Below are 57,671 nucleotides of genomic sequence, written 5' to 3' on the forward strand. Positions count from 1 at the left end.
ATTCGACAGCGGCTTTACCGTCTTTTCCGGGGAAACCGGCGCCGGCAAATCGATCCTGATCGACGCGCTCGCGCTCGCGCTCGGCGAACGCGCCGACGCAAGCGTCGTGCGCGCCGGCTGCGGCCGCGCCGACATCACCGCCGAATTCACGCCGCACGACCGCGTCGCGCGCTGGCTGGACGAACACGCGTTCGACGCCGAGGACACCGTGATGCTGCGCCGCGTGATCGACGCGAACGGCCGCTCGCGCGCGTTCATCAACGGCACCAGCGCGACGCTCGCGCAACTGCGCGAGCTCGGCGAAATGCTGGTCGACATCCACGGCCAGCACGCGCACCAGCTGCTGATGCGGCCCGACGCGCAGCGCGAGCTGTTCGACACGCATGCAGGGCTCGTCGCCGACGCCGCGAACGTCGCGCGCGCCTGGCGCGTGTGGCGCGACGCGACGCAGGCGATCGACGCCGCGAAGGCCCACGAGCGCGAGCTCCAGCTCGAACGCGAAAAACTCGCGTGGCAGCTGGCCGAGCTCGACAAGCTCGCGCCGCAACCGGGCGAATGGGATGAAGTCGGCAGCGAGCACAAGCGCCTGTCGCATTCGGCAAACCTGATCGCCGGCGTGCAGGGCGCGCTCAATGCGCTGTCCGAGGCCGACGACGCGATGCTGCCGCAACTCGGCGCGATCGTGTCGAAGCTGCGCAGCCTGGCCGACTACGACACGGGGCTCGGCGATGCACTCGCGTCGCTCGAACCGGCCGAGATCCAGCTGCAGGAGGCCGTCTATTCGCTGTCGCACTACGCGCAGCGCCTCGATCTCGACCCGGCGCGGCTCGCGCAGGTCGAAGCGCGTCTCGACGCGCTGCATTCGACCGCCCGCAAGTTCCGGCTGCCGCCCGACACGCTGCACGAGGAACATGCGGCACGCCGCGCGCAGCTCGCCGCGCTCGACGCGGCCGCCGATCTCGGCGCGCTCGAAGCCGCGCAGGCGAAAGCATGGGAAGCCTATCTCGGCGACGCGAAACACCTGTCGAAGGCACGCGCGCAGGCCGCGAAGGCGCTCGGCACGGCCGTGACCGCCGGCATGCAGGAACTGTCGATGGCGGGCGGCAGCTTCGAAGTCGCGCTCGTGCCGCTCGCCGATGGCGGCCCGCACGGGCTCGAGCAGGTCGAATTCCGCGTCGCCGGCCACCCCGGCGTGCCGCTGCGGCCGCTCGCGAAAGTCGCATCGGGCGGCGAACTCGCGCGGATCAGCCTCGCGCTCGCGGTGATCGCGAGTGCGGCCAGCCCGACGCCGACACTGATTTTCGACGAAGTCGACACGGGGATCGGCGGCGGCGTCGCCGAAGTGGTCGGCCGCCTGCTGCATCAGCTGGGCCGCGACCGCCAGGTGCTGTGCGTGACGCACCTGCCGCAGGTCGCCGCGCGCGGCGACCATCACTTCCAGGTAGCGAAAGGCGCCGACGACCGCGGCGGCACCGTGTCGTCGGTCGTCCCGCTCGACAAGGCGAGCCGCGTCGAGGAGGTCGCGCGAATGCTCGGCGGGCTCGAGATCACGGCGACGACGCGCAAGCACGCGAAGGAAATGCTGGCGGCCTGACGCGCGTACCGCGTTGGCCGAATGTCGAATGTAAAAAACCGGCGCATGCGCCGGTTTTTTTCGGACGACCGCAGCCGCCCGATCGCGCCCGCCCTTCTCCGCCGATTCAAACGCCCGATTCAAACGCCCGATTCGAACGCCCACTTCGAACACCCGACTCAAACACCCGACTCAAACACCCGGCTCAAACGACCGTTTCGTCCGTCCCGAACACGCGCTCCCACAGCGCCGTCACGGCCGCCCGCTCATCGGCTACCAGCGCGGGATCGACCCGCGCCTTTTCCATCCCGTCGAGCCGCAGCTTGTGCTGGAGCTTCCGGTACTTTCGGTACGCGGCGCCGACGCGCTCGGCTTCGTCCTCGCCCATCAGCCCGAAGCGCGCGACCTCGCGCAGCAGCGCGATGTTGCCGGTATTGCGGATCAGCTCGGCGTCGCTCGACGCATGCAGCAGCACCCAGTACTGGACGATGAACTCGATGTCGACCATCCCGCCGCGATCGTGCTTGAGGTCGAACAGCTCGGTGTGGTTCGGATGGCCGGCGAATACCTTGCCGCGCATGTCGACGATTTCCTTCGCGAGCACCGCGCCGTCGCGCGGGGTCGTCAGCACCTGCTGACGGATCGCCTCGAAGTCCGCGCCGATCTGCGTGTCGCCCGCGCTGTAGCGGGCGCGCGTGAGCGCCTGGTGCTCCCACACCCACGCGGTGTTCGCCGCGTCGCCCTCGCGCAGCTGGTAGCGGCGGAACGCGTCGAGATCGGTCACGAGCAGCCCGGCCTCGCCGTTCGGACGCAGCCGCAGGTCGATGTCGAACAGTGCGCCCGCGCCCGTCGCGGTCGTGAGCCACGTGATCAGCCGGCGCGTGAACGTGGTGTAGACGTCCGCCGAGCGCTCGTCGGGGTCGTCGTACAGGAAGATCAGGTCGAGATCCGATGCGTAGCCGAGCTCCTTGCCGCCGAGCTTGCCGTACGCGATCACCGCGAACTTCGGCACGTCGCGGTGACGCTTCGCGAGTTGCGACCAGACGACTTCGATCGTCACGTCGAGCACCGCGTCGGCGAGCTCGGACAGGCGGTCGCTCACATGCTCGACCGACAGCTGGCCCGCAAGGTCGATCAGCAGGATCCGGAACACCTCCGCGTGCTGCGCATGCCGCAGCAGGTCCATCTGCTGCTCGGGGCCGTCGGCGGCCGCGAGGCGCGCACGCAGCGCACCCTTGAACGCGGGCCAGTCGAACGGGCTCGCGATCGCTTCGTCGTCGAGCAGCTCGTCGAGCAGCTGCGGATGGCGGATCAGGTAGCCGCCGCCCCAGCGCGTCGCGCCGAGCACCGACAGCACGCGATCGAGCGCGGCCGGGTACTCGGTCAGCAGCGCCAGATAGACGCCGCGCCGGCTGACCGTCTCGAGCAAGTCGAACAGGCGCACGATCGTGTCGTCGCGGCGCGCGGCATCGATGCGCGGCGCGGCCTCGAGCGCGCGCTGCGCGACGCTGTCGAAACGCTGCCGGCTTTTTTCCGGCAGGCCCGCGTAGCGCGACGACTGCCAGATCGCGCGCAGCCGCGCGAGCACGGCCGCCGGATCGGCGAAACCGAGGCCGTCGAGGCGCGCGAGCAGCGCGTCGTCTTCGCCGTCGTCGGCGAGCGCGCCGCTCCAGATCCACGCGGCGGCCGGGTCTTCGCCCGCCGCGCACGGGCCGCCGTTCACCTTGTCGGCAAAAATCTGGTCGAACTGCGCCTCGACGAACGTGCGATAGCCATCGAGCACCGTCATCAGCGCCGCGTAATCAGCGAAGCCGAGCGACGCGGCCAGTGCCGCGCGTTCGCCAGGATCGACCGGCATCGCGTGCGTCTGCGCGTCGTCGCGGTACTGCAGCCGGTGCTCGAGCGTGCGCAGGAAGTTGTACGCGTCGGTCAGCCGCTCGCGCACGTCCTCGCCGATCAGCCCGCGCGCCTGCGCATGGCGCAGCACCGCGAGCGTCGGCCGCACGCGGAATTCCGCATCCTGGCCGCCGCGGATCAGCTGGAACACCTGCGCGCTGAATTCGATCTCGCGGATCCCGCCGCGCCCGAGCTTGATGTCGTCGGCCTTGTCGGGCCGCATCGACGCGCGGCGTGCGGCTTCCTGGCGAATCTGCTGGTGCAGCGAACGAATCGCGCCGATCACGCCGAAGTCGAGATAGCGGCGGTATACGAACGGCTTCACGATCGCTTCGAGCTGCGATGCGAGCCGCCGCGCGGCGTCGCTGTCGCCTTCGGACACGAGCCGCCCCTTGATCCACGCATAGCGCTCCCACTCGCGGCCCTGTACGTAGAAATATTCCTCGAGCATCCCGAGGCTGCAGACGAGCGGCCCCGAATCGCCGTTCGGGCGCAGCCGCATGTCGACGCGGAACACGTAGCCGTCCGCCGTGACCTCGGACAGCACGCCGATCAGGCGCCGGCCGAGCCGCGTGAAGTATTCTTGGGTGGACAGCGGCGAGCGCGTGCCGCCGGCCGTCTCGCCGTCGTCCTCATAGACGAAGATCAGGTCGATGTCGGACGACACGTTCAGCTCGCGGCCGCCGAGCTTGCCCATCCCGACCACGCCGAGCACGACGCGCTGGCCGTCGGCGCCGCGCGGCTCGCCATACATCGCCTCGAGCTCGGCCGACAGCAGCGCAAGCGAGCGCTGCACGGCCACTTCGGCGAGATCGGTCATCGCGCCCGTCACCTCGGCGACGCCTGCGACGCCGCGCAAGTCGCGCTCGGCCACCGCGCCGAACACCTCGACCCGCAGTTGCCGCAGCGCGCGCTTGAGCTGCTCGTCGCCCGCCAGAGCCGTGCCGGCCCGCGGCGCGAGCAGTTCGGTGAGGCGCGCGTCGAGCTGTGCGCGGGACAGCGGCGCGGCGGCCCACGCGGCGATCTGGTCGGACAGCGCGGGACGCGCGGCGGCCGCGCGGGCGAGGTAGCGGGAGTAGGACAGGCTGAGCAGGGCGGAAGCGTCGGTCATCGAAAAGCGGGCCTGGCGGTAAGGCCCGCCGGCGCGGGACAACGCTTGGCGCGCCCCGCTGCCGACAGGCCCCTTGGACTCGGCGCGGCAACGCGCGACGCAGGTGCGCCGCCGCGACAACCGCGCGCCGGAAAGCCCGTGCCGAGCACGCCGCAACGGCCGCCGGCACGAACCCGTGTGATACATTTCAACGTCAGTCTGCAAAACTACCATATCGCCGCCCTTCCGCCGCATGTCCGACCGTCAGGAATCCGCCGTAGCTGAGCCCGAAGCGGGACCTCCGAAGCACGATCATCCGGTCCTGCGTCGCGTGTTCAGGGTGACGCTGGCAGTCGGGATCGGCACGTACTTCGTCGCGTCCGGCGTGTTCCTCGGGATGCGCTACGTGCTGTTGCCGCGCATCGACGAATACCGCCCGCGCATCGAGCGCGCGGTGTCCGACAAGCTCCACGCGCAGCTTTCGATCGGCAAGCTGTCTCCCCACTGGTCCGGCATGCAGCCGGGCGTCGAAGTCGCCAACCTCACCATTCGCGGCCGTGACGGCCGGATCGCGCTGTCGGTCCCGCACGCGACGGCCGCGCTGTCGTGGATGTCGCTGCTGCGGCTGTCGCCCGCGCTGTCGAGCCTGATCGTCGACCGCCCCGACCTCGTCGTCGCGCGCGCGGCCGACGGCTCGCTGAGCGTCGCGGGCGTCGGCGTCGCGACCACGCACGGCGGCAACGACACGTTCAGCACCTGGCTGCTGAAACAGGAAGCGATCGTGCTGCGCAACGGCACGCTGCGCTGGCGCGATGCGCAGCACGACGCGCCGGAACTCGCGCTGTCGGGCATCCGCCTCGCGGTGCTCAACCACGGCCACGAGCACAAGGCCGCGCTGCAGGCGCCCGCGAACGGCACGCTGCTGCTCGGCCCGCTCGATTTCCGTGCACGCTTCAAACACAAGGCGCTCGCGCCGATCGGCAAGCCGACCAACTGGACCGGCGACGCGTACCTGTCGACCGGCCCGGTCGACCTGCAGACGCTCGGCCGCTATCTCGACCTGCCGCTCACGGTCCATGCGGGCCGGATCGACAACGCGATCTGGGCGACCTTCCAGGATGGCCACCTGCGCTCCGCCGGCGGCGACCTGCAGGGTGCCGACGTCGTGCTGCGGGTGCGGCCGACCCAGCCGCGCCTCGACGTGCCGACGGTCGGCTTCGGCTGGGACATGGCGCTGAACACCGGCCGCGACTACACGCTGCACCTGACGCGCTTCAACGCGGAGCTCGGCCAGCCGCCGCTGCCGGACGGCACACCGCTCGCCCGCTCGCTCGCGCTGTCGACGCTCACCGCCCGCTACCGCGTGCCGGCCGCCGACCAGGGTCAATTGGTGAGCGTGGTCGGCGACCGCGTCGATCTCGGCATCCTCAGCGAGTTCATCCGTGGGCTGCCGCTGCCGGCGCGGCTGCGCAACGAACTGATCAAGCTCGATCCGCGCGGGATGGTGTCGAACTACCACATCGAGGTCGAACGCGCGAAGCCGGCGCGGCCCGACCTCGCCGACGAAGAGCGCCGCATGGGCGCCGCGCCGATCGTCCGTTACCGCTTCACCGGCGATCTGCAAGGCATCAGCGTCGCCGCGCAGGAACCGCCGCCGGGGCTGTCGCCGCGCGGTCATCCGCGCGCCGGCTGGCCGGGCGTCGAGAATTTGTGGGGCCGCATCGACGCGAACGAAACCGGCGGCAGCGCGCACTTCGACACGGTCAATGCGGCCGTCACGGTGCCGGGCGAATTCGACGAGCCGCGCCTGACCTTCGACCGGCTGCGCGGCAACGCGAAATGGGTGATCACGCCGGCGCCGGGCGACAAGCACGCGCGCGTCGACGTGACGTTGCCCGACCTGTTCGTCGCGAACCCCGATGCCGAGATCGCGGTATCGGGCTCGTACTCGAATCCGGGCCACGGCCGCGGCTCGCTCGACCTGCGCGCGGATTTCGCGCGCGCGTCGGTGGCGCGCATTCCGCGCTACCTGCCGACCGGGATGTCCGAGCACCTGCGCGACTATCTCGGCCACGCGCTGCAGGACGGCCAGGTGACCAAGGGCGCGTCGATCGTCGCGCGCGGCCCGCTCGAGAAATTCCCGTTCGAACACGAGCCGGACGCCGGCGTGTTCCATATCGTCGCGCCGTTCACCGGCGGGCGCTTCGAGCCGACGCCGTACCCGCCGCGCAAACTCGCGAACGGCACGCCGAGCGTGTGGCCGGCGCTCGACGGGATCGACGGCGTGTTCGAGCTCGCGCAGAACAAGCTGCACTTCGACATCGCGCGCGCGCACTACAAGCGCGTCGCGCTGACGAAGGTCACGGGCCGGATCGACGATCTCGGCAACCCGTCGAATTCGCCGCTGATCATCGACGGCCATGCGCAAGGCCCGCTCGCCGACCTGATCGACTACGCGGACAACAGCTCGCTCGGCACGATGAGCGGGCACATCGGCCAGCGGATCGATGCGCAGGGGCCGGCGGCGCTCGCGCTCAAGATCACGATTCCGCAGCACGTGCCGCACCCGCATACGCACGTCGAAGGCGCGCTCGCGTTCGGCGGCAACACGCTGTCGACCGACGGCGTGCCGCCGCTGTCCGCGCTGCGCGGCAGCGTGCGCTTCACCGAGGCCGGCGCGTCGCTGCACGAGCTGTCGGGACGCTTCCTCGGCGGCCCGGTGCGCGCGAACGGCAATTTCCAGTCGCACGGCCCGTACGCGGTGGACGTCGACGGCAAGCTCGCGCTCGACGCCGCACGCGGCCTGAACCTGCGCGGCACGGCCGCGGCGCTGCTCGAGCACGTGGTCGGCGACGCGCCGTACCGGCTCGCGGTGCGCGGCGCGCCGGGCCGGCTGCCGGAAGTCACTGCGCAGTCCGACCTGACGGGCGTCGCGCTGAACTTCCCGGCACCGTTCGCGAAACCGGCCGGCACGCCGATGCCGTTCCGCTTCACGCTGCAGCCGGCCGCGCAGACCGACGGCAAGCGGCTCGAACATGCCGACCTGACGCTCGGCCCCGTATCGGCGACCTACCTGCTCGATGCGACGCGCGGCCAGCCGCTGCGCGCGGTGCGCGGCGCGATGGGCATCCACCGGATGCCCGACCTGCCGCAGGACGGCGTGAGCGCGGCGGTCGACGTCGACGAACTGGACGCCGATGCATGGCTCGCGCTGGCCCGCACGCTGCAGCACGACACGCCGCGCGCAGCGGAAGCGCCGGCCGCGCCGCGCGTCGACGTCGGGAGCTTCACGCCGAAGCGCTTCGCGCTCCACTTCGGCACGCTGAAGCTGCTTAAGCGCAACTGGGAAAACGTGATCATCGGCGCGTCGCACGTCGACGAGCTGTGGCAGGCGAACATCGCGTCGAATCAGGTGTCGGGCTACCTGTCGTGGGCGCCGGGCGGCGGCCACAACGGCGCGGGCGTGCTGAACGCGCGGCTCGCGAAGCTCGTGATTCCGCAAAGCGCGCAGCACGACCTCGTCGGCCGCGCGATGAACCTGCCGACGCCGACCGATCGGCCGATGCCGTCGGTCGACCTGATCGTCGACCAGGTCGTCGCGCGCGATCACGACATCGGCCGCCTCGTCGTCAATGCGCGCAACATCGAGGAAGACGGCGCGCCGGTGTGGCAGCTCGACAAGCTCGAGCTCGCGAACCCGGCCGCGAAGCTGACGGCGACCGGCAACTGGCGCACGTCGCGCCGCGCACTGGCCCGCGGTGTCGACGAGAACGACGCGCCGCGCCGCAGCGTGTTCGACTTCACGCTCGACATCGGCAACGCGGGCGCGCTGCTCGACCGCGTCGGCCTGCCGCGCACGCTCGCGGGCGGCCACGGCACCGTGACCGGCAAGGTCGGCTGGCGCGGCGGCCCGACCGCGGTCGATCTCCCGTCGCTCGGCGGCCAGGTCGCGCTCGATCTGGAGCACGGCCAGATCCTGAAGGTCGATCCGGGCGCCGCGAAACTGCTCGGCGTGCTGAGCCTGCAGAGCCTCGCGCGCTTCCTGACGCTGAATTTCCGCGACGTGGTCGGCAAGGGGCTGCCGTTCGACAAGATCACCGGCACCAGCCGGATCTCGAACGGGATCGCGCGCACCGACGACTTCTCGATGAAGACCGCACCCGCAAACGTGACGGTGCGCGGCGCGGTCGACCTCGGCGCCGAGACGCAGGACCTGCACGCGCACGTCGCGCCGAAGATCGGCGCCGGCACCGCGGCGATCGCGGCCGCGATCATCAATCCGCTGCTCGGCGTCGGCGTGCTGGCCGCGAACTACGCGCTGTCGGAAACGCTATCGCACGCGTTCGCGCTCGACTACACGATCACCGGCTCGTGGGCGCACCCGCACATCGAGCGGGTGCGGGGCGATCAGGGTAAGATGAATCACGCTCCGGCCGACGCGGCGAGCCATTGATGCGCAACGTGCCGGGCCGCACCCCACTTATGACGCAACCGATTCTGCGATGACCGATCACACCCGTTCCGCCACGCCCTTTCGGGTCGCCGCGCTGCAGATGGTGAGCACGCCGGACGTCGCGCGCAATCTCGCCGAAGCCGGCCGCCTGATTGCGGAAGCGGCCGGCGACGGCGCCCAGCTGGTGCTGCTGCCCGAGTATTTCTGCTTCATGGGCCAGCGCGACACCGACAAGCTCGCGCTCGCCGAACCCTATCGCGACGGTCCGATCCAGCGCTTTCTCGCGGAAGCCGCGCGGCGTCACGGCGTCTGGGTGATCGGCGGCACGCTGCCGCTGAAGGCGCCGGAACCCGATCGCGTGCTGAACACGACGCTCGTGTTCGACCCGAACGGCAATGAGGCGGCCCGCTACGACAAGATCCACCTGTTCAACTTCGAGAAAGGCGACGAATCGTTCGACGAGGCGCGCACGATCCGCGCGGGCGACACGGTCGTCACGTTCGACGCGCCGTTCGGGCGGGTCGGCCTGTCGGTCTGTTACGATCTGCGCTTCCCGGAGCTGTACCGCAGGATGGGCGACTGCGCGCTGATCGTCGTGCCGTCGGCGTTTACGTACACGACGGGCCGCGCGCACTGGGAAATGCTGGTTCGCGCGCGCGCCGTGGAGAACCAGTGCTACGTGCTCGCGGCCGCGCAGGGCGGCAAGCACGAGAACGGCCGGCGCACGTGGGGCCACAGCATGCTGGTCGACCCGTGGGGCGAGATCGTCGCGGTCCGCGACGAAGGCGCGAGCGTCGTGACCGGCGCACTCGATCCGCAGCGCATCGCCGACGTGCGCCAGAGCCTGCCCGCGTGGCGGCATCGCGTACTGACCTGAACCGCCGAGCCGCCGCGGCGCTTGAAACGCCGTCCGGCCAATCCATCTGCCCAGAACGCACCCGACAACTTTTTGAGAACCCTCGATACCCGCATGAACATCATCGAACCCGGCATCCGCAATCTTGCGCTGGCGAAGGACATCCTCCTCACGCCGTACGGCCTCGACGAGAGCCTGCTCACGCGCACGATCGCCGACATCTTCACGCATCGCGTCGACTACGCGGACCTGTACTTCCAGGCGACCCGCAGCGAAGCGTGGAGCCTCGAGGAAGGCATCGTGAAGTCGGGCAGCTTCAGCATCGACCAGGGCGTCGGCGTGCGCGCGGTCGCGGGCGACCGCACCGCGTTCGCGTACTCGGACGACCTGTCGCCGGAAGCGATCGCGCAGGCGGCGGCCGCCACGAAGGCGATTGCAGCTGCCGGCGGCGGCCGCCAGAAGATCAAGGCCGCGAAGTCGCTGACGGGCATCTCGGGCCGCGACCTGTACCTGCCGTCCGATCCACTCGCGTCGCTCGACGCAACCGCCAAGGTCAAGCTGCTCGAGCGCATCGAGCAGATGGCACGCGGCCGCGACCCGCGCGTCACGCAGGTGATGGCCGGCCTCGCCGGCGAATATGACGTCGTGCTGGTCGCGCGCAGCGACGGCGCGCTCGCGGCCGACATCCGCCCGCTCGTGCGCGTGTCGGTCACGGTGATCGCCGAACAGAACGGCCGCCGCGAAATCGGCTCCGGCGGCGGCGGCGGCCGCTTCGACTACGGCTATTTCACCGACGAAATCCTGTCGCGCTACGTCGACGACGCGGTGCACGCGGCGCTGGTCAACCTCGACGCACGCCCCGCGCCGGCCGGCGCGATGACGGTCGTGCTCGGGCCCGGCTGGCCGGGCGTGCTGCTGCACGAGGCGATCGGCCACGGCCTCGAGGGCGACTTCAACCGCAAGGGTTCGTCGGCGTTCGCCGGCCGGATCGGCGAGCAGGTCGCCGCGAAGGGCGTGACGGTGGTCGACGACGGCACGCTGCCGAATCGCCGCGGTTCGCTGAACATCGACGACGAAGGCAACCCGACGCAGTGCACGACGCTGATCGAGGACGGCATCCTGAAGGGCTACATCCAGGACACGCTGAACGCGCGCCTGATGAAGATGCCCGTTACCGGCAACGCGCGGCGCGAATCGTACGCGGCGCTGCCGATGCCGCGCATGACCAACACCTACATGCTCAACGGCGACAAGGATCCGCAGGAAATCATCGCGTCGGTGAAGAACGGCCTGTACGCGGTGAACTTCGGCGGCGGCCAGGTCGACATCACCAACGGCAAGTTCGTGTTCTCGGCGTCCGAGGCGTACATGATCGAGAACGGCAAGATCACCTACCCGGTGAAGGGCGCCACGCTGATCGGCAGCGGCCCGGAATCGCTGAAGTACGTGAGCATGATCGGCAACGACATGTCGCTCGACTCGGGCGTCGGCGTATGCGGGAAGGAAGGCCAGAGCGTGCCGGTCGGCGTCGGCCAGCCGACCCTGCGGATCGACAAGATGACGGTCGGTGGTACGGCATAACCGCATCCGCGCGCAGACAATCCGCGCTTTTTGCTGAAAACGCGCGGATTGTCCGCATTTTTGAACGTCCCCGGTTGCCAGCCGCGCGGGGACGGGGTATAAATTCCGAATCAACTTTTTTGACGAACCGAATCTCCGTCATGTCCGCCAAGTTTTATTTTTACTTTTTTTGGCATCTCAGACCGCTGGCGGATCGAGAGGGTTGATGGCGCGTGAAGCGCAACCGAAATTCCCGAAAAAACCGCCGGCGAACCCGGCGGTTTTTTTTCGCCCTTCGCCACCCGGTCGCCGCCGCAGCGGGTTCCGCGGCCCCGACCGACACCACCGAATCGCTTGAATTGATGAATCTGCCGCACGCGCACTGACCGAACGGCGCCCCGGAAAATTAGGAGAAACAGCATGCCCCCGCACAATACCGACGACGTCCGCATTCGCGAACTCAAGGAACTGACGCCGCCCGCCCACCTGATCCGCGAATTCGCGTGCTCCGAAGCCGCGTCCGAGCTGATCTACAACTCGCGCCAGTCGATGCACCGCATCCTGCACGGGATGGACGACCGGCTGATCGTCGTGATCGGGCCGTGCTCGATCCACGATACGAAGGCGGCGATCGAGTACGCGGGCCGGCTCGTGAAGGAGCGCGAGCGCTTCAAGGGCGAGCTGGAAGTCGTGATGCGCGTGTATTTCGAGAAGCCGCGCACGACGGTCGGCTGGAAGGGGCTCATCAACGATCCGCACCTGGACAACAGCTTCAAGATCAACGAAGGGCTGCGCACCGCGCGCGAACTGCTGCTGCAGATCAACGAAATGGGGCTGCCGGCCGCGACCGAATACCTCGACATGATCAGCCCGCAGTACATCGCCGACCTGATCTCGTGGGGCGCGATCGGCGCGCGCACGACCGAGTCGCAGGTGCACCGCGAACTGGCGTCGGGGCTGTCGTGCCCGGTCGGCTTCAAGAACGGCACCGACGGCAACGTGAAGATCGCGGTCGACGCAATCAAGGCCGCATCGCAGCCGCACCATTTCCTGTCGGTGACCAAGGGCGGCCACTCGGCGATCGTGTCGACGGCCGGCAACGAGGACTGCCACGTGATCCTGCGCGGCGGCAAGGCGCCGAACTACGACGCGGACAGCGTGAACGCCGCGTGCGCGGACATCGGCAAGGCCGGCCTCGCCGCGCGCCTGATGATCGACGCGAGCCACGCGAACAGCTCGAAGAAGCACGAGAACCAGATCCCGGTGTGCGCGGACATCGGCCGCCAGGTCGCGGCCGGCGACGAGCGCATCGTGGGCGTGATGATCGAGTCGCACCTCGTCGAGGGGCGCCAGGACCTGAAGGACGGCTGCCCGCTGACCTACGGCCAGAGCATCACCGACGCGTGCATCGCGTGGGACGACAGCGTGAAGGTGCTCGAAGGCCTCGCGGAATCGGTGAAGGCACGCCGCGTCGCGCGCGGCAGCGGGAACTGAAGGACGTCAACACGCGGACCGTATGGCCCCGCTTGGCGGCGCATTGGCCATGCGGCCAGCCTGCGGCCGGCGTGTCGCTCTGCTAGACTAGCTAACATCATCTAGCTAACCAGAGGATCGACCATGCCGACCGTCAATATGCACGATGCCAAGTCGCGGCTTTCAAGCCTCGTCGAAGCGCTTGAATTGGGGCGGGAATCCGAAGTCGTGATCGCCCGCAATGGTCATCCGGTCGCGCGGATCGTTCCTTACGCCGCGCCGAAGCGGATCGGCGCAGCCCGTCAGTTGCTTGCCGGATTGAACATCCCCATAAGCGTCGAGGCATTCAATGCCGGCGATGAATCGATCGCCGCGGACTTCGATGCCAGCTCGGACCAAGGGCTTGCACCGTGAAGCTGCTGCTCGATACGCACATCGCGCTCTGGGCGGCTGAAGGCGCGCCGCAACTTTCGGCAATCGCGGCCGCGTTGATCGAACATCCGGAAAACACGCTGTACGTCAGCGCCGCGTCGATTTGGGAAATCGCGATCAAGTATCGCAAGGGCAATCTCCCCGTTCATCCGCGCGATGCGCGCTCGGCGTTCCGGCTCGCGGGTTTCGCGGAGTTGCCGATCAGCAGCGATCACGCCGAGGCAGTCGCTGCGCTGCCGGATTTCCCCGATCATGCCGATCCATTCGACCGCGTGATGGTCGCGCAAGCGCTGCATGAAGGCATGCCGCTCGTCAGTGCCGATCCGAAGGTGTGGCGCTACCACGCAACGCTGATGTTGCGCGCCTGAAGTCGCCCGCACGGCACTGCAAGTAAAAAGCCCGGCTCGCGCCGGGCTTCGTCATTGCATCGTTGCGTTGGCCGAAACCGGCCGCCAGATCCTCACTCGAGCGCGCCCGAACCGAAGATCTCGGTGTTCACGCGCTCCGGCGCGACGCCGAGGGCGACCAGCGCATCGCGTTGCGCCTTCATGAACGCGACGGGGCCGCAGATGTAGTAGTCGGCATCCGGCACCAGCGCGTATTGCTTCACGCGCTCCGGGCTCAGGCGGCCTTCGAGGTCGTGATCGACACCGGCACGGTCGTTCGGGCCGACCACTTCGTACAGCACCGTGCGCTTCACGTTCGCGTGCTCGCGCGCCGCGTCGTTCAGCCAGTCGCGGAACGCGTGCACCGCCCCCGAACGGCATGCGTGGACGAAGCGCACTTCGCGCTTGCTGCCTTCGGCGATCAACGTCGATGCCATCGACATCATCGGCGTGATGCCGACGCCGCCCGAGATCAGCACGACCGGCGTATCGGCAGCGCGCTTCAGCGAAAAGTCGCCCATCGGCGCCGTGACCTCGACGATCGCGCCCTCTTCCACGCCGTCGTGCATCAGCGTCGACACCTTGCCGGCCGGGATCGCTTCGGCCTTGCCGGCTTCGCGCTTCACCGAGATGCGCAGCCACTTGCCGTGCGGAGCGTCCGACAGGCTGTACTGGCGCGGCTGGTCGACGCCCAGGTCGCCAACGAAACGCTTCACCGAGATGTACTGGCCCGGTTCGAACTTCGGCGCGTCGCCGCCATCGGCGGGGGTCAGGTAGAACGACGTGATCTCGTCGCTTTCACGCACCTTGCGGGCGACCTTGAACGGGCGGAAGCCGCTCCATGCCGCATTCGCGTACAGGTCGGCCTCGGCGCCGATCATGATCTGCGCGAGCTGGCCATAGGCGACACGCCACGCTTCGAGCGTTTCGGCATCGACCGCGTCGCCGAGCACCTCGACGATCGACGCGAGCAGGTTCTCGCCGACGATCGGGTAATGCTCCGGACGGATGTTGAGGCTCGCGTGCTTGTGCGAGATGCGCGACACCGCGCCGCCGAGCGCGCCGAGGTTGTCGATGTTCGCCGCGTACGCGTAGACGGCCTTCGCGAGCGTTTCGGGCTGGCTGCCGGTCTTCTGGTGCGTCTGGTTGAACAGGTTCTTCAGTTCCGGATGACGCGCGAACATCCGCTGGTAGAAGTGCTTCGTGATCGTCGCGCCGTGCTCGGCGAGGACGGGGGCGGTGGCCTTCACACGGGCCATCTGGTCAGCGGTGATGTGGGTCATGTTCGTTCTCCGTTAAACATGCGCATACGATACATCTTTAAAATTCAAGCGCCCCCCAGGCAAATTGTCGCAGCGCGGAAAAGCGAGACCGGCGTCAGCGAACGCGCCCGCGCTCCCACAGCACGTCCGCGCCGCCATCCGCGCGGTTCAGCACGCGCGCCAGCACGAACAGCAGATCCGACAGCCGGTTCACGTAACGCCGCGGCGCATCATTGAGCGTGTCGGTGCGGCCCAGCGCGACGATCGCGCGCTCCGCGCGGCGGCACACCGTGCGGCACACGTGCGCGAGCGACGCCGCGCGCGAGCCAGCCGGCAGGATGAACTCCTTCAGCGGCGGCAGCGTTGCGTTGTAATCGGCGAGCCACTGGTCGAGGCGCGCGAGGTGCGTGTCGTCGATCACCGTATGGCCGGGAATGCACAGCTCGCCGCCCAGATCGAACAGGTCGTGCTGGATCGTGACGAGCGCGGTGCGCACGTCGTCCGGCAGCGGCTCGGCGAGCAGCACGCCGAGGGTCGAGTTCAGTTCGTCGACGTCGCCGATCGCGGCGATCCGCGCGTCGTCCTTGCCGACGCGCCGGCCGTCGCCGAGGCCGGTGGTGCCGTCGTCGCCGGTGCGCGTGGCGATCTTGCTCAAGCGGTTGCCCATGCGAATGTCCTCTCGTGCGCGGCCGCGATGCGACCCGGTTGCGTTGGAACGCGATTATCGCAGCCCGCGGCGGGCGCCGCAGCAGGCGTTGCAGCGTAGAATGAGCCGACAGATCGACAAGCAGCCGTCAGGAGACATTCGTGAATCACCCCGACACGCCGGCCGCCACGCGCCGCCCCCTCCCCCCGGCCATGCTCGATGCGCTGCGCGCCGCCTTCGGCGAGCGCGTGTCGACGGCCGACGCCGTCCGCGCCCATCACGGCCGCGACGAATCGCCGTTCGATCCGCAGCTGCCCGACGTGGTCGTGTTCGCGCACAATGCCGACGAAATCCGCGAAGTCGTGTCGCTGTGCGCGCTCTACAGCGTACCGCTGATCCCGTATGGCGCCGGCTCGTCGCTCGAAGGCCACCTGCTCGCGGTGCGCGGCGGCGTGTCGCTCGACCTGTCGGAAATGAACCGCGTGCTGTCGATCAACGCGGAAGACCTGACCGTCACGGTCGAACCGGGCATCACCCGCAAGGCGCTCAACGAAGCGCTGCGCGACACCGGCCTGTTCTTCCCGATCGATCCGGGCGCCGACGCGAGCATCGGCGGGATGACCGCGACCCGCGCGTCGGGCACCAACGCCGTGCGCTACGGCACGATGCGCGAGAACGTGCTCGGCCTGACGGCCGTGCTCGCCGACGGCCGCGTCGTGAAAACCGGCTCGCGTGCGCGCAAGTCGTCGGCCGGCTACGACCTGACGCGCCTGTTCGTCGGCTCCGAAGGCACGCTCGGCGTGATCACCGAGATCACGCTGCGGCTGCATCCACTGCCCGAAGCGGTGTCGGCCGCGATCTGCACGTTCCCGTCGATGGGCGACGCGGTGCGCACCGTGATCGAGACGATCCAGATCGGCGTGCCGATCGCGCGGGTCGAATTCGTCGACGCCCTCGCCGTGCGCTCGATCAACCGCCACTCGAACCTGACGCTCGCCGAGGCGCCGACGCTGTTCTTCGAATTCCACGGCACCGAAGCCGGCGTGAAGGAACAGGCCGAGCTCGTACAGACGCTCGCGGGCCAGAACAACGGCCAGGGTTTCGAATGGGCGACCCGCCCTGAGGATCGCACGCGGCTCTGGGCCGCGCGCCACAACGCGTATTTCGCGATGCTGCAGCTGAAGCCCGGCTGCCGCGCGGTGACGACCGACGTATGCGTGCCGATCTCGCAGCTCGCCGCGTGCGTCGAGGAGACCGAAGTCGACCTGCGCGCGTCGTCGCTGCCCTGCCCGATCGTCGGCCACGTCGGCGACGGCAATTTCCACGTCGCGATCCTGATCGATCCCGACAAGCCCGAGGAACTCGACGAAGCCGAGCGCATCAACGACCGGATCGTCGAGCGCGCGCTGCGCCTGGGCGGCACCTGCACCGGCGAACATGGCGTCGGGCTGCACAAGATGCGCTTCCTGCCGAAAGAGCACGGCGACAATGCGATCGACGCGATGCGCGCGATCAAGCTCGCGCTCGATCCGCGCAACCTGATGAATCCCGGCAAGATCTTCACGTGCTGACCCGGCGGCGCGATGACGCGCCGCACGCAGGAGACCGAATGAACGCTTCCGTCGAACTGTCGAGCGCGACGCGCGCTCAGCGCCAGCGCGAAGTCGTGCAGGCGCTGATGGCCGTGCTGCCGACCCATTGCCTGCTGTTCCGCGACGAAGACACCGCGCCGTACGAATGCGACGGCCTGTCCGCGTACCGCCGGCTGCCGCTCGCGGTCGCGCTGCCCGAAACCGAATCGCAGGTGCAGCGGGTCGTGCAGATCTGCCGCCGCATGGAAGTGCCGATCGTGCCGCGCGGCGCCGGCACGAGCCTGTCCGGCGGCGCGCTGCCGATCACGAACGGCGTCGTGCTGTCGCTCGCGCGCTTCACGCGCATCGTCGAGGTCGATTCGTACGCCCGCACGGCCACCGTGCAGCCCGGCGTGCGCAACCTCGCGATCTCGGAAGCCGCCGCGCCTTACGGGCTCTACTACGCACCCGATCCGTCGTCGCAGATCGCGTGCACGATCGGCGGCAACGTCGCGGAAAATTCCGGCGGCGTCCACTGCCTGAAATACGGGCTGACCGTGCACAACGTGATGCGCGTGCGCGCCGTCACGATCGACGGCGAAATCGTCGAGTTCGGCTCGCTCGGCCTCGACACGCCAGGCCTCGACCTGCTCGCGGTGATGATCGGCAGCGAAGGGATGTTCGCGATCGTCACCGAGGTGACGGTCAGGCTGATCCCGAAACCGCAGACCGCGCAGCTCGTGATGGCGAGCTTCGACGACGTCGTGAAGGGCGGCGAGGCGGTGGCCGCGATCATCGCGTCGGGCATCATCCCGGCCGGACTCGAGATGATGGACAAGCCGGCCACGCAGGCCGTCGAGGCGTTCACGCACGCTGGCTACGACCTCGATGCGAAGGCGATCCTGCTGTGCGAATCGGACGGCACGCCGGAAGAAGTCGCGGAAGAAATCGTCCGGATGACGGCCGTGCTGCGCGAGCACGGCGCGACGCGCATCCAGGTGTCGCGCAACGAAAGCGAGCGGCTGCGCTTCTGGTCGGGCCGCAAGAATGCGTTTCCGGCCGCCGGGCGCATTTCCGCCGACTACTACTGCATGGACGGCACCGTGCCGCGCCGCGCGATCGGCCCGCTGCTCGCGCGCATCGAGCAGCTCGAGACGCGCTACGGGTTGCGCTGCATCAATGTGTTCCATGCCGGTGACGGCAACATGCATCCGTTGATCCTCTACAACGCGAACGATCCGGACGAGCTGCACCGCGCCGAGCAGTTCGGCGCGGAAATCCTCGAATGCTGCGTGGAATTCGGCGGCAGCGTGACGGGCGAGCACGGCGTCGGCATCGAAAAGCTCAATTCGATGTGCGTACAGTTCTCGCCGCAGGAGCGCGACGCGTTCTTCGCGGTCAAGCGCGCATTCGATCCGGCCGGGCTGCTCAATCCCGACAAGGGCATCCCGACCCGCGCGCGCTGCGCGGAATACGGCCGCCAGCACGTGCGCGGGGGGCTGCTGCCGCACCCCGACCTGCCGCGCTTCTGAGCGGCGCGCGGCGCGCGGGCCGTGCCGCCGCGCGGGCCGCGGCGCTCCGTCCTGGCCGCGCCGGCCGCGCGCGCGGTGGCGCCTGCATGCGTTCGCGATACGGGGCTTAGGGATAGTCGCGATGTGGATTCGTGCCACCCCGGTACAATCGACCGGACAACAACGAGGCAGCAACAGAACATGGAAGAGGACGACATCGTCGCCGGATGGGCCGAACGCGTCCGCGCCGCCAGTGCCGACGGCCGGCCGCTGCGGATTCGCGGCGGCGGCACCAAGGACTGGTACGGCCAGGCGCTGGACGGCGAAATACTCGACACGCGCGCGTTTCAGGGCGTCGTGTCGTACGACCCGGCCGAACTCGTCGTCACGGTGCGCGCCGGCACGCCGCTCGCACAGCTTGAAGCCGTGCTCGCCGAGTGCGGCCAGATGCTGCCGTTCGAGCCGCCCCACTTCGGCCGCGCGGCCACCGTCGGCGGCTGCGTCGCGGCCGGCCTCGCGGGCCCGCGCCGCGCGACCTGCGGCGCGCCGCGCGATTTCGTGCTCGGCGTCACGCTGATGAACGGGCGCGGCGAAATGCTGCGCTTCGGCGGCCAGGTCGTGAAGAACGTCGCCGGCTACGACGTGGCACGGCTGATGGCCGGCGCGCTCGGCACGCTCGGGCTGATGCTCGACCTGTCGATCAAGGTGCTGCCGGTGCCGGTCGCCGAAGTCACGCTGAAGTTCGAGATGACCGCGACCGACGCGGTGCGCAAGCTCAACGAATGGGGCGGCCATCCGCTGCCTGTCAGCGCGAGCGGCTGGCGCAACGGCACGCTCGTGCTGCGGCTGTCGGGCGCCGAGGCCGCCGTGAAATCGGCGAAGACACTGCTCGGCGGCGAAGTCGTCGACGCGGTCGAGGCCGAGCGCTTCTGGGCCGGCCTGCGCGAGCATACCGACCCGTTCTTCAACGGCATCCCGCCCGGCTATGCGCTGTGGCGCCTGTCGCTGCCGTCGATCACCGAACCGATGCACCTGCCCGGCACGCAACTGATGGAATGGGGCGGCGCGCAGCGCTGGTGGATCACCGACGCCGATGCGCAGACGGTGCGCATGAGCGCGAAGCAGGCCGGCGGCCATGCGACGCTGTTCCGCGCGGGTGACACCTACGACCGCAGCGCGGGCGTGTTCACGCCGCTGCCCGCACCGCTGATGAAGATTCACCGTGGGCTGAAGAGTGCGTTCGATCCCGCACGCATCTTCAATCGCGGCCGGCTTTACCCCGATCTTTAGGGTCTGTTTACATATGGAACGCACATGCGAATGCCCGAAATCGCTCGTAGGGCAAGAAGTAAGGAGCGCCGTTTGGCCGAGCCAAACAAGCGACGAGCGACGCCGCCATACGGGCGATTTCGGGCATTCCCGTGACATGTTTTTTTAAATTTGGGGTTGCCACGAGAACGGCCGCTCGCCGCGTTGCGCTCCTTGCGAATACGTCAGTATTCGCGGCGTCCCGCGCCTCGCGAGCGGCCGTTCTCGTGGCAACGCATGCGCGTTCCATATGTAAACAGACCCTAAGCTGATGCAAACGAATCTCGCCGATTTCATCCGCAACACGCCCGACGGCGACGAGGCCGACGCGATCCTGCGCAAGTGCGTGCATTGCGGCTTCTGCACCGCGACGTGCCCGACCTACCAGCTCCTCGGCGACGAACTCGACGGCCCGCGCGGCCGTATCTACCTGATCAAGCAGATGGTCGAAGGCGCGCCCGTCACGCGCAGCACGCAGCAGCACCTGGACCGCTGCCTCACCTGCCGCAGCTGCGAGACGACGTGCCCGTCGGGGGTCCAGTACGGCCGGCTCGTCGAGATCGGCCGCAAGCACGTCGAGGCGCAGGTCGAACGCCCCGCGCAGCAGCGGCTCATGCGCCGCGTGCTCGCGAGCGTCGTGCCGAACGCGGCGCTGTTCTCGCCCGTCATGCGGCTCGGCCAGCACGTGCGGCCGCTGCTGCCGAAACGGCTGCGCGACAAGGTGCCGCCGCGCACGCGGCTGCTCGAATGGCCGCAGCGCACGCATCCGCGCAAGATGCTGATGCTCGGCGGCTGCGTGCAGCCGTCGATGCTCCCGAACATCAACATCGCGACCGCGCGCGTGCTCGATGCGCTCGGCATCGAGACGGTCGTCGCACCCGACGCCGGCTGCTGCGGCGCGATCCGCCTGCACCTGAACTATCACGACGAAGCGCTCGCCGACGCGCGCCGCAACATCGACGCGTGGTGGCCGTATGTCGAGCAAGGCGCCGAGGCGATCGTGATGAACGCATCGGGCTGCGGCGCGACGGTGCTCGAATACGCGCACCTGCTGCGCGACGATCCGGCCTATGCGGAGAAGGCCCAGCGCATCGTGGCGCTCACGCGCGACATCTCCGACGTGCTGCTCGCGTTCGAGGCCGAGATCGCGACTCTTGCGCGCCGCCGCGCCATCCATACCGTCGCGTACCACCCGCCGTGCACGCTGCAGCACGGCCAGCAGTCGCGCGGCAAGGTCGAGCGCCTGCTGGAGACGCTCGGCATCGACGTGCGCCTGCCGGCCGACAGCCACCTGTGCTGCGGGTCGGCCGGCACGTATTCGCTGACGCAGCCGTCGCTGTCGTACCGGCTGCGCAAGCAGAAGCTGCTGAAGCTGCAGGCGCTCGAGCCGCAGATGATCGTGTCGGGCAACGTCGGCTGCATCGCGCATCTGCAGAGCGGCACGCAGATTCCGGTCGCGCACTGGATCCAGCTCGTCGAGCATCTGCTGTACGGCTGACGCGCACGGGCGGCCTGGCCGGCGCCCCGTCCGTATAATGGGCGAATCGATGCGGCGCGTGCCGTGCCGCATCCGGTGCCCCGCATCCGGCGCCCCATTCGTTCACCGTACTTGCCGCCGTACCCGCTTCCGTGCCTGCTCCCGTGCCCGTCATGTCCGATTTCGCCGCCCGTCTCGACTCCGTCCACCGCCGCATCGCCGACGCCGCCCGTGCGGCCGGCCGCGATCCCGCCACCGTCTCGCTGCTCGCCGTGTCGAAGACGTTTCCCGCCGACGACGTGCGCGCCGCGCATGCGGCCGGACAGCGCGCGTTCGGCGAAAACTACGTGCAGGAATCGATCGACAAGATCGATGCGCTCGCCGATCTGCGCGCCGAGCTCGAATGGCATTTCATCGGCCCGCTGCAATCGAACAAGACGCGCGCGGTCGCCGAACGCTTCGACTGGGTCCATTCGGTCGACCGGCTGAAGATCGCGCAGCGTCTCGCCGAACAGCGCCCCGCGCACCTGCCGCCGCTCAATGTGTGCGTGCAGGTGAACATCAGCGGCGAGGCGTCGAAGAGCGGCGTCGCGCCGGCCGACGTGGCCGACGTCGCGCGCGCGGTCGCCGCGCTGCCGACGCTGCGCCTGCGCGGGCTGATGGCGATTCCCGAACCGGCCGGCGATACCGACGCGCAACGCGCGCCGCATCGTGCGCTGCACGCGCTGTTCGACGCATTGCGCGCCGAGGGCCTGCCGCTCGACACGCTGTCGATGGGCATGTCCGCCGATCTCGAAGCGGCGGTGCTCGAAGGCGCGACGATCGTGCGCGTCGGCACCGCGATCTTCGGCGCGCGCGACTATGCGCACTGAGCGCCGCCCGTTTTCCGCATTTCCGTTCACCTACCTGCTCAATCGGACATCATGAAAATCGCATTCATCGGCGGCGGCAACATGGCCGCGGCACTGATCGGCGGCCTGATCAAGCGCGGCGTCGCCGCTGACGGCCTGTATGCCATCGACGTCAACGAGGACGCCCGCGCGCGCACCGCGCAGCAATTCGGCATCCGCACCGGCGCGGCCGTCGACGCGACGCTCGCCGACTACGACGCGATCGTGCTCGCGGTGAAGCCGCAAGTGCTGAAGGACGTCGCGCAGGCGCTCGCCCCGCATCTGCAATCGCAGCTCGTGATCAGCATCGCGGCCGGCATCCGCGGCACCGATCTCGCGCGCTGGCTCGGCAACTACGCGCGCGTCGTGCGCACGATGCCGAACACGCCGGCGCTGGTCGGCATGGGCGTGACGGGCCTTGCCGCGCTGCCGGGCGTCGACGCTGCCGGTCGCGAGCTCGCATCGAACGTGCTCGGCGCGGTCGGCGAGATCGTCTGGTTCGACGACGAAGCGCAGCTCGACGCGGTCACGGCGATTTCGGGCAGCGGCCCGGCGTACGTGTTCTATTTCATCGAAGCGCTGCAGGAAGCCGCGCGCCGTCTCGGCATGAACGACGAACAGGGCCGCGCGCTCGCGGTCGCGACGTTCGCGGGTGCCGCGCAGCTCGCCGCGCAATCGGGCGAACCGGCGAGCGTGCTGCGCGAGCGCGTGACGTCGAAGGGCGGCACGACGGCCGCCGCGCTCGCGTCGTTCGACGCGCAAGGCGTGAAGGAGGCGATCGTGCGCGGCGCGCTCGCGGCAGAGGCACGCGCAAAGGAAATGGGCGACGAGCTCGGCCGCGCATAAGCGTGGCATAAGCGTGGCGACCCAGGCCGGGGCTCTCCCGGCATCGGTAACAAAAAAGCGGCCGAGGCCGCTTTTTTGTTGGCATTGCGCGTCGGGGCGACGCGCTCGCGCACAGTCAGTAGGCCGCGGACCCGGCCAGCAGGTAATGCGCGGCAATCCCCGCGAACAGCGCGCCGCCGAGCCAGTTGTTGTGCCGGAACGCCGCGAAGCACGGCATCCGCTCGCGATCCTTGATCAGCGTGTAGTGATACAGCGCGCAGCCGACCGCTGCAGCCCAGCCGGCCCAGTACACGAGCCCGAAGCCGAGCGTCACGCCGATCCACACGTAGATGCCGAGCGTCACCGCATAGCACGCCATCACGGCCGCGACGTCGAAGCGGCCGAACGTCAGCGCGGACGTGCGAATGCCGATCTTGATGTCGTCGTCGCGGTCGACCATCGCGTATTCGGTGTCGTAGGCAACCGACCAGAAGATGTTCGCGATCAGCATCACCCAAGCCAGCATCGGCACCGTGTCCTGCACGGCCGCGAACGCCATCGGGATCCCGAAGCCGAACGCGATGCCGAGGTACGCCTGCGGAATCGCGAAGAAACGCTTCATGAACGGATACGAGCCGGCGACGAACAGCGCGACGACCGACAGCTCTTTCGTCAGCGTATTGAGCGGCAGGATCAGCAGGAACGCGATGAACGACAGCACCACCGCGATCGCCACGGCTTCCCATGCGCGGATCTTGCCCGACGTCAACGGCCGGTCGGCCGTGCGCTTCACGTGGCGGTCGAAATCGCGGTCCGCGTAGTCGTTCATCGCGCAACCGGCCGAGCGCATCAGCAGCGTGCCGAGCACGAAGATGACGAGCAGCGGCCAGCGCGGATGACCGTCCGACGCGATCCACAGTGCGTTGAGCGTCGGCCAGAGCAGCAGCAGGCTGCCGATCGGCTTGTCCATCCGGACGAGCCGCAGATACAGGGGGAAGCGGGCAAGCATGGCGTGGCACCGGGAACAGAATCCCGGCATTTTAGAGCCGAGCGGCGGTTCCCGTCATGTCGGGAGGGCCCGGGTCCGCGTGCGGTGGCCTGCACGGCGGCCGGCCGGACCCGCTGCAGGCGGGCGGACGGCCGATGCGGGTCGATCGGGGGACAGATGCATGAGCGGTGCGCGGCCCGCGTCGGCCGGCGATTCATGCGGATGCAATGCCGATGCGATCCGGCCGCGGGCGACCTGGACCCCGTTCGAAGTCGAACACCGGTCGAGCGCCCGGCCGATCTCCGCTTGATACCGGTTGATACCGGCCGCACGACGCACGACCGGCTGGACCGCGCCTTTTACGCGAGCAGCGACCGCAGCATCCACGCGGTCTTTTCATGCGTCTGCAGACGCTGCGTGAGCAGGTCGGCGGTCGGCTCGTCGCTCGCCGCATCGGCGATCGGGAAGATTTCGCGCGCGGTGCGCACGACCGTCTCGTGCCCCTCGACGAGTTGGCGGATCATCTCTTCGGCCGCCGGCACGCCGTCCGCTTCCGGTACCGACGACAGTTTCGCGAAATCCGCGAACGTGCCCGGCGCGACGACGCCCAGCGTGCGAATGCGCTCGGCGACCGAGTCGACCGCGAGCCACAGTTCGTTGTACTGCTCTTCGAACATCAGGTGCAGCGTGTTGAACATCGGACCCGTGACGTTCCAGTGGAAGTTGTGGGTCTTCAGATACAGCGAAAACGTATCGGCGAGCAGGCGCGACAGGCCGTCCGCAATCTTCTTGCGGTCCTTGTCGCTGATGCCGATGTTGATCTGCGTGGCGTTGCCTTTCTTGGCCATCTTCGAGACTCCTCATTCGGAATGTTGAACCGGCGAAAATGCGCGAGCAATCCGCATGCCGCATCGCGCGGCATTCGTTCGCGACGTGCCAGTCTAGCGCGGCGAGCGTTTTGCTGCGCTCAACCGCCGGCGCCCGACACGAGCGGCGCGAGCGCGTGCAGCGTCTGCGCGGCGAGCTCGGCCGCCCCGCCGATGACGATCGCGAAACCGACGATGCGCCGTGCCAGTTCGGCCGGCGAGCGCATCGCTGGCGCCGAGAATGCGGCGCGCATGTTCAGCATCATTTGCGTCATGGTCGTCACTCCTTCGACAAAACCCTGGATCGGAAGAACGAACGGCCGGTCGCGCGACCGGCCGTTTCAGGTTGCAACGTGACGCGCTAGCGCATCACGTCATGCACGCGATTCACGCCATTCACGCGAGATCGAAGCGGTCGAGGTTCATCACCTTGTTCCAGGCCGCGACGAAATCGCGCACGAACTTCTCGTTCGCGTCCGCGCTGCCGTACACCTCGGCCAACGCACGCAGCTGCGAGTGCGAACCGAAGATCAGGTCGACGCGCGTGCCGGTCCACTTGACCTGGCCCGTCGCACGATCGCGTCCTTCGAACACGTCGTTCGCGGCCGACGCCGGCTTCCATTCCGTGCCCATGTCGAGCAGGTTCACGAAGAAGTCGTTGGTCAGCACGCCCGGACGCTCGGTGAACACGCCATGCTTCGAATCGCCGACGTTCGCACCCAGCACGCGCAGGCCACCGACGAGCACCGTCAGCTCCGGCCCGTTCAGCGTCAGCAGCTGGGCCTTGTCGACCAGCAGCGCCTCGGCCGGCGTCTTGTACGCATGCTTCAGGTAGTTGCGGAAACCGTCCGCAACCGGCTCGAGCACGGCCATCGCGTCGACGTCGGTCTGCTCCTGCGACGCATCCATCCGGCCCGGTGCGAACGGCACCGTCACCGCGACACCCGCGCTCTTCGCGGCCTGCTCGACACCGGCCGCACCGGCCAGCACGATCAGGTCGGCGAGCGACACCTTCTTGCCGTTCGCTTGCGCGTCGTTGAACGCCTTCTGCACACCTTCGAGCGTCTCGAGCACCGCCGCGAGCGCCGCCGGCTGGTTCACTTCCCAGTCCTTCTGCGGTGCCAGGCGAACGCGCGCGCCGTTCGCACCGCCGCGCTTGTCCGAGCCGCGGAACGTCGACGCCGATGCCCATGCGGTCGACACGAGCTGCGACACGTTCAGCCCCGTCGCGAGGATCTTCGCCTTCAGCGCGGCGACGTCCGCGTCATCGATCAGCGGGTGATCGACGGCCGGGATCGGGTCCTGCCACAGCAGGTGCTCGGCCGGTACTTCGGGGCCGAGATACCGGGCCCGCGGCCCCATGTCGCGGTGCGTGAGCTTGAACCACGCTCGGGCGAACGCGTCGGCGAACTCGGCCGGGTTCTCGTAGAAACGGCGCGAGATCTTCTCGTAGGCCGGATCGAAACGCAGCGACAGGTCGGTCGTCAGCATCGTCGGGCGATGCTTCTTCGAAGCATCGAATGCATCCGGAATCACTTCATCGGCATCCTTCGCGACCCACTGGTGCGCGCCGGCCGGGCTCTTCGTCAGTTCCCATTCGTAGCTGAACAGGTGCTTGAAGAAGTCGTTGCTCCACTTCGTCGGCGTCGACGTCCACGTGACTTCGAGGCCGCTCGTGATCGCGTCGTGGCCCTTGCCCGATGCGTACGTGCTCTTCCAGCCGAGACCCTGCTGCTCGATGCCCGCCGCTTCCGGCTCCGGGCCGACGCTCGTTGCGGGGCCCGCGCCGTGCGTCTTGCCGAAGGTGTGACCGCCGGCGATCAGCGCGACCGTCTCTTCGTCGTTCATCGCCATCCGGGCGAACGTCTCGCGGATGTCGCGTGCCGCCGCGACCGGGTCGGGGTTGCCGTCCGGGCCTTCCGGGTTCACGTAGATGAGGCCCATCTGCACGGCCGCGAGCGGGTTCTCGAGATCACGGTCGCCCGAGTAGCGGCTGTTCGGGCCGCCGCTCAGTTCCAGCCAGATCTTTTCCGAGCCCCAGTACACGTCGTCCGGTTCCCACGTGTCGACGCGGCCGCCCGCGTAACCGAAGGTCTTGAAACCCATCGACTCGAGCGCGACGTTGCCGGTCAGGATCATCAGGTCGGCCCACGAGATGTTGCGGCCGTACTTCTGCTTGATCGGCCACAGCAGCCGGCGCGCCTTGTCGAGGTTCCCGTTGTCGGGCCAGCTGTTCAGCGGTGCGAAGCGCTGCTGCCCGCCGCCCGCGCCGCCGCGGCCGTCGGCGATCCGGTACGTGCCGGCGCTGTGCCAGGCCATCCGGACGAACAGGCTGCCGTAGTGACCGAAGTCGGCCGGCCACCAGTCCTGCGACGTCGTCATCAGCGCCTGCAGGTCGCGCTTCACCGCCGCGAGGTCGAGCTGGTTGAATGCTTCCGCGTAGTCGAAATCCTTGTCCATCGGATCGGACAGCGCCGAGTGCCGGTGCAGGATGTTCAGGTTCAGCTGGTTCGGCCACCAGTCCCTGTTCGACGTGCCGCCGGCCGCCGTATGGTTGAACGGACATTTCGATTCGGTCGACATGCTTTTTTCTCCTTTGTTGCTCGTAGGCCCCCACTTGCCGGGCGCGGTTCGTGGAGCATTGCGGGGGGATGAAACGGAACAGGGTGATCCTGTCGTGCTATGCGGTGTCAGGCGCCGCTTTGGATGGGGGCTTCGGGATGTCGGACATGCGCTGCTCCCTCACGGCTGGACGGCGGGTGAATCGGGGGAACGCCGAACCGGCGTGCGGCGGCGCTCATCCGCCATACACACGATCGGCCAGGTACGCGAACGCAATCGGGCGCAGGCTGCGCGCCGCGGCCCTGGCACGATTGACGACTTCATCGCGCGACGGAATGTTCCGCTGCGCGTGCTGCAATACCGACCGCATCATGACATCCTCCTTTGACGCTTGCATTCAACGTGCAGATCGGACTTTCCCGAAGGCGCCGATCCATGCAGAGGATTCTATGCAAATCTATCGAATATTTGAATTTGATAAATTTCATCTATTCAATAGGGAAAAATAAACGGGGTCGCAAGACCCCGTTTACTGGTCCTCTTCACGCGCGCGGCAAGCGGCTCAGTTCATCGTCGCCGGCATGTCGAGCTTCGCGACGCCCGGCAGGTCGCACGCGGCGATCGCCTCGCTGATCGCGTCGATCGCCGGCATCCGCGTGAAGCTCTTGCGCCACACCAGCACGACGCGGCGGTCGGGCACCGGTTCGTTGAACGGCACGTACGACAGCAGCTCGGCATCCGGCCCGTTCGCGCGCGGGCCGACCTCGGCGACCGACATCCGCGGCAGCACCGTGATGCCGACGCCGCTCGCGACCATATGGCGGATCGTTTCGAGCGACGAGCCCTCGAAAGTCTTCTGGATGCCGTCGGCCGTCTGCGAGAAGCGCATCAGCTCCGGGCACACGCCAAGCACGTGATCGCGGAAACAATGGCCGTTGCCGAGCAGCAGCATGGTTTCCTGCTTCAGGTCTTCGGCGTCGATCTCTTCGCGCTTCTCCCACGGGTGGCCGGCCGGCAGCGCGACGACGAACGGCTCGTCGTACAACGGCCGCACCATCAGACCGGTTTCGGGGAACGGCAGCGCCATGATCGCGGCGTCGATCTCGCCCTGCTTCAGCAGTTCGAGCAGCTTGAGCGTGTAGTTCTCCTGCAGCATCAGCGGCATCTGCGGCACGCGCTGGATCATCTGCTTGACGAGCGTCGGCAGCAGGTACGGCCCGATCGTATAGATCACGCCGAGACGGAACGGGCCGACGAGCGGATCCTTGCCCTGCTTCGCGATCTCCTTGATCGCGAAGGTCTGCTCGAGCACGCGCTGCGCCTGCGTGACGATCTGGTCGCCGATCGGGGTCACGCTCACTTCGCTCGCGCCGCGCTCGAAAATCTGCACGTTGAGCTCGTCTTCCAGCTTCTTGATCGCCACCGACAGCGTCGGCTGGCTCACGAAGCAGGCTTCGGCCGCGCGACCGAAGTGCCGTTCGCGCGCGACCGCGACGATGTATTTCAATTCAGTCAGGGTCATTGTGGGTCAATCAGGTATATACAGGCGATAGGTTTAATTTATACACCCACTGGCACCGGTTCGCCAAGTTTCTCTGCATGGGGCCAGGCGGATAAACGCCGAAACGGGCGTTTTAAATCCGGCCCCGAGCGCACGAATCACGCCTTCAGATACTGCTCCCGCGCCCCGAGCCAGCGCGCGAGATGCTGTGTGACCACGTCGGGATACGCGTCGATCAGTCGCGCCGCGGCGTCGCGGGCCGGGTCGATCAGCCAGCCGTCGGTCTCGAGGTTCGCGAAGCGCAGCATCGCCGCGCCCGACTGGCGCGCGCCGAGGAATTCGCCGGGGCCGCGGATCTCGAGGTCGCGCCGCGCGATCTCGAAGCCGTCGGTGGTCTCGCGCATCGTCTTCAGCCGCTCCCGGCCGGTGAGCGACAACGGGCCCGTGTACAGCAGCACGCACACCGACGCGGCGGTGCCGCGCCCGACCCGGCCGCGCAACTGGTGCAGCTGCGCGAGGCCGAAGCGCTCCGCGTGCTCGATCACCATCAGCGACGCGTTCGGCACGTCCACGCCGACCTCGATCACGGTCGTCGCGACGAGCAGCTGCACGTCGTTGCGCGTGAACGCTTCCATCACGGCCGCCTTGTCGGCCGGCGACAGCCGCCCGTGCACGAGCCCGACCTTCAGCTCGGGCAGCGCCGCGGCCAGCGTCTCGTAGGTCTCGACGGCCGTCTGCAGCTGCAGCGTCTCGCTCTCCTCGATCAGCGGGCACACCCAGTACACCTGGCGGCCGGTCAGCGCGGCCTCGCGCACGCGCGCGATCACCTCGTCGCGTCGCGCATCGCCGACGAGGCGCGTAAGCACCGGCGTGCGGCCGGGCGGCAGCTCGTCGATCGTCGACACCTCGAGATCCGCGTAGTACGTCATCGCGAGCGTGCGCGGAATCGGCGTGGCCGACATCATCAGCTGGTGCGGCTGGAAATCGCGCGCACCGTTGGCCGCGTTCGCGGCCTTCGCACGCAGCGCAAGCCGCTGCTCGACGCCGAAGCGGTGCTGCTCGTCGACGATCACGAGGCCGAGCCGCGCGAATTCGACCGTGTCCTGGATGATCGCGTGCGTGCCGATCACGAGCTGCGCGGTGCCGAGCGCCGCGGCCTCGATCGCCGCGCGCTTGTCCTTCGCCTTCAGGCTGCCCGCGAGCCACGCGACCGACACGCCGAGCGGTTCGAGCCACGCGCGCAGCTTGCGCGCGTGCTGCTCCGCGAGGATTTCGGTCGGCGCCATCAGCGCGGCCTGGTAGCCGGCGTCGATCGCCTGCGTCGCGGCCAGCGCGGCGACGACCGTCTTGCCGCTGCCGACGTCGCCCTGCAGCAGCCGCTGCATCGGGTGCGCGAGCGTGAGGTCGTGCGCGATCTCGTCGACCACGCGCGACTGCGCGCCGGTCAGCGTGAACGGCAGCGCCGCGTAGAGGCGCGTGGTGAGCGCGTCGGCATCGGCGGCGGTGCGGCGCGGCATCGCGGGCGCCGCACGCGTGCGGCGCTCCTCGTGCGCACGCTTGAGCGACAGCTGCTGCGCGAGCAGTTCCTCGAACTTGATGCGCGTCCATGCCGGATGCGAGCCGTCCATCAGCGCGGCTTCATCGGAATCGACGCTCGGGTGGTGCAGGATCCGCACGGCCTGCGCGAGCGTCGGCACGCTGAGCGGCTTCAGGTAGTCGCGCTCGATTTCAGGCGGCAGCAGCTCGGGCAGCGGCGTGCGCTCGACCGCGTTCTCGATCGCCTTGCGCAGGTATGCCTGCGACACGCCGGCCGTGCTCGGGTAGACGGGCGTGAGTACCTGCGGCAGCGGCGCATCGGCTTCGACGACGCGCACGGCCGGATGCACCATCTCCATCCCGAAGAACCCGCCGCGCACGTCGCCGCGCACGCGCAGCCGCTGGCCCACGGCCATCTGCTTGACCTGCGACCCGTAGAAATTGAGGAAGCGCAGCACGAGCTGCTCGCCGTCGTCGTCCTGGATCTTCACGACGAGCTGGCGTCGCGGCCGGTACGCGACCTCGTTGTCGAACACGACGCCTTCGGTCTGCGCGATGCCGCCGGGCAGCAGTTCGCCGATCGGCGTGAGCGTGGTTTCGTCCTCGTAGCGCATCGGCAGATGCAGCACGAGATCGATCGAGCGCGTGAGGCCGAGCTTCGCGAGCTTGTCGGCCGTCTTCACCGGTTTGTCGGCGGCCGGCTTCTTGTTGCGCTTCGCGGCCGATGCACCCGGCGCACCTGATGCCCCGGCTGCGCCCTCTTCGTCGCCGCCCGCGGCCACGGCGGCGTCGGGCGCGGCGGCGGCCGGTTGCGCGAGCCGCCCGTCGGCGCCGCGCTTCGGGCCCGCGCGCCGCGCTGCCGCACCGCGCGGCGGCTCGGCTGGCACGGGCGATGCGGCGGCGTCCGCGTCGAACGGATCGGCGGAATCGGCAACGGCGGCGGAGGAACGGCGTGGTGACACAGGCATTGGATCGTCTGGGTGCTTCTTCGCAAGGCAAGTACAATAGCGGCTTTCACGTCGTCCGAACGAACGACGCCGGCCAGGCCGCGCATCCCGCCATCATAGCGGCTCGCGCGCCCCATTCATGCGTTTCCGCCGTGTCGGCGGCGCCCGCCGGCCGTTTCGAACCAGCCCGCATGTTCACGCTTTCCGATTTCGATTTCAATCTGCCGCCCGAGCTGATTGCTCAAACGGCGCTGCCCGACCGCACCGCGAGCCGCCTGCTCGAGGTCGACCGCACCGTCGAACCCGCGCGCCTCGTCGACCGCCGTTTCGCCGAGCTGCCGTCGTGCATCGCCCCCGGCGACCTGCTCGTATTCAACGATACCAAGGTGCTCAAGGCACGGTTCTTCGGCCAGAAGGCCAGCGGCGGCAAGATCGAGGTGCTGATCGAGCGCGTGACCGGCACGCACACGGCGCTCGCGCAGATCCGCGCGAGCAAGTCGCCGGGCGCCGGCACGACGCTGCGCCTGGCCGACGCATTCGACGTGACGGTCGGCGAGCGCGTCGAGCCGTTCTTCACGCTGCACTTCCCCGCGCCGTGCCTCACGCTGATCGAGCAGCACGGCCGCCTGCCGCTGCCGCCATACATCGAGCACGACGCCGACGCGAACGACGAGACGCGCTACCAGACGGTCTATGCGAGCAATCCGGGCGCGGTCGCCGCGCCCACGGCCGGGCTGCACTTCGACCAGCCGCTGCTCGAGAAGCTCGACGCGATGGGCGTCGAGCGCGCGACGCTGACGCTGCACGTCGGTGCCGGCACGTTCCAGCCGGTGCGCGTCGAGAACATCGCCGAGCACAAGATGCACAGCGAGTGGTACGACCTGCCGCAGTCGCTCGTCGACAAGATCGCCGCGACCCGCGCACGCGGCGGCAACGTGATCGCGGTCGGCACGACGTCGATGCGCGCGCTCGAAGCCGCGGCGCGCAGCGCCGACGAAGCGGGCCGCCCGCTCGCCGCGACGCAGGCCGAGACCGACATCTTCATCACGCCCGGCTACGCTTTCCGGGTCGTCGACCGGCTCGTCACGAACTTCCACCTGCCGAAGTCGACGCTGCTGATGCTGGTGTCCGCGTTCGCGGGCGTCGAGACGATCCGCGCCGCGTACCGGCACGCGATCGAAGAACGCTACCGCTTCTTCAGCTACGGCGACGCGATGCTGCTCACGCGGCGCGACACGCCGGAGGCGCCGCGCGCGTAAGCGCGGCGAGCACCGCTGGCGCTACACGGACGACGGCTGCCGTACTGCACGGCCGCCGCGCCCCGCTTTCACGTTGCGCGCGCTACGCTCGCGCGCACTGCTTTTCACCGCCGCCGGGTTGCCGGCGGCGTTTCAAAACTGCGCCGGACTGTTTTCCGGTGGCAAGGAGAATGACGCGATGACCGAAGGTTCATCCCACGATACGCACGCCGATACGCACGCCCCCGTGCAGGACCGCCCCGCGAACGGGCTCGAATTCGAACTGCTGACGACCGACGGCCACGCCCGCCGGGGCCGCGTGAAGCTCAACCACGGCGTGGTCGAGACGCCGATCTTCATGCCGGTCGGCACGTACGGCACCGTGAAGGCGATGCAGCCGCGCGACCTGCACGAGATCAAGGCCCAGATCATCCTCGGCAACACGTTCCACCTGTGGCTGCGCCCGGGCCTCGACACGATCGACGCGCACGGCGGCCTGCACGGCTTCATGGGCTGGAACAAGCCGATCCTGACCGATTCGGGCGGCTTCCAGGTGTTCTCGCTCGGCGACCTGCGCAAGATCACCGAGGACGGCGTCACGTTCGCGTCGCCGATCAACGGCGACAAGCTGTTCCTGTCGCCGGAAGTGTCGATGCAGATTCAGAAGGTGCTGAACTCGGACATCGTGATGCAGTTCGACGAATGCACGCCGTACGCGACCAACGGCGTGCCGACGACGCACAAGGAAGCGGCCGATTCGATGCGCATGTCGCTGCGCTGGGCGAAGCGTTCGCTCGACGAGTTCGACCGGCTCGGCAACCCGAACGCGCTGTTCGGGATCGTCCAGGGCGGGATGTTCGAGGACCTGCGCGACGAATCGCTCGCGGGCCTGTCGGAGCTCGGCTTCCACGGCCTCGCGATCGGCGGGCTGTCGGTCGGCGAACCGAAGGAAGACATGATGCGCGTGCTGCGGCACGTCGGCCCGAAGCTGCCGGCCAACAAGCCGCACTACCTGATGGGCGTCGGCACGCCGGAGGACCTGGTCGAGGGCGTCTCGAACGGCATCGACATGTTCGACTGCGTGATGCCGACCCGCAACGCGCGCAACGGCTGGCTGTTCACGCGCTTCGGCGACGTGAAGATCCGCAACGCGACGCACAAGAACTCGCTGAAGCCGCTCGATGCGAGCTGCGCGTGCTACACGTGCCGGAACTTCTCGCGCGGCTACCTGCACCACCTGCACCGCGTCGGCGAAATCCTCGGCGCGCAGCTCAACACGATCCACAACCTGCACTACTACCTGCAGCTGATGAGCGAGATCCGCGACGCGATCGAGACCCATACGTTCGAGGCCTTCCGCCAGCGCTTCGCGGAGGATCGGGCAAGAGGGGTCGACTGACGGGGCCGCTGCCCGCCCCGCCCGCGCACTGCGGGCGTCGAATAGGACGCGTACTAAATTTGGCGGTCTCGACACCGGTCGTGGCCGCCAAACATTACAATCACCTTTCCACGCGCATTACAACGATGCCGGTTCACGCTTTAACAGCTTGATCCGCAAGCGCATTTGCCGCGCCGTTTGCGCATGGGGCCGGTGGTAGAATAACCGGCTTATTTTTCGATCTTCCCCTACGGAGAGACCAACGTGCCGTTCATTTCCAATGCCTTCGCGCAAGGTGCCGGTGGCGCCGAATCGAGCCTGATGAGCTTCCTGCCGCTCATCCTGATGTTCGCGGTGCTGTACTTCATCATGATTCGTCCGCAGATGAAGCGCCAGAAGGAACACCGCAACATGCTCGCGGCCATGGCGAAGGGCGACGAAGTCGTCACGAGCGGCGGCCTCGTCGGCAAGGTGACGAAGGTCACCGAAGGCTACATCGGCGTCGAAATCGCCGAAGGCACCGAAATCACCGTGCAGAAGGCCGCCGTCACGACCATTCTGCCGAAGGGCACGATCAAGTCGCTGTAAGGCTTTTACCGAGCGTCCGGCTTCCCGCGCCGTGCCCGCCTGAGAGAGCGGGCCGCCGCGGCGCCGGACGCGACGCTTTCACGCCAACCACCCGTTCGGCCCCCTCATGAATCGTTATCCAATCTGGAAATATGTCGTGATGGTCGTGGCGCTCGCCATCGGCTTTCTGTACACATTGCCCAACTTCTTCGGCGAAGCGCCGGCGGTGCAGGTGTCGAGCGGCAAGGCCACGGTCAAGCTCGACTCGACCACGCTGACCCAGGTCGAATCCGCGCTCGCGTCCGCGCAGATCAAGCCGGACGACGTCACCTTCGAGAACACGGCGTCCAACGCGAACATCCGCGTGCGCCTGAAGGACACCGATACGCAACTGCGCGTCAAGGACCTGCTGCAGAAATCGCTGAACGCCGACCCGAACGATCCGCAATACGTCGTTGCACTGAACCTGCAGAGCGCGTCGCCGCGCTGGCTGACCGCACTACACGCGCTGCCGATGTATCTCGGCCTCGACCTGCGCGGCGGTGTCCACTTCCTGCTCCAGGTCGACATGACGGGCGCGCTCACGAAGAAGCTCGACTCCGACGCTTCCGACGCGCGCTCGCTGCTGCGTGACAAGAACATCCGCGACGGTGGCGTGAGCCGCGTCGATCAGTCCGTCGTCGTCAACTTCAGCGACGCGCAAACGGCCGAAGACGCGCGCAAGGTGCTCGCCGCGTCGGTCACCGAACTGCAATGGGCGACCCAGCCCGGCGGCGGCGGCACGCAAGTCGTCGGCACGTTCACGCCGGCCGTGCAGAAGGCCGTCGAGGACGCCGCGCTCAAGCAGAACCTGACCACCCTCCACAACCGCGTGAACGAACTCGGCGTGTCCGAGCCGATCCTGCAGCAGCAAGGCAGCGACCGTATCGTCGTCGAACTGCCGGGCGTGCAGGACACCGCGAAGGCGAAGGACATCATCGGCCGTACCGCGACGCTCGAGGCGCGCCTCGCCGATCCGCTGAACACGCACCCGAACCCGAACGACCCCGTCCCGCCGGGCGAGGAGCTGTTCACGCAGGGCAACCAGGCGCCCGTGCTGCTGAAGAAGGAAGTGATCTTCACCGGCGACCGCATCATCGATGCATCGGCCGGCTTCGACGAACACCAGCGTCCGTCGGTCAACATCCGCCTCGACTCGGCGGGTGGCCGCTCGGTGCGCGCGGTATCGCGCGAGAACATCGGCAAGCCGATGGCGATGGTGCTGTTCGAGAAGGGCAAGGGCGAGGTGCTGACGGTCGCGACGATCCAGTCCGAACTCGGCGACCGCTTCCAGATCACGGGCCAGCCGACGCCGCAGGCCGCGGCCGACCTCGCGCTGCTGCTGCGCGCCGGTTCGCTCGCAGCTCCCATGGACATCATCGAGGAACGCACGATCGGCCCGAGCCTCGGCGCGGACAACATCAAGATGGGCGTCCACTCGGTGATCTGGGGCTTCTGCGCGATCGCCGTGTTCATGATCGCGTACTACATGCTGTTCGGCGTGATCTCGGTGATCGGCCTGTCGGTGAACCTGCTGCTGCTCGTCGCGGTGCTGTCGCTGATGCAGGCAACGCTCACGCTGCCGGGTATCGCGGCAATCGCGCTCGCGCTCGGCATGGCGATCGACTCGAACGTGCTGATCAACGAGCGCGTGCGTGAAGAACTGCGCGCCGGCCAGCCGCCGCAGCTCGCGATCCAGTCGGGCTACGCGCATGCGTGGGCGACGATTCTCGACTCGAACGTCACGACGCTGATCGCCGGCCTCGCGCTGCTCGCGTTCGGCTCGGGCCCGGTTCGCGCATTCGCGATCGTGCACTGCCTCGGCATCCTGACGTCGATGTTCTCCGCCGTGTTCTTCTCGCGCGGGCTCGTCAACCTCTGGTACGGCGGCCGCAAGAAGCTGAAGTCGCTCGCGATCGGCCAGGTGTGGAAGCCGGAAGGCGCCGCAGCCGGCGCGGCGTTCGCCGCGGCCGACGAATCGACCGACACCGCGCGCGACGCGAAGCTCGCCGCACCCGCGAAGAGCAACGCACCGCGCGCCGGCAAGCCGCAACTGCGCAACCGCGCGCAGCAAGGCGTGTCGCCGAAGAAACCGGGCTCGACCCAATAAGGCCCCGGAGACGAAGCCATGGAATTTTTCCGCATCCGTAAAGACATTCCGTTCATGCGGCACGCGCTGGTGTTCAACGTGATCTCGCTGGTCACGTTCCTCGCCGCCGTGTTCTTCCTGTTCCACCGCGGGCTGCACCTGTCCGTCGAATTCACCGGCGGTACGGTGATCGAGGTCCAGTACCAGCAGGCCGCGCAGCTCGAACCCGTGCGCGCGACGCTCGGCAAGCTCGGCTACGCCGATGCGCAGGTGCAGAACTTCGGCACGTCGCGCAACGTGCTGATCCGCCTGCAGCTGAAGGAAGGCCTCACGTCCGCGCAGCAGAGCGACCAGGTGATGACCGCGCTGAAGGCGCAAAGCCCCGACGTGTCGCTGCAGCGCGTCGAGTTCGTCGGCCCGCAGGTGGGCCGCGAGCTCGCGACCGACGGCCTGCTCGCGCTCGCGTGCGTGGTGATCGGCATCGTGATCTACCTGTCGATCCGCTTCGAATGGAAGTACGCGGTCGCCGGCATCATCGCGAACCTGCACGACGTCGTGATCATTCTCGGCTTCTTCGCGTTCTTCCAGTGGGAGTTCTCGCTGGCGGTGCTCGCGGCGATCCTCGCGGTGCTCGGCTACTCGGTCAACGAGTCTGTCGTCATCTTCGACCGGATCCGCGAAACGTTCCGCCGCGAACGCCGGATGAGCGTGCCTGAGGTGATCAACCACGCGATCACGACCACGATGTCGCGCACGATCATCACGCACACGTCGACGGAAATGATGGTGCTGTCGATGTTCTTCTTCGGCGGCCCGACGCTGCACTACTTCGCGCTCGCGCTGACGGTCGGCATCATGTTCGGCATCTACTCGTCGGTGTTCGTCGCGGGTTCGCTCGCGATGTGGCTCGGCATCAAGCGCGAAGACCTGATCAAGGAAAAGAAGGGCGCGCACGATCCGGACGATCCGAACGCAGGCGCGCAGGTTTAAGCGCCGCGCCGTTTCGGCGGATATCCGCTCCGAAGGCCGGTCCCCCGTGGGGGCCGGCCTTTTTTCATGAGCGGGGCACCGCCCTCCTCCCCCCGGCGCGACGGCGCGGGCGCGGCGCACACCGACGCGCCGCGGCGCCCGCTCCGATCACCGAAACCCGAACCGCCGCCGCAGCACGACCAGCGCCGCGAGGCTCAGCACGGCCGCGAACATCAGGTAGAAGCTCGGCGCGGTCTTCAGCCCGGTCGCGCGGATCAGCCACGCGATGATGAACGGCCCGAAGCCGCCGAAGATCGTCACCGCGACGTTATAGGCGAGCGACATGCCGGTCGTGCGCGTCTGCACCGGAAACACTTCGGACAGCAGCCCGGGCAGCGCGGCGAAATAGCCGGTCATCAGGAACGCGAGCAGCACCTGCAGCGCGATCAGCGTGCCGAAGCCCGGATGCGCGACCAGGTACGCGAACGCCGGATAGATCAGCACGAGAATGCCGATGGCCGGCGCGATCATCACGCGCACGCGGCCGTAGCGATCCGACCAGTGGCCGACGAGCGGCGCGAACGCCATCTGGATCACGCCGACGACGAGGATCGCCGCGAACGCGGCCGACGGCGCGAGGCCGAGCTGCTTCACGCCGTAGGTCGGCATGAACAGCACGAGATAGGTCGCGACGGTGCCGAGCACCACCACGCCCATCGCGGCCACGAGCCGCGCCTTGTGCGACGCGAACGTGTCGCGCAACGGGCTCGCGGTGCTTTCGGCGGCGAGGAATTCGGGCGTCTCGTCGACCTTCGAACGGATGTAGTACGCAACCGGCCCGAGCAGCAACCCGAAGAAGAACGGGATGCGCCAGCCCCACGCGGCCATCTGGTCGGCCGTGAGCTGCGCGTTCAGCACGGTGCCGAAGCCGGCCGCGAGCAGCGTCGTGAGCCCCTGGCTCGCGACCTGCCAGCTCGCGAAGAAGCCGCGCCGGCCCGGCACGTGCTCGGCGAGGAACGCGGTCGCGCTGCCGAATTCGCCGCCGGCCGAGAAGCCCTGCATCAGCCGTGCGGCGACGAGAATCAGCGGCGCGGCGACGCCGATCGTCTGGTAGGTCGGCAGCACCGCGATGATCAGCGTGCCGACCATCATCAACAGGATCGACAGCGTGAGCGCAGCCTTGCGGCCCGCGCGGTCGGCATACGCGCCGAGCACGATCGCGCCGAGCGGGCGCATGAAGAACGACACGCCGAACGTGCCGAGCGTGAGCAGCAGCGACACGGTGTCGTTGCCGGCCGGAAAGAACAGCTTCGAGATCGTCACCGCGAAGAACCCGTAGACGACCAGGTCGAACCACTCGAGCGCGTTGCCGATCGACGCGGCGACCACCGCGCGCCACACGCGCGGCGACGGGGCAATGGAGCTGGACTGCGTGACGGCATGCATCGGCGATCTCCTTGTCGTTATACGTTCTGTCCGACGCGTCCGTTCTCGCGCCGCGAGCTGCGCCGACGATTATAGGCGCGCAAAAAGAAACGCCGCGCCCCCGAAAGCGGGAGCGCGGCGGTTCGCACGCGCGGGGCCGGCACGACCCCGGCCGGGCGCGTTACTGCTGCTTGACGGCTTCGGCCGTGATCAGCAGCTTCGTCTTCATCTTGAAGCCGTACTGCTTGCCGTAGTCGAGGCCGAAATCGTCGCGGCTGAATTCGCCGACGGCGTCGACGCCGCACACTTCACGCTTGAGCATCGGATGCGGCATGCACTTGAGCGAATCGATCTTCAGCGTCACCGGCTTCGTGACGCCATGCAGCGTCAGGTTGCCGACCACCGACACCGGCTTGTCGCCGTCGAACTTGATCGTGCCCTTGTAGTTCGCCTGCGGGAACTTGGCCGCGTCGAAGAACTCGGCCGTCTGCAGGTGCTCGTCGAGCTTCTCGCTGCCCGTGTGGATCGACGCGATGTCGGTCGTCACGTCGACCGTACCGGTCTTCGCCGCGCGGTCGAGCGTCACGCTGCCGCTCGACTTGTCGAACTTGCCGCGCCAGACCGACAGGCCGCCGAAGTGGTCGGCCTCGAAGCTCGGGTACGTGTGGCTCGGATCGAACTGGTACGTCGCGCTGTCGGCGAAAGCCGAGAACGACAGCGAAGCGGCCAGCGCGCCCGCGGCGATGATCAGATGCTTTTTCAACTCTTTCTCCTTGGAACGGCGCCGCGCCCTCGCGCGGCGATCGGGTGATGCGACAGCCCGTCGCTTACTTGCTGGCGACGAGATGGAACTTGATCTGCACTTCGTCGGCGACGATCGACGTGTCCTTCCACTCGCCGGTGCCGATGTTGAACGCCGAACGCTTGATCGGCAGCACGCCGTCGAAGGTCTGCGTCGCGCCGCTCTGGGTGACCGTGACGGGCACCGTGATGGTCTCGGACTTGCCCTTGATCGTCAGCTTGCCGGTCACGTTGTACTTGTTGCCGCCCGCCGGCGCGATCGCCGACGACGCGAAGGTCGCCTGCGGATACGCTTTCGCGTCGAACCAGTCCTTGCCGGCGACCTGGTCGTTGTACATCTTGTCGCCGAGATCGAAGCTCGCGACGTCGATCGTCATTTGCGCGCTGCCCTGCCCGGCCTTCGCCGGGTCGAACTTCACCTGTGCGGAGAACTTCTTGAATGCGCCTTCGGTCGGCACGTTCATCTGCTTCGACACGGCGGACACCTTGCTCTTCGCGAAATCGACGTCGGCGTGCGCCGCGGCCGACGCGACAAGCGACACCGCGGCGACCGCGGTCAGCATGGAGCGGGAGAAAGACACTTTCATGGGATCCTTCATTTGGCAAAGGGAAGCATTCGCGACAGCAGGCCGTCGCGGTCCAACACCTGATGCTTGAGCGCCGCGAGCACGTGCAGCGACACGAGCGCAAGCAGAATGTAATTCAAAGAAACGTGCAGCGTCTTGAAGGTTTCCTTCAGCACCGGATCGGGATCGATCAGGCGCGGCAGCGGCACGATGCCGAGGTAGACGACCGGGATGTTCGACGCCGAGCTGTACAGGTAGCCGGTGAGCGGGATCGCGAGCATCAGCACGTACAGCAGGATGTGCACGCCGTGCGACGCCGCACGCTGCCATGCCGGCGTGTTGCCGGGCAGCGCCGGCGACGCGTGCGTCGCGCGCCACAGCACGCGCACGACGGCCAGCGCGAACGCCGTCACGCCGATCCACTTGTGCCACGAGAAGTACTTCAGCTTGGTCGGCGTGAAGCCGGGGATGTCGGTCATCACCCAGCCGAGCGCGAAGCCGCAGACGATCAGCAGCGCGATCAGCCAGTGCAGCGCGATCGCGGTCTGCGTGTAACGTGCCGGCATGGCCGGCAGCGAATTCGATGCCATCGTGGGATCCTCAGTTGAGCGAACGGCTGCGCCGGCAAATTCGACCGACGCATGTCACGGCCGCCATGCTACCGCAACCTTTTGACGGACGCGGACTCTGAGGACAGGCATGTCAGCCGGCTGCCATGTCTACGCCATGTTACCGACCGGTCACCCGGCAACCGCACGTTGACACGCCGAAAAAGCCGTTTTGGTAAGATTGGCGCGGGTTCCGGCCCCGTCGGCGTGTCCCCCGCCCGTCGTACAACCGCTTTTTCCATGCAACGACACGACCTGATTGCCTGTCACGAATGCGACGCACTGTTGCATAAACCGCGCCTCGGCCGCCGCGAAATCGCACGCTGCCCGCGTTGCGACGCGCTGCTCTACCGCGACAGCACCACCCAGATCGAACGCATCAGCGCGCTCGCGGTCGCGGCGCTGGTGACGTTCATCATCGCGCAGGCCTTCCCGATCCTCGAAATGGACCTGAACGGCACCCGCGTGCAGACGACGCTGATCGGCGCGGTCGAAACGCTGTGGCACCAGGACATGGCGATCGTCGGTGTGATGGTGTTCTGCTCGACCATCCTGTTCCCTCTGGTCGAGATGTCCGCGCTGCTCTACGTGCTGCTGCCGATCCGCCGCGGCGTCGTGCCGCCAGGCCTCAACCTGGTGCTGCGCACGATCCAGCTCGTGCGCCCGTGGGGGATGATCGAGGTGTTCATGCTCGGCATCGTGGTCACGATCGTCAAGATGGTGAGCCTCGCGCGGGTCGTGCCCGACGCCGCGCTGTTCGCGTTCGGCGCGCTCACGCTGATGACGGCCGTCGTGCTGATGTTCGATCCGCGCACGCTGTGGGACATCGCCGACGACCTGCGCGCCGGGCGCTCGCCCGTTCGGCCCGAGCCCGCCGCACCGCTGCAGGACACCCCGCGCCGATGACCATGCCGACCGCCGCCCGCGAGGGCTACGCCAGTTGCCACGCCTGCGGGCTCGTGCAGACGATCGACCATCCGCACGCGCATTGCGCGCGCTGCGGCGCCACGCTGCATTTCCGTACGCCGAACAGCATCATGCGCACCTGGGCGCTGTTGCTCGCGGCCGCGATCCTCTATATCCCCGCGAACCTGCTGCCGATCCTGCACACGTCGTCGATCGTGGGCTCGCAGGAAGACACGATCATGAGCGGCGTCATCTATTTCTGGACCTCCGGAGACTGGCCCCTCGCGGTCGTCGTGTTCGTCGCCAGCATTCTCGTGCCGATGCTCAAGCTCTGCGTGCTGACGATCCTCGCGACCAGCGCGCAGCGCCGCGGCGCATGGCGGCCGCTGCAGCGCACGCGCCTGTACCGGATCGTCGAGCGGATCGGCCGCTGGTCGATGCTCGACATCTTCGTCGTGACGCTCACCGTCGCGCTCGTCCATTTCCGTTCGCTCGCCGTCATCACGGCCGGCCCCGGCGCGCTCGCGTTCGGCTCGGTCGTGATCCTGACGATGCTCGCGTCGATGCAGTTCGATCCCCGCCTGATCTGGGATCCAGTCGAAACCTCAGGGAAACACCATGAATAGTCCGCAAGGCCCGCAGCACGACGACGCGTCCCGGCCGCCCGATCCGACGATCTCGACGAAAAGCGGCTGGCTGCCGTCGCTCGTCTGGCTCGTGCCGCTGATCGCCGCGCTGATCGGCATCGGCCTCGTGCTCAAGTCGGTGCACGAACGCGGCCCGGAAATCTCGATCAGCTTCCACAGCGCGGAAGGGCTCGAGCCGGGCAAGACGCAGGTCAAGTACAAGGACGTCGAGATCGGCACGGTCAAGACGATCAAGCTGTCGAAGGACCTGTCGCGCGTGCTCGTCCAGGTGCAGCTGAAGAAGGAAGCCGAGGACTTCGCGGTCAAGGGCTCGCGCTTCTGGATCGTGCGACCGCGCGTAGGCGCGACCGGCGTGTCGGGGCTCGGCACGCTGCTGTCGGGCGCATACATCGGCGTCGATGCCGGCCACGGGCAGGACACGCAGACCGACTTCACCGGCCTCGAGACGCCGCCGGCCGTGACCGGCGACCAGAAGGGCACCCAGTACGTGCTGCGCGGCGATTCGCTCGGCTCCGTCGACATCGGCTCGCCGGTCTACTACCGCCGCGTGCCGGTCGGCCAGGTGGTCGGCTTCTCGCTCGACAAGGACGGCACGGGCGTCACGTTCAACGTGTTCGTCAATGCGCCGTACGACCAGTACGTCGGCCTGAACTCGCGCTGGTGGCAGGCGAGCGGCGTCGACCTGCGGCTCGATTCGAGCGGCCTGAAGCTGAACACGCAGTCGCTCGCGACGGTGATCCTCGGCGGCATTGCGTTCCAGACGCCGCCGAACCAGGGCAGCGGCGCGACCGCGCCGAACAACACGACGTTCCGCCTCGGCTCCGACGAGGGCGACGCGATGCGCGACCCGGACGGCCAGCCGCTGCAGGTCGTGATGAACTTCAACCAGTCGCTGCGCGGGCTCGCCGTCGGTGCGCCGGTCGACTTCCGCGGCATCGTGCTCGGCGAAGTGACGAACATCGGCATCGACTACGATCCGAAAACCAAGAACTTCCTGATGCCGGTCACGATGAACGTGTATCCGGAGCGGCTCGGCCGGCGCTTCCGCGAAACGATCGAGAGCCAGGGCGAACCGGCCCGCCGCGAGATCGTCGAGCGCCTCGTCAAGCACGGGCTACGCGGCCAGCTGCGCACTGGCAACCTGCTGACGAGCCAGCTGTACGTCGCGCTCGACTTCTTCCCGAAGGCGCCGCCGGCGACGATCGACGCGACGCGCCAGCCGCTCGAGCTGCCGACCGTGCCGAACACGCTCGACGAACTGCAGCTGCAGGTCGCCGACATCGCGAAGAAGCTCGACAAGGTGCCGTTCGACCAGATCGGCGCGAACCTGAACAGCGCGCTGTCGAACGCCGACAAGCTGTTCAAGCAGCTCGACACGCAGGTCGCACCGGAAGCGCGCGACACGCTGTCGGCCGCGAAGCAGACCTTCTCGACCGCCGAGGCGACGCTGCAGCAGGATTCGCCGCTGCAGTCGGACGTGCGCGGCGCGCTGAAGGAGCTCACGCGCACGCTGCAATCGCTGAACGCGCTCGCCGATTATCTCGAGCGTCATCCCGAATCGCTGCTCAAGGGCAAGCCAGGAGATCAACAATGACGACGACACGCGTGAACGGTTTCGCGGGCGGCGCGGCGGCAGTCTTCGCCGCGCTCGCGCTCGCCGCGTGCAGCTCGCCGCCCGCACGGTTCTATACGCTGAGCCCGGCCGACGCCGCGACGCCCGTGCGCACCGCGCCCGCCAACCCGGCGTTCCTGATCGAGGTGCCGTCGGTCAGCGTGCCCGAACAGGTCGCGAAGAACCAGCTCGTCGTGCAGAAGAACGCCGCGCAGGTCGACGTGCTCGAACAGGATCGCTGGGCCGCGCCGCCCGCCGACGAGATTCGCCGCGCGCTGTCGGACGATCTCGCCGCGCAGCTCGGCACGATCGACGTCGCGAATTCCGCGTATCCGGCAGGCGTGCCCGTCTACCGGATCAGCGTGAACGTGCAGCGCTTCGAGTCGTGGCCGGCCAAGCGGGCCGCGATCGATGCCGTGTGGAGCGTGCGCGTGCTCGGCACGCAAGCGGTGATGACGTGCCGCACGAGCGTCGCGGAACCGGTCGCCGACGGCTACGACGCGCTCGTCGCCGGCCACCGGCGCGCGCTCGACGTGATTGCATCGCAGGCCGCGGCCGGCGTGCGCGCGATGGCCGCGCGGCGTGGTGCGACGGCGCCGACGAGCGCCGCCGGCAACAAGACGGCCGCGGTGCCGGCTGTGCCGGGCGTGCCCTGCCCGGCCAATCCGGCGCCTGGCGGCGACGCGGGCGCGACCGGCAAGTCCGGCGCGTAAGCGAGCGGCGCGCGGGCCGGCGTCGCACGCATTCGCACCTGCGACGGCATTCGATCGCCGCCGCGGCGCGATAGTCGGGATCGGCATCGGCATCGGCGTCGGCGTCGGTAATCGGCGTCGGCCGTCGGCATCAGCATCGGCATCGGCAAACGACATCGGCAACGATTCACGTGCGCGCACCGCCGTGCACGCGAACCCGCCGCCCCCTCCGCGACGGCCCGCACGGCGCGGTCGCAATCGGCCGAACGGCCATTTGCATTGTTTGTCAAAATCCGCCGGAACCGGCGCCACGCAACGCGGTCGGCTTGCGTTTTCGCGCCCGATTGACGATCCTACGCACTTTCCGGCTCGCGCCGCGCGTCGTGCGCGCCAGCCGGCTGGCGCTCCGCCCGGCGTGTCCGGTCCGGTCGCCGCCTCTGCCGGGGCCCGCACGCGTGTCCGCGCGCACCGCATCGGGGCAGCCGCATCGCGGGTCGCCGCGCATCGTCCGGCCACCCGACAGCCTCACCGTTCTCCCCGGCGCCGCGCCGTGTTGCCGGCCGGCATCCCGAACCCGCCCGTCCAGGGCTTTCGCTATCCCGTTTATGTTTCGTTCCCTGACGACCCTGATCAAGAAGTGGCGCGCGTCGCGCAATGCGGGCCATCAGCTCGATGCGCTGCTCGCGCATGCCGACGCCGATGCCTCGTACGCCGAGCGCAGCGAGTGGCTGATCGAGCTCGCGCACTGGCTGCGCCGCAACGGCACGATGCAGGCCGCGCAGGATGCACCGGCCGAACGCGACGCCACCGCGCGCGCGTATCCGGCGCACGCCCGGCTGCGCTACCTGTTCCACGTGCTCGATCGCAATCCCGCGTGGAAATCGCACGCGGCGCGCATCCTGCGCGGGATCCTGCGCGAATGCGACGGCATCTCGCTGCTGTGCGACGCGGGCATGCCCGTGCATTCGGGTTTCTTCGGCGCGCTGTTCGAGCGGATCGACTCGTCGCTGATCCCGCCCGCGCCGAACCGCCGCGAACTGACCGCGCTGTTCACGCTGATGTTCCCGACGCCGGAAGACCCACAATGGATCGACGCGCTGCCCGACGACCTGCTCGCGCGCCTCGCCGAGCTGATCGCGTACGACGTCACCGACGAGGAACGCCACGAACCCGGCTCGTTCTCGCGCGACCTGCTGGCCGCGCTGCACAACCTGACCTGCCAGATCAGCTCGACCGGGCTGTCGCAGACGGTGCGCAGCCGGCTGTCCGACGACGACGCGCGCAAGCCGCTCGAAACGCAGCCGTTCTACCGCCTCACGCGCGCGATGCTCGCGGTCGAGACCGCGCAGGCGGCCGTCGAGGACGGCGGCGAGCCAAGCAAGCTGCTGCACGAGGTGAACTACCTGCGCATGCTGCTCGACGAATGCCGGATCGCGGTCGACGACGTGTTCGCGCACCTGTACCGCAACGGCGTGTCGGTCGACATCGTGTTCCAGGTCGAGCGGATGCGCATGCGCATCGTGCGCGCGGAAATGCTGCTCAATGCGTGGATGGCACGCGACGACCTGCACGGGATGGCGCGCCTGACGGCCGAGCTCGTCGACGCGAACCAGAACAGCCAGAGCGTCGCGCACCTCGTGCGCAGCAACTTCTCGCTGTTCGCGCGCAAGCTCGTCGAGACCAACGCGGACACCGGCGAGCACTACATCTCGCGCGGCCGCGCCGAGTACCTGAAGATGCTGCGGATGGCCGCGGGCGGCGGCCTCGTCACCGTCGCGACCGTGTGCGTGAAGTTCGCGATCACGGGTGCGCACCTGCAGTCAATGCTCGAAGGGCTGCTCGCGGGCGTCAACTACGCGGCGAGCTTCATGCTGATGCACTTCCTGCACTTCACGCTCGCGACCAAGCAGCCGGCGATGACCGCGCCGACGCTTGCGCGCGAGCTCGACGACACGGGTCACGATGAAGGCGTGAAGACGTTCGTCGCGTCGGTGATCGCGCTGATCCGCACGCAGGCCGCGGCGATCTCCGGCAACGTGCTCGTCGTGCTCCCGGTGTGCCTGCTCGTCCAGCTCTTCGCCAGCAACCTGCTGCATGCGAACCTGATTTCGCCGGAGAAGGCGCACACGACGCTGCATTCGTTCTCGCTGCTGGGCCCGACGCCGTTCTACGCGGCGCTCACGGGCGTGCTGCTGTGGGCGTCGAGCCTGCTCGCCGGCTGGGCCGACAACTGGTTCGTGCTGCACCGGGTCGGCGACGCGCTCACGTACAACCGCCGGCTGCGGATCACGCTCGGCGCGGCCGGCGCCGCGAAGCTCGCGCATTTCTGCCGCTCGAACGTCGCGGGCGTGGTCGCCAACGTCGGCCTCGGGCTGATGCTCGGCCTGATCCCGGCGATCGTCACCGTGTTCCTGTTCCCGTTCGAGGTGCGGCACGTGACGCTGTCGGCCGGCTCGATCGGGATCGCGCTCGGCGTGCTGGGCAAGGATGCGCTCGGTTCGCCCGAGCTGTGGTGGGCGTGCGCGGGCGTGCTGAGCATGGCGATCCTCAACGTGCTCGTGAGCTTCGCGCTCGCGTTCACGATGGCCGTGCGCTCGCGCAGCCTGCGCCGCACCAAGGTGCGCGCGCTGGTCGGCGCGATCGTGCGCACCGTGCTGGCGAAGCCGTCCGCGCTGTTCTGGCCGGCCGGCGCACCGGTCGCGCGGGCCCGCCAGCCGGACTCGCACTGACCCTTTGGCGGCGGCGCGCCGCCCGGGCGGGCGCCGCCGCACGAACCGCCGCACGAACCGCCGCACGAACCGCCGCACGAACCACCGCACGAGCCGCCGCACGAGCCAGGGCAGCGCGTCCGGGCGGGCGGCACATCGGGGCGCCAGCGCGCCGAATCCGACACAACGCCGGCCCCGGCCGCCCGCGCCGCGTACAATGGTGGACTTTTGCACGTTCTTACCCGCCTTATGTCCTCGCCCACCCTGTACGAATTCTTCGCTCCCTGCCCGCGCGGCCTCGAAGCGGCGCTTGCCGCCGAGCTGGCCGAAATCGCCGGCCGCCATCTGGACGGTGCGCCGTTCACCGCGGGCGCGCAGGTGCCGGGCGGTGTGCATTTCCGCGGCGGCTGGGCCGCCGGCATGGCCGCGAACCTCCATTCGCGCATTGCGAGCCGCATCCTCCTGAAGATCGCGCACGGCCCGTACCGCAACGAACAGGACGTCTACGCGCTCGCGCTCGAGCAGCCGTGGGAACGCTGGTTCGCGTCGACGCAGACGCTGCGCATCGACATCACCGCGATCAAGTCGCCGCTGAAGAGCCTCGAGTTCACGACGCTGCGCGTGAAGGATGCGATCTGCGACCGGATGCGCGACAAGACCGGCTCGCGGCCGAGCATCGACACCGGTGCGCCGGACGTGCGCGTGTTCGCGTTCCTGACGGCCACCGAGTGCACGCTGTACCTCGATACGTCGGGCGAGCCGCTGTTCAAGCGCGGCTGGCGCCTCGACAAGGGCGCGGCGCCGCTGCGCGAGAACCTCGCGGCCGGCATCCTGCGCCTGACGGGCTGGACGCCCGGCACCGCGCTGTACGACCCGATGTGCGGCAGCGGCACGTTCCTCGCGGAAGCCGCGCAGATCGCGCTCGGCGTCGCGCCGGGCGTCGAGCGCCGCTTCGGCTTCGAAAAGCTCAAGCAGTACGACATCACCGCATGGCAGGGCCTGAAGGTTCCGGCGCTCGACGCGAAGCGCGCCGCGCGCGGCAAGCGCGATTCGCTCGGCGTGTACGGCAGCGACATCTCGGGCGACATGCTCGAGAAGGCGCGCGCGAACCTCGAGCGCGCGGGCGTGCCGTCGGTGTGGCTCAAGCAGGTCGACGCGCGCGGGATGACGCCGCCGTGCGACGGCCCCGGCATCATCCTCGCGAACCCGCCGTACGGCGAGCGGATCGAAGTGCGCGGCCGCAGCGCGCGCGGCGAGGTGCGCGAGACGGGCCGCAACCGCGGCAACGACGACGCGTTCCGCCGCACGCACACCGATGCACCGGACAGCGAGTTCTTCAATGCGCTCGGCGATGCGCTCAAGCAGCGTTTCACCGGCTGGCAGGCGTTCCTGCTGACGTCGGATCGTTCGCTGCCGGGCCAGCTGCGCCTGCGCGAATCGGCGAAGACGCCGCTGTTCAACGGCGCGCTCGAATGCCGGCTGTTCCGCTTCGACCTGATCGCCGGCAGCGTGAAGGCGCGCCCGGCCGCGGCGGAAGGCGACGCCTGACGCATCGCCTTCTCGCACCGGCCGCTGCGGCCGCGTGCTGACATCCTGACGACGCCCGGCCCCCGCCGGGCGTTTTGCTTGGTGCGGCATCGATGCATGCGGCGCCGCGCTCACGCCCTTCGCGCCGCCCGCCTGCGCGCCGCCTGCCGTCCGCCTGCCGACCGCCACCGTAGCGGCCTTCTGTCAGCACCGCCATCACTACTGACAGCACGCTGTCAGCAGCCCCCCATCACACTGCAATCCCGGCGCAATGCAAGGCTGGTTTCCACCAAGAATCCGAACAACAAGGAGCTCGTCATGACGTCCGCAACTGCAACCGCAACCCTCGAACGCGCGATCGCGTGGTTCGACATCCCGTCCCTCGATTTCGACCGGGCGATCCGTTTCTACGAAACCGTGCTGCAAACCACGCTGCAGCGTGAAGTCGTCGGCGGCGTGCCGATGGCCATGTTCGATCACGAGGCGTCGAGCACCGGCGGCAGCATCGTGTTCGATCCGCAGCAGATGAAGCCGAGCGCGAACGGCGTGCTGGTGTACCTGAACGCCGGCGAGTCGGTCGTCGCCGCGCTCGAGCGCGCGAAGCGCGCGGGCGGCGTCGTGCAGGGCCCGGTCGTCGAGCTGCCGAACAACTACGGCTACATCGGCTACCTGATCGATACCGAAGGTAACCGCGTCGGCTTGCACGCGCCGAAATGCCATTGAGCGCACCGATGATCCGGCCGGCGCGGCGCTATCATCGCGAAGTTCCCGTAGCCGTTGGAGTCGAGGTGCAGCCATGACGCGCCGTGCCGACCGTCTGTTCCAGATCGCCGAGCTGTTGCGCGGCAGGCGTCTGACGACCGCGCAGCAACTCGCCGACTGGCTGTCGGTGTCGCCGCGCACCGTCTATCGCGACGTGCGCGACCTGCAGCTGTCAGGGGTGCCGATCGAAGGCGAAGCCGGCATCGGCTACCGGCTGAACCGCAACGCGAGCCTGCCGCCGCTCACGTTCACGGCCGAGGAGCTCGCGGCGCTCGCGGTCGGCGCGCGGATGCTCGAAACCTGGGGCGGTGCGCGCTTCGCGGGCGGCGCACGTTCGGCGCTCGCGAAGATCGCGTCGGCGATGCCGGCCGACAAGCGCACGGCGCTCGATCGCCTGCCGGTGTACGCGCCGTCGTTCCACATCGACGAGACGTTCTGCGCGAAGGTCGACGCGATCCACCAGGCAGTCGATACGCACCACATCGTCAGCTTCGACTACCGCGACCGGCTCGGCGCGCACACGCGGCGCCGCGTGTGGCCGCTCGGGCTCGTCTACTGGGGCGGCCGCTGGACGATCGGCGCGTGGTGCGAATTGCGCGGCGACTTCCGCACGTTCGACATCGCGCGAATGGGCGACATCACCGTGCACGAGCAGTTTCCGGACATGGAAGGCCGGCGGATCGCCGACTACATGCGGATCGCGGAAGCGCCGATGCGCTGACGCGTGCGGCGGCGGCTCGCGCCCCGGCCGCCCCCGTCACGCCTCGAACACGACCGGCCGCTTCGGTCGCTCGTCCACGTGCAGCGCGAACACGTCCGGGCGCGCATAGTGGCCGACCACGTCGAAGTCGTAACGCGCGCGCACCAGTTCGTCGGTATCGATGCGTGCGGTCACGAGCCCGGCCTCGCCGACGAGCGGCTCCGTCAGCGGGTCGCCGAGCGGCCCGACGATCACGCTGCCGCCGCGAATCAGCGGCCGCTCGGGATCCCAGCCCGGCACGTCGATGCCGAGTGCGCGCGGCGACGGCTGCACCTGGCACGCGCTGACGACGAAGCAGCGGCCCTCGTGCGCGATGTGGCGCATCGAGCTTTGCCATAGGTCGCGCTCGTCGACCGTCGGCGCACACCAGATCTGCACACCTTTCGCATACATCGCGCAGCGCAGCAGCGGCATGTGGTTCTCCCAGCAGATCGCCGCCCCCGCGCGACCTGCGGCCGTGTCGACCACCGGCAGCGTCGAGCCGTCTCCCTGCCCCCAGATCAGCCGCTCGGTGCCGGTCGGCATCAGCTTGCGGTGCTTCGCGACGAGCCCGTCGCGCGGATCGAAGAACAGCGCCGTGCAGTACAGCGTGCTGCCGCCGCGCTCGATCACGCCGACCACGAGGCTTGCACCGGTGCGCTGCGACAGCGCGGCGAGCTCGTCGGTTTCCGGCCCCGGCACGTCGATCGCCTGCGCGGCGTAGCGCGCATACGCATCGCGGCCTTCGGGCAGCCGGTAGCCGAGCCGCGTGCCGAACATCTCGCCTTTCGGATAACCGCCGAGCACGGCCTCCGGCAGCACGACGAGCGACGCGCCGCTGTCGCGGATCGCGGTTTCGTAGCCGAGGATCGTGTCGAGCGTGGCGCGCGTGCCGGCGGGCGATGCGCCGATCTGCAGCGCGGCGATGACTGAAGTGGGCATGAAGGCGTCTCCGTTGAATACGATGAAGGGTGACGCCATCTTTATCGATATCATTGCATCGATCAAATCGATACAACGATAACTGACATGAATGCGGATGATATCGCCGGGCTCGACCTGAACCTCTTGAAGGTGTTCGAGGCGCTGCACGAGGAAGGCGGCGCGAGCCGCGCGGCGCTTCGGCTCGGCCTGACGCAGTCGGCGGTGAGCGCGGCGCTCGCGCGGCTGCGCGTGATCTACGCCGATCCGCTGTTCGTGCGCACCGGCCGCGGGCTCGCGCCGACGCCGCGCGCGGACGAACTGAAGCCGATCCTGTCCGATGCGCTCGACCGCTGCCGCGAGAGCCTCGCGATCGCGGCCGACGGCGGCGAGCGGGTCGGCCGCACGATCTCGATCGGGCTGTCGGACGACTTCGAGATCGCGCTCGGCCGCGCGCTGATCGACGCGGTCGCGCGGGACGCCACGGGCATCCGGCTGATCTTCCGGCAGACCCACAGCGGCATTGCCGGCGACGCGCTGCTGCGGCACGGCGTCGATCTCGCGATCGCGTCGGGCGGGTTTTCGGCAAACGGGCTCAGCCGGCGCGCGGTCGCGACGGGCGGCTACGCGTGCCTGATCGATCCGGCCGGCCGTGCGCGGCCACCGCGCGCGCTCGCGCTCGCCGATTTCCTCGAGCGCGACCACCTGCTCGTGTCGTCGGGCGGCGTGATCGGGATCGTCGACGAGGCGCTGGCCGCGCTCGGCCACAAGCGGCGTGTCGCGGCGTCGACCACGCACTTCGCGGCGCTGCCGTACCTGCTGACCGGTTCCGATGCGGTAGCGACGATTCCGGCTCACGCGGCCCGCGCGATCGCGCAGGCGACGTCGCTGCGGGCGCTCGCGTGTCCGGTCGAGTTGCCGCGCTATCCGGTGGAGATCGGCTGGCGCACGAGCACGCAGCGCGATCCGGCGATCGTGCGCGTGCGGGACACGATCGCCAGCTGTGTCGCGCGGATCGTCGTACCGTGAAAATGCGGCGCTTGAACCGGCGCAAAGCGTTCCGGTCCGTTGTGCCGGCCGCGCGACACGCGCCACGCCCCCGTATGGATCGTGCTGGTCATCGCCGCCATGAACGGCGGCCCTCTCGGCGCTCTGGCCCCTGTTGCCGCAGCCGCTTGCGCCCCCAGCCGGCGTTGTCCGAACGGCCGCCCCACCGCGAGCCGGCCTCGACCTTCGGCGTCAGCCGCGTGACACAGGCCGCGCCGCCCGAGCGTATCGCGGCGAACGCCGCGCCCGGCAGCGGGGCGTGTGGGACGACCGGGGTCGGATTCGTCTAATGAGACGGCCGGCAGCGTCCGGGCGCAACCGGTAAAATGCCGAACCATGAAACCCGAAATCTGGACCCCGCATGTGACCGTCGCGGCGCTCGTCGAGCGCGCCGGCCGCTTTCTCGTGATCGAGGAAGAAACCTCGACGGGCCTGCGCATCAACCAGCCGGCCGGCCATCTCGAGGCCGGCGAGACGCTCGCCGACGCCGTGATTCGCGAGACGCTCGAGGAAACCGCGCATCCGTTCGTCCCCGCCGCGCTCGTCGGCGTCTATCTCGCGCACTACGACCGCCCCGGCAGCGCCGGCGCGACCTACCTGCGCTTCACGTTCTGCGGCACGGCCGGTGAGCCGCTGCCGAACCACGCGCTCGACGACGGCATCGTGCGCACGCTGTGGATGAGCGCCGACGAACTGCGCGCGTGCAGCGAGCGTCACCGCTCGCCGGCAGTAATGCGCTGCGTCGACGACTATCTCGCCGGGCGGCGCATTCCGCTCGATTTCGTGCATACGCATTCGGTCGCGCCGCGCCCGGAAGCATTCGACCGTCAGGCGGTAAGCAAATGAGCAAGCGCCGTGTAGTAGTGGGCATGTCGGGCGGCGTCGATTCGTCGGTGACCGCGTGGCTGCTGAAGGAACAGGGATACGACGTGGTCGGCCTGTTCATGAAGAACTGGGAAGACGACGACGACGGCGAATACTGCTCGACGCGCCAGGACTGGATCGACGTGGTGTCGGTGGCCGACCTGATCGGCATCGACGTGGAAGCCGTGAACTTCGCGGCCGAATACAAGGATCGCGTATTCGCCGAATTCCTGCGCGAATACTCGGCCGGCCGCACGCCGAACCCGGACGTGCTGTGCAACGCCGAGATCAAGTTCAAGGCGTTCCTCGACCACGCGATGTCGCTCGACGCGGAAATGATCGCCACCGGCCACTATGCGCGCGTGCGCGAGCGCGACGGTCGCTTCGAACTGCTGAAGGCTTTCGATCATACGAAAGACCAGTCGTACTTCCTGCACCGGCTGAATCAGGCGCAACTGTCGAAGACGATGTTCCCGCTCGGCGAGATCCCGAAGACGAAGGTGCGCGAGATCGCCGCGCAGATCGGGCTGCCGAACGCGAAGAAGAAGGACTCGACCGGCATCTGCTTCATCGGCGAACGGCCGTTCCGCGACTTCCTGAACCGCTATCTTCCGACGAAACCCGGCCCGATGAAGACGCCGGACGGCAAGGTGGTCGGCGAGCACATCGGCCTCGCGTTCTATACGTTCGGGCAGCGCAAGGGCATCGGTCTCGGCGGCAGCAAGGACGGCAACGGCGACCCGTGGTTCGTCGCCGCGAAGGACATCGCGTCGAACACGCTGTATGTCGTGCAGGGCCACGATCATCCGTGGCTGCTGTCGCGCGAACTCGTCGCCGGCAACGTGAGCTGGGTCGCGGGCGAACCGCCCGCCGACGGCTTTTCGTGCGGCGCGAAGACACGCTATCGCCAGGCCGACGCGGCGTGCGCGTTCGGTCGGGCCGACGACGGCCGCTTCTCGCTCGCCTTCGACGACGCGCAATGGGCGGTCACGCCCGGCCAGTCGGCCGTGCTGTACGACGGCGAGATCTGCCTCGGCGGCGGCATCATCGAGTTCGCGGCCACCGGCCGGCCCGATCAGAGCGCGCCGGCTGCCGCGGCAGCGACGCACGCGCACTCGTCGACGCACGCTGACATCCATTCGGTTTAGACTTGCGGCACGCCGCGCCCGGCGGAACACGATTCCGTCGCGGCCGGCGCGCCGCCGCGCAGCGTACGCATGGCGGCATCTCAAGATGCAGGGTCTATTCATGTATGGAACGCACATGCGTTGCCACGAGAACGGCCGCTCGCGAGGCGCGCGACGCCGCGAATACTGACGTATTCGCAAGGAGCGCAACGCGGCGAGCGGCCGTTCTCGTGGCAACCCCAAATTAAAAAAATCATGTCACGGGAATGCCCGAAATCGCCCACATGGCGGCGTCGTTCGTCACTTGTTTGGCTCGGCCAAACGGCGCTCCTCACTTCTTGCCCTGCGGGCGATTTCGGGCATTCGCATGCGCGTTCCATACATGAATAGACCCTAGGAGTCCCCATGCTTTCCAGACGCTACCTCGCGATGTGGTGTGCCGTCCTGCTGCTCATCGCCGCGGCCGCACTCGCGTCGATCCACGCGATTTCCTGGCTGTGGATCATCATCCCCGTCGCCCTCGTCGCCGTCGGCCTGTACGACCTGAACCAGGATCGCCACGCGATCCTGCGCAATTACCCGCTGTGGGGCCACTTCCGTTTCCTGTTCGAGTTCATCCGCCCGGAAATCCGCCAGTATTTCGTCGAGGACGACACCGACGAAAAACCGTTCTCGCGCGCGCAACGCAGCCTCGTCTACCAGCGCGCGAAGAACGTCGCCGACAACCGCCCGTACGGCACCGAGCTGAACGTGAAGGCCGTCGCGCACGAATGGATCAGCCATTCGCTCGCGCCGACGAAGCTGCCGAGCCACGACTTCCGGATCCGGGTCGGCGCGAACCGCGCGCAGCCGTACGACATCTCGATCTTCAACATCTCGGCGATGAGCTTCGGCTCGCTGTCCGCGAACGCGATCCGCTCGCTGAACCTCGGCGCGAAGAAAGGCGGGTTCGCACACGACACCGGCGAAGGCTCGCTGTCGAAGTACCACCGCGAGAACGGCGGCGACATCATCTGGGAAATCGCGTCCGGCTACTTCGGCTGCCGCAACGACGACGGCACGTTCAACCCGGACAAGTTCGCGAAGCAGGCCGCCGATCCGCAGGTCAGGATGATCGAGGTCAAGCTGTCGCAAGGTGCGAAGCCGGGCCACGGCGGCGTGCTGCCGGCCGCGAAGATCACCCCCGAGATCGCGGAGACGCGCGGCGTGCCGATGGGCAAGGACTGCATCTCGCCGGCCACGCACTCGGAATTCTCGACGCCGCGCGGGCTGCTCGAATTCGTCGAGCGGCTGCGCACGCTGTCGGGCGGCAAGCCGACCGGCTTCAAGCTGTGCATCGGTCATCCGTGGGAATTCTTCGGGATCGCGAAGGCGATGGTCGAGACGGGCATCGTGCCCGACTTCATCGTCGTCGACGGTGCGGAAGGCGGCACCGGTGCGGCCCCGCTCGAATTCACCGACCACGTCGGCGTGCCGCTGCAGGAAGGCCTGCTGCTGGTGCACAACACGCTCGTCGGGATCGGCGTGCGCGACCGCGTGAAGATCGGCGCGAGCGGCAAGATCATCAGCGCGTTCGACATCGCGCGCACGCTCGCGATCGGCGCGGACTGGGTGAACTCGGCGCGCGGCTTCATGTTCGCGGTCGGCTGCATCCAGGCGCAGCACTGCCACACCGACCGCTGCCCGACCGGCGTCGCGACGCAGGATCCGGTGCGCCAGCGCGCGATCGTCGTGCCGGACAAGGCCGAGCGCGTGTACAACTTCCACCGCAATACGCTGCATGCGTTGCAGGAACTCGTGCAGGCCGCCGGCCTCGGCCATCCGTCCGAGCTGCGCGCGCATCACATCGTGCAGCGCGTCGCGCCGCACGAAGTGCGGCTGATGTCGCAGCTGCTGAAGTACCTGAAGCCCGGCGCGCTGCTCGACGGCCAGACGTGCGGCTTTACGCTGTACGACAAGTGGTGGCCGATCGCGCGCAGCGATTCGTTCGTGCTCGGCGAAAGCGTTTACGCATCGATCGAATAACACGCGGAACGTCATGTCCGGACCGTGCGATCGCCCCGCGAGGTTGTGATCCGCCCAAAAGAAAAGCGCCCCGCGGGGCGCTTTTCTTTCGTCTGCTCAATGCTCGATGCGCAGCCGGCGGCCGGTCAGCCTTGCGGCAGCGTATCGATGAACGTCTGACGCTGCGACAACTTCCCGAAATACTTGTCGAGGTTCGGATGGCGGTCGCGCCAGTTGAGCTCGGGCATCCGGAAGTCGAGGTAGCCGAGCGCGCAGCCGAGTGCGATGTCGGCGAGCGTGTAATGGTTACCGACGCACCACGTCTTGCCGCCGAGGCCCTGCGACATCGCGACCAGACCGTCGTCGATCTTGCGCTGCTGGCGCGCGATCCAGCTCGCGCTGCGCTGCGCTTCGTCGCGCTGCGTATGTTCGAGACGAATCGCGATGGACGCGTCGAGCACGCCGTCGCCCAGCGCTTCCCAGCAACGCACTTCGACGCGTTCGCGCCCCGACGGCGGAATCAGCTTGCCGACCGGCGACAGCGTGTCGACGTATTCGCAGATCACGCGGGAATCGAACACCGCGGCACCATCCTCCATCACGAGACACGGGACCTTGCCGAGCGGATTCGATGCGTGAATGTTCGTCTCCGGCGCCCACACGTTCTCGAGCTCCAGCTTGTAGTCGATCTTCTTTTCAGCAAGCACGATCCGCGCCTTTCGGACGTACGGGCTGCTGAGCGAACCGATTAATTTCATCATCTGCCTTTTTATGGGAACCGCCGGGAGTATACGTTGTCGTCGATCATAACCGGCCGGCGCGGCCG

General features: G+C 68.3%; 46 protein-coding genes (1 of these 46 only partly in view). 30 read left to right on the top strand and 16 right to left on the bottom strand.

The features are described 5' to 3' along the window. Positions 1-1,594: the 3' portion of a DNA repair protein RecN gene (gene recN, locus C7H84_RS08450; RefSeq protein WP_121858391.1), read on the top strand. The gene continues 56 nt to the left of window position 1, outside the view; the window shows 1,594 of its 1,650 coding nt (coding positions 57-1,650); the start codon falls outside the window, past its left edge; its stop codon occupies positions 1,592-1,594. A gap of 184 nt (positions 1,595-1,778) precedes the next feature. On the opposite strand, the gene glnE is transcribed toward recN, so the two are convergent. Further along, positions 1,779-4,580, bottom strand: a complete 2,802-nt coding sequence (gene glnE / locus C7H84_RS08455; RefSeq protein ID WP_121858392.1) for a bifunctional [glutamate--ammonia ligase]-adenylyl-L-tyrosine phosphorylase/[glutamate--ammonia-ligase] adenylyltransferase — start codon at positions 4,578-4,580, stop codon at positions 1,779-1,781. A 232-nt stretch (positions 4,581-4,812) separates the two neighbouring features. Here glnE and C7H84_RS08460 point away from each other — a divergent pair, with 232 nt between their 5' ends. The 3 genes from C7H84_RS08460 to tldD all read left to right on the top strand — a co-directional run bounded on the left by C7H84_RS08460 (position 4,813) and on the right by tldD (position 11,449). Then, positions 4,813-9,012 carry a YhdP family protein gene (locus C7H84_RS08460; RefSeq protein WP_121858393.1) on the top strand — a complete coding sequence of 1,400 codons (4,200 nt, stop codon included), beginning with the start codon at positions 4,813-4,815 and terminating at the stop codon, positions 9,010-9,012. A 49-nt stretch (positions 9,013-9,061) separates the two neighbouring features. Beyond that, positions 9,062-9,889 carry a carbon-nitrogen hydrolase family protein gene (locus tag C7H84_RS08465; RefSeq protein WP_121858394.1) on the top strand — a complete coding sequence of 276 codons (828 nt, stop codon included), beginning with the start codon at positions 9,062-9,064 and terminating at the stop codon, positions 9,887-9,889. A 93-nt stretch (positions 9,890-9,982) separates the two neighbouring features. Further along, complete coding sequence (tldD, locus tag C7H84_RS08470) at positions 9,983-11,449, top strand: metalloprotease TldD (protein WP_121858395.1); 1,467 nt, start codon at positions 9,983-9,985, stop codon at positions 11,447-11,449. A gap of 110 nt (positions 11,450-11,559) precedes the next feature. Here tldD and C7H84_RS08475 read toward each other — a convergent pair whose 3' ends face one another. Beyond that, a complete protein-coding gene (locus C7H84_RS08475; protein WP_162999237.1) occupies positions 11,560-11,850 on the bottom strand; it encodes a hypothetical protein in 291 nt (96 codons plus the stop codon). Here C7H84_RS08475 and aroG point away from each other — a divergent pair. From aroG to C7H84_RS08490, 3 genes are all read left to right on the top strand, one after another. Beyond that, positions 11,849-12,922, top strand: coding sequence for a 3-deoxy-7-phosphoheptulonate synthase AroG (gene aroG / locus C7H84_RS08480; protein ID WP_121858396.1), 1,074 nt, complete (start codon positions 11,849-11,851; stop codon positions 12,920-12,922). The genes C7H84_RS08475 and aroG overlap by 2 nt on opposite strands. Before the next feature lie 123 nt (positions 12,923-13,045). Continuing rightward, positions 13,046-13,315 carry a type II toxin-antitoxin system Phd/YefM family antitoxin gene (locus tag C7H84_RS08485; protein WP_121858397.1) on the top strand — a complete coding sequence of 90 codons (270 nt, stop codon included), beginning with the start codon at positions 13,046-13,048 and terminating at the stop codon, positions 13,313-13,315. Further along, positions 13,312-13,701, top strand: coding sequence for a type II toxin-antitoxin system VapC family toxin (locus C7H84_RS08490; RefSeq protein ID WP_121858398.1), 390 nt, complete (start codon positions 13,312-13,314; stop codon positions 13,699-13,701). The genes C7H84_RS08485 and C7H84_RS08490 overlap by 4 nt, the downstream gene beginning before the upstream one ends. 92 nt (positions 13,702-13,793) lie before the next feature. On the opposite strand, the gene hmpA is transcribed toward C7H84_RS08490, so the two are convergent. Together hmpA and C7H84_RS08500 are read right to left on the bottom strand one after the other, a co-directional pair. Then, positions 13,794-15,002 carry an NO-inducible flavohemoprotein gene (gene hmpA, locus C7H84_RS08495; RefSeq protein WP_121858399.1) on the bottom strand — a complete coding sequence of 403 codons (1,209 nt, stop codon included), beginning with the start codon at positions 15,000-15,002 and terminating at the stop codon, positions 13,794-13,796. Positions 15,003-15,096: 94 nt separating this feature from the next. Continuing rightward, positions 15,097-15,648, bottom strand: coding sequence for a cob(I)yrinic acid a,c-diamide adenosyltransferase (locus C7H84_RS08500; RefSeq protein ID WP_121858400.1), 552 nt, complete (start codon positions 15,646-15,648; stop codon positions 15,097-15,099). A gap of 140 nt (positions 15,649-15,788) precedes the next feature. Here C7H84_RS08500 and C7H84_RS08505 point away from each other — a divergent pair, with 140 nt between their 5' ends. From C7H84_RS08505 to proC, 6 genes are all read left to right on the top strand, one after another. After that, entirely contained in the window at positions 15,789-17,198 is a 1,410-nt protein-coding gene (locus tag C7H84_RS08505) for an FAD-linked oxidase C-terminal domain-containing protein (RefSeq protein ID WP_121858401.1), read from the top strand. Positions 17,199-17,236: 38 nt separating this feature from the next. Next, positions 17,237-18,730: an FAD-linked oxidase C-terminal domain-containing protein gene (locus tag C7H84_RS08510; RefSeq protein ID WP_121858402.1), complete on the top strand. Its 1,494-nt coding sequence runs from the start codon at positions 17,237-17,239 to the stop codon at positions 18,728-18,730. 180 nt (positions 18,731-18,910) lie between these two features. Beyond that, positions 18,911-19,999, top strand: coding sequence for a glycolate oxidase subunit GlcE (gene glcE / locus C7H84_RS08515; protein WP_121858403.1), 1,089 nt, complete (start codon positions 18,911-18,913; stop codon positions 19,997-19,999). 289 nt (positions 20,000-20,288) lie between these two features. Continuing rightward, positions 20,289-21,515: a glycolate oxidase subunit GlcF gene (gene glcF / locus C7H84_RS08520; protein WP_121858404.1), complete on the top strand. Its 1,227-nt coding sequence runs from the start codon at positions 20,289-20,291 to the stop codon at positions 21,513-21,515. A 152-nt stretch (positions 21,516-21,667) separates the two neighbouring features. After that, positions 21,668-22,366: a YggS family pyridoxal phosphate-dependent enzyme gene (locus tag C7H84_RS08525; protein WP_121858405.1), complete on the top strand. Its 699-nt coding sequence runs from the start codon at positions 21,668-21,670 to the stop codon at positions 22,364-22,366. A 51-nt stretch (positions 22,367-22,417) separates the two neighbouring features. After that, positions 22,418-23,230, top strand: a complete 813-nt coding sequence (gene proC, locus C7H84_RS08530; RefSeq protein ID WP_121858406.1) for a pyrroline-5-carboxylate reductase — start codon at positions 22,418-22,420, stop codon at positions 23,228-23,230. Between the two features lie 115 nt (positions 23,231-23,345). Here proC and ubiA read toward each other — a convergent pair whose 3' ends face one another. The 6 genes from ubiA to recG all read right to left on the bottom strand — a co-directional run bounded on the left by ubiA (position 23,346) and on the right by recG (position 31,630). Further along, positions 23,346-24,218 (bottom strand): 4-hydroxybenzoate octaprenyltransferase, encoded by an 873-nt coding sequence (ubiA, locus tag C7H84_RS08535; RefSeq protein ID WP_121858407.1) that lies wholly within the window; start codon positions 24,216-24,218, stop codon positions 23,346-23,348. 338 nt (positions 24,219-24,556) lie between these two features. Continuing rightward, positions 24,557-25,045 carry a non-specific DNA-binding protein DpsA gene (gene dpsA / locus C7H84_RS08540; RefSeq protein WP_121858408.1) on the bottom strand — a complete coding sequence of 163 codons (489 nt, stop codon included), beginning with the start codon at positions 25,043-25,045 and terminating at the stop codon, positions 24,557-24,559. A gap of 119 nt (positions 25,046-25,164) precedes the next feature. Beyond that, positions 25,165-25,338 (bottom strand): hypothetical protein, encoded by a 174-nt coding sequence (locus tag C7H84_RS36295; protein WP_162999240.1) that lies wholly within the window; start codon positions 25,336-25,338, stop codon positions 25,165-25,167. A gap of 121 nt (positions 25,339-25,459) precedes the next feature. Next, on the bottom strand, positions 25,460-27,646 hold the full coding sequence (katG, locus tag C7H84_RS08545; RefSeq protein ID WP_121858409.1) for a catalase/peroxidase HPI: 2,187 nt from the start codon (positions 27,644-27,646) through the stop codon (positions 25,460-25,462). Between the two features lie 541 nt (positions 27,647-28,187). Beyond that, positions 28,188-29,147 (bottom strand): hydrogen peroxide-inducible genes activator, encoded by a 960-nt coding sequence (locus tag C7H84_RS08550; protein WP_098549712.1) that lies wholly within the window; start codon positions 29,145-29,147, stop codon positions 28,188-28,190. A gap of 137 nt (positions 29,148-29,284) precedes the next feature. Further along, positions 29,285-31,630, bottom strand: coding sequence for an ATP-dependent DNA helicase RecG (recG, locus tag C7H84_RS08555; protein ID WP_121858410.1), 2,346 nt, complete (start codon positions 31,628-31,630; stop codon positions 29,285-29,287). 170 nt (positions 31,631-31,800) lie between these two features. On the opposite strand from recG, the gene queA reads away from it, so the two are divergent. From queA to secF, 5 genes are all read left to right on the top strand, one after another. Beyond that, the gene (gene queA, locus C7H84_RS08560) at positions 31,801-32,868 is read left to right on the top strand and encodes a tRNA preQ1(34) S-adenosylmethionine ribosyltransferase-isomerase QueA (protein ID WP_121858411.1); all 1,068 of its coding nucleotides are present in this window, start codon (positions 31,801-31,803) and stop codon (positions 32,866-32,868) included. 178 nt (positions 32,869-33,046) lie between these two features. After that, entirely contained in the window at positions 33,047-34,246 is a 1,200-nt protein-coding gene (gene tgt / locus C7H84_RS08565; RefSeq protein ID WP_121858412.1) for a tRNA guanosine(34) transglycosylase Tgt, read from the top strand. A gap of 243 nt (positions 34,247-34,489) precedes the next feature. Next, entirely contained in the window at positions 34,490-34,813 is a 324-nt protein-coding gene (yajC, locus tag C7H84_RS08570; RefSeq protein WP_006476868.1) for a preprotein translocase subunit YajC, read from the top strand. A 106-nt stretch (positions 34,814-34,919) separates the two neighbouring features. After that, a complete protein-coding gene (gene secD / locus C7H84_RS08575) occupies positions 34,920-36,941 on the top strand; it encodes a protein translocase subunit SecD (RefSeq protein WP_121858413.1) in 2,022 nt (673 codons plus the stop codon). Between the two features lie 18 nt (positions 36,942-36,959). Continuing rightward, positions 36,960-37,910, top strand: coding sequence for a protein translocase subunit SecF (secF, locus tag C7H84_RS08580; protein ID WP_121858414.1), 951 nt, complete (start codon positions 36,960-36,962; stop codon positions 37,908-37,910). A gap of 147 nt (positions 37,911-38,057) precedes the next feature. Here secF and C7H84_RS08585 read toward each other — a convergent pair whose 3' ends face one another. The 4 genes from C7H84_RS08585 to C7H84_RS08600 all read right to left on the bottom strand — a co-directional run bounded on the left by C7H84_RS08585 (position 38,058) and on the right by C7H84_RS08600 (position 41,271). Continuing rightward, the gene (locus C7H84_RS08585) at positions 38,058-39,335 is read right to left on the bottom strand and encodes an MFS transporter (RefSeq protein ID WP_121858415.1); all 1,278 of its coding nucleotides are present in this window, start codon (positions 39,333-39,335) and stop codon (positions 38,058-38,060) included. Positions 39,336-39,495: 160 nt separating this feature from the next. Then, positions 39,496-40,077, bottom strand: a complete 582-nt coding sequence (locus C7H84_RS08590) for a YceI family protein (RefSeq protein WP_121858416.1) — start codon at positions 40,075-40,077, stop codon at positions 39,496-39,498. Between the two features lie 64 nt (positions 40,078-40,141). Continuing rightward, positions 40,142-40,702, bottom strand: coding sequence for a YceI family protein (locus C7H84_RS08595; protein WP_121858417.1), 561 nt, complete (start codon positions 40,700-40,702; stop codon positions 40,142-40,144). Positions 40,703-40,710: 8 nt separating this feature from the next. After that, positions 40,711-41,271, bottom strand: coding sequence for a cytochrome b (locus C7H84_RS08600; RefSeq protein WP_121858418.1), 561 nt, complete (start codon positions 41,269-41,271; stop codon positions 40,711-40,713). Positions 41,272-41,529: 258 nt separating this feature from the next. On the opposite strand from C7H84_RS08600, the gene C7H84_RS08605 reads away from it, so the two are divergent. The 8 genes from C7H84_RS08605 to C7H84_RS08645 all read left to right on the top strand — a co-directional run bounded on the left by C7H84_RS08605 (position 41,530) and on the right by C7H84_RS08645 (position 50,864). Then, positions 41,530-42,195 (top strand): paraquat-inducible protein A, encoded by a 666-nt coding sequence (locus C7H84_RS08605; RefSeq protein ID WP_121858419.1) that lies wholly within the window; start codon positions 41,530-41,532, stop codon positions 42,193-42,195. Beyond that, positions 42,192-42,821: a paraquat-inducible protein A gene (locus tag C7H84_RS08610; RefSeq protein ID WP_121858420.1), complete on the top strand. Its 630-nt coding sequence runs from the start codon at positions 42,192-42,194 to the stop codon at positions 42,819-42,821. Before C7H84_RS08605 ends, C7H84_RS08610 begins: the two co-directional genes overlap by 4 nt. Next, complete coding sequence (locus C7H84_RS08615) at positions 42,814-44,436, top strand: MlaD family protein (RefSeq protein ID WP_121858421.1); 1,623 nt, start codon at positions 42,814-42,816, stop codon at positions 44,434-44,436. The genes C7H84_RS08610 and C7H84_RS08615 overlap by 8 nt, the downstream gene beginning before the upstream one ends. Then, positions 44,433-45,167, top strand: coding sequence for a PqiC family protein (locus tag C7H84_RS08620; RefSeq protein ID WP_121858422.1), 735 nt, complete (start codon positions 44,433-44,435; stop codon positions 45,165-45,167). The genes C7H84_RS08615 and C7H84_RS08620 overlap by 4 nt, the downstream gene beginning before the upstream one ends. 584 nt (positions 45,168-45,751) lie before the next feature. Beyond that, positions 45,752-47,875, top strand: coding sequence for a site-specific recombinase (locus C7H84_RS08630; protein WP_121858423.1), 2,124 nt, complete (start codon positions 45,752-45,754; stop codon positions 47,873-47,875). 228 nt (positions 47,876-48,103) lie between these two features. After that, positions 48,104-49,402: a class I SAM-dependent RNA methyltransferase gene (locus C7H84_RS08635; RefSeq protein ID WP_121858424.1), complete on the top strand. Its 1,299-nt coding sequence runs from the start codon at positions 48,104-48,106 to the stop codon at positions 49,400-49,402. Positions 49,403-49,699: 297 nt separating this feature from the next. After that, on the top strand, positions 49,700-50,104 hold the full coding sequence (locus C7H84_RS08640; protein WP_121858425.1) for a VOC family protein: 405 nt from the start codon (positions 49,700-49,702) through the stop codon (positions 50,102-50,104). Between the two features lie 73 nt (positions 50,105-50,177). Next, the gene (locus C7H84_RS08645) at positions 50,178-50,864 is read left to right on the top strand and encodes a YafY family protein (protein WP_121858426.1); all 687 of its coding nucleotides are present in this window, start codon (positions 50,178-50,180) and stop codon (positions 50,862-50,864) included. Between the two features lie 36 nt (positions 50,865-50,900). Here C7H84_RS08645 and C7H84_RS08650 read toward each other — a convergent pair whose 3' ends face one another. Beyond that, positions 50,901-51,824, bottom strand: coding sequence for a carbon-nitrogen hydrolase family protein (locus C7H84_RS08650; protein ID WP_121858427.1), 924 nt, complete (start codon positions 51,822-51,824; stop codon positions 50,901-50,903). Positions 51,825-51,911: 87 nt separating this feature from the next. Here C7H84_RS08650 and C7H84_RS08655 point away from each other — a divergent pair, with 87 nt between their 5' ends. The 4 genes from C7H84_RS08655 to C7H84_RS08670 all read left to right on the top strand — a co-directional run bounded on the left by C7H84_RS08655 (position 51,912) and on the right by C7H84_RS08670 (position 56,866). After that, positions 51,912-52,832: a LysR family transcriptional regulator gene (locus C7H84_RS08655; RefSeq protein WP_121858428.1), complete on the top strand. Its 921-nt coding sequence runs from the start codon at positions 51,912-51,914 to the stop codon at positions 52,830-52,832. A gap of 354 nt (positions 52,833-53,186) precedes the next feature. Next, positions 53,187-53,696: an NUDIX hydrolase gene (locus C7H84_RS08660; protein ID WP_121858429.1), complete on the top strand. Its 510-nt coding sequence runs from the start codon at positions 53,187-53,189 to the stop codon at positions 53,694-53,696. Next, positions 53,693-54,862 (top strand): tRNA 2-thiouridine(34) synthase MnmA, encoded by a 1,170-nt coding sequence (gene mnmA, locus C7H84_RS08665; protein ID WP_121858430.1) that lies wholly within the window; start codon positions 53,693-53,695, stop codon positions 54,860-54,862. Before C7H84_RS08660 ends, mnmA begins: the two co-directional genes overlap by 4 nt. Before the next feature lie 384 nt (positions 54,863-55,246). Further along, a complete protein-coding gene (locus C7H84_RS08670; protein ID WP_121858431.1) occupies positions 55,247-56,866 on the top strand; it encodes an FMN-binding glutamate synthase family protein in 1,620 nt (539 codons plus the stop codon). Between the two features lie 125 nt (positions 56,867-56,991). On the opposite strand, the gene C7H84_RS08675 is transcribed toward C7H84_RS08670, so the two are convergent. Beyond that, complete coding sequence (locus tag C7H84_RS08675) at positions 56,992-57,606, bottom strand: glutathione S-transferase N-terminal domain-containing protein (protein WP_121858432.1); 615 nt, start codon at positions 57,604-57,606, stop codon at positions 56,992-56,994. Positions 57,607-57,671: the final 65 nt, after the last annotated feature.

This window comes from Burkholderia sp. Nafp2/4-1b (assembly GCF_003635165.1).
Taxonomy (GTDB): Bacteria; Pseudomonadota; Gammaproteobacteria; order Burkholderiales; family Burkholderiaceae; genus Burkholderia.

Bases quoted from the DNA above. Each gene is read 5' to 3' on its own strand.
- glnE (WP_121858392.1), bottom strand. From the start codon at position 4,580: ATGACCGACGCTTCCGCCCTGCTCAGCCTGTCCTACTCCCGCTACCTC.
- C7H84_RS08460 (WP_121858393.1), top strand. From the start codon at position 4,813: ATGTCCGACCGTCAGGAATCCGCCGTAGCTGAGCCCGAAGCGGGACCT.
- C7H84_RS08465 (WP_121858394.1), top strand. From the start codon at position 9,062: ATGACCGATCACACCCGTTCCGCCACGCCCTTTCGGGTCGCCGCGCTG.
- tldD (WP_121858395.1), top strand. From the start codon at position 9,983: ATGAACATCATCGAACCCGGCATCCGCAATCTTGCGCTGGCGAAGGAC.
- aroG (WP_121858396.1), top strand. From the start codon at position 11,849: ATGCCCCCGCACAATACCGACGACGTCCGCATTCGCGAACTCAAGGAA.
- C7H84_RS08475 (WP_162999237.1), bottom strand. From the start codon at position 11,850: ATGCTGTTTCTCCTAATTTTCCGGGGCGCCGTTCGGTCAGTGCGCGTG.
- C7H84_RS08485 (WP_121858397.1), top strand. From the start codon at position 13,046: ATGCCGACCGTCAATATGCACGATGCCAAGTCGCGGCTTTCAAGCCTC.
- hmpA (WP_121858399.1), bottom strand. From the start codon at position 15,002: ATGACCCACATCACCGCTGACCAGATGGCCCGTGTGAAGGCCACCGCC.
- C7H84_RS08500 (WP_121858400.1), bottom strand. From the start codon at position 15,648: ATGGGCAACCGCTTGAGCAAGATCGCCACGCGCACCGGCGACGACGGC.
- C7H84_RS08510 (WP_121858402.1), top strand. From the start codon at position 17,237: ATGAACGCTTCCGTCGAACTGTCGAGCGCGACGCGCGCTCAGCGCCAG.
- glcE (WP_121858403.1), top strand. From the start codon at position 18,911: ATGGAAGAGGACGACATCGTCGCCGGATGGGCCGAACGCGTCCGCGCC.
- glcF (WP_121858404.1), top strand. From the start codon at position 20,289: ATGCAAACGAATCTCGCCGATTTCATCCGCAACACGCCCGACGGCGAC.
- C7H84_RS08525 (WP_121858405.1), top strand. From the start codon at position 21,668: ATGTCCGATTTCGCCGCCCGTCTCGACTCCGTCCACCGCCGCATCGCC.
- proC (WP_121858406.1), top strand. From the start codon at position 22,418: ATGAAAATCGCATTCATCGGCGGCGGCAACATGGCCGCGGCACTGATC.
- ubiA (WP_121858407.1), bottom strand. From the start codon at position 24,218: ATGCTTGCCCGCTTCCCCCTGTATCTGCGGCTCGTCCGGATGGACAAG.
- dpsA (WP_121858408.1), bottom strand. From the start codon at position 25,045: ATGGCCAAGAAAGGCAACGCCACGCAGATCAACATCGGCATCAGCGAC.
- C7H84_RS36295 (WP_162999240.1), bottom strand. From the start codon at position 25,338: ATGACGCAAATGATGCTGAACATGCGCGCCGCATTCTCGGCGCCAGCG.
- katG (WP_121858409.1), bottom strand. From the start codon at position 27,646: ATGTCGACCGAATCGAAATGTCCGTTCAACCATACGGCGGCCGGCGGC.
- C7H84_RS08550 (WP_098549712.1), bottom strand. From the start codon at position 29,147: ATGACCCTGACTGAATTGAAATACATCGTCGCGGTCGCGCGCGAACGG.
- recG (WP_121858410.1), bottom strand. From the start codon at position 31,630: ATGCCTGTGTCACCACGCCGTTCCTCCGCCGCCGTTGCCGATTCCGCC.
- queA (WP_121858411.1), top strand. From the start codon at position 31,801: ATGTTCACGCTTTCCGATTTCGATTTCAATCTGCCGCCCGAGCTGATT.
- tgt (WP_121858412.1), top strand. From the start codon at position 33,047: ATGACCGAAGGTTCATCCCACGATACGCACGCCGATACGCACGCCCCC.
- secD (WP_121858413.1), top strand. From the start codon at position 34,920: ATGAATCGTTATCCAATCTGGAAATATGTCGTGATGGTCGTGGCGCTC.
- secF (WP_121858414.1), top strand. From the start codon at position 36,960: ATGGAATTTTTCCGCATCCGTAAAGACATTCCGTTCATGCGGCACGCG.
- C7H84_RS08585 (WP_121858415.1), bottom strand. From the start codon at position 39,335: ATGCATGCCGTCACGCAGTCCAGCTCCATTGCCCCGTCGCCGCGCGTG.
- C7H84_RS08595 (WP_121858417.1), bottom strand. From the start codon at position 40,702: ATGAAAGTGTCTTTCTCCCGCTCCATGCTGACCGCGGTCGCCGCGGTG.
- C7H84_RS08600 (WP_121858418.1), bottom strand. From the start codon at position 41,271: ATGGCATCGAATTCGCTGCCGGCCATGCCGGCACGTTACACGCAGACC.
- C7H84_RS08605 (WP_121858419.1), top strand. From the start codon at position 41,530: ATGCAACGACACGACCTGATTGCCTGTCACGAATGCGACGCACTGTTG.
- C7H84_RS08610 (WP_121858420.1), top strand. From the start codon at position 42,192: ATGACCATGCCGACCGCCGCCCGCGAGGGCTACGCCAGTTGCCACGCC.
- C7H84_RS08615 (WP_121858421.1), top strand. From the start codon at position 42,814: ATGAATAGTCCGCAAGGCCCGCAGCACGACGACGCGTCCCGGCCGCCC.
- C7H84_RS08620 (WP_121858422.1), top strand. From the start codon at position 44,433: ATGACGACGACACGCGTGAACGGTTTCGCGGGCGGCGCGGCGGCAGTC.
- C7H84_RS08630 (WP_121858423.1), top strand. From the start codon at position 45,752: ATGTTTCGTTCCCTGACGACCCTGATCAAGAAGTGGCGCGCGTCGCGC.
- C7H84_RS08635 (WP_121858424.1), top strand. From the start codon at position 48,104: ATGTCCTCGCCCACCCTGTACGAATTCTTCGCTCCCTGCCCGCGCGGC.
- C7H84_RS08640 (WP_121858425.1), top strand. From the start codon at position 49,700: ATGACGTCCGCAACTGCAACCGCAACCCTCGAACGCGCGATCGCGTGG.
- C7H84_RS08645 (WP_121858426.1), top strand. From the start codon at position 50,178: ATGACGCGCCGTGCCGACCGTCTGTTCCAGATCGCCGAGCTGTTGCGC.
- C7H84_RS08650 (WP_121858427.1), bottom strand. From the start codon at position 51,824: ATGCCCACTTCAGTCATCGCCGCGCTGCAGATCGGCGCATCGCCCGCC.
- C7H84_RS08655 (WP_121858428.1), top strand. From the start codon at position 51,912: ATGAATGCGGATGATATCGCCGGGCTCGACCTGAACCTCTTGAAGGTG.
- C7H84_RS08660 (WP_121858429.1), top strand. From the start codon at position 53,187: ATGAAACCCGAAATCTGGACCCCGCATGTGACCGTCGCGGCGCTCGTC.
- mnmA (WP_121858430.1), top strand. From the start codon at position 53,693: ATGAGCAAGCGCCGTGTAGTAGTGGGCATGTCGGGCGGCGTCGATTCG.
- C7H84_RS08670 (WP_121858431.1), top strand. From the start codon at position 55,247: ATGCTTTCCAGACGCTACCTCGCGATGTGGTGTGCCGTCCTGCTGCTC.
- C7H84_RS08675 (WP_121858432.1), bottom strand. From the start codon at position 57,606: ATGATGAAATTAATCGGTTCGCTCAGCAGCCCGTACGTCCGAAAGGCG.